17 protein-coding genes and 1 pseudogene (1 of these 18 running past the window's edge) are annotated in these 57,671 nt (G+C 37.9%); 6 read left to right on the forward strand and 12 right to left on the reverse strand.

Annotated features, from left to right (window positions below; genetic code table 11):
- Positions 1 to 54: 54 nt before the first annotated feature.
- Positions 55 to 411, reverse strand: a complete 357-nt coding sequence (locus UABHE_RS23630; RefSeq protein ID WP_372365758.1) for a hypothetical protein — start codon at positions 409 to 411, stop codon at positions 55 to 57.
- A gap of 576 nt (positions 412 to 987) precedes the next feature.
- Here UABHE_RS23630 and UABHE_RS23635 point away from each other — a divergent pair.
- The 4 genes and pseudogenes from UABHE_RS23635 (at position 988) to UABHE_RS23650 (ending at position 5,283) form a co-directional block, all read left to right on the forward strand.
- Positions 988 to 2,241, forward strand: a complete 1,254-nt coding sequence (locus UABHE_RS23635) for a hypothetical protein (protein WP_372365759.1) — start codon at positions 988 to 990, stop codon at positions 2,239 to 2,241.
- Between the two features lie 269 nt (positions 2,242 to 2,510).
- Positions 2,511 to 2,726: pseudogene (locus tag UABHE_RS23640) on the forward strand (helix-turn-helix domain-containing protein); the annotation flags it as partial.
- A gap of 2 nt (positions 2,727 to 2,728) precedes the next feature.
- On the forward strand, positions 2,729 to 2,929 hold the full coding sequence (locus tag UABHE_RS23645; protein ID WP_372365760.1) for a hypothetical protein: 201 nt from the start codon (positions 2,729 to 2,731) through the stop codon (positions 2,927 to 2,929).
- A gap of 272 nt (positions 2,930 to 3,201) precedes the next feature.
- Positions 3,202 to 5,283 (forward strand): leucine-rich repeat-containing protein kinase family protein, encoded by a 2,082-nt coding sequence (locus UABHE_RS23650; RefSeq protein ID WP_372365761.1) that lies wholly within the window; start codon positions 3,202 to 3,204, stop codon positions 5,281 to 5,283.
- Between the two features lie 610 nt (positions 5,284 to 5,893).
- Here the strand turns inward: UABHE_RS23650 and UABHE_RS23655 are convergent.
- Both UABHE_RS23655 and dacB read right to left on the reverse strand, forming a co-directional pair.
- Positions 5,894 to 6,541: a leucine-rich repeat domain-containing protein gene (locus UABHE_RS23655; protein ID WP_372365762.1), complete on the reverse strand. Its 648-nt coding sequence runs from the start codon at positions 6,539 to 6,541 to the stop codon at positions 5,894 to 5,896.
- Between the two features lie 515 nt (positions 6,542 to 7,056).
- A complete protein-coding gene (gene dacB / locus UABHE_RS23660) occupies positions 7,057 to 8,493 on the reverse strand; it encodes a D-alanyl-D-alanine carboxypeptidase/D-alanyl-D-alanine-endopeptidase (RefSeq protein WP_372365763.1) in 1,437 nt (478 codons plus the stop codon).
- A gap of 134 nt (positions 8,494 to 8,627) precedes the next feature.
- Here dacB and UABHE_RS23665 point away from each other — a divergent pair, with 134 nt between their 5' ends.
- Complete coding sequence (locus UABHE_RS23665; protein WP_372365764.1) at positions 8,628 to 9,011, forward strand: hypothetical protein; 384 nt, start codon at positions 8,628 to 8,630, stop codon at positions 9,009 to 9,011.
- Between the two features lie 29 nt (positions 9,012 to 9,040).
- Here the strand turns inward: UABHE_RS23665 and UABHE_RS23670 are convergent, their stop codons facing one another.
- Positions 9,041 to 10,045: an LLM class flavin-dependent oxidoreductase gene (locus tag UABHE_RS23670; RefSeq protein WP_372365766.1), complete on the reverse strand. Its 1,005-nt coding sequence runs from the start codon at positions 10,043 to 10,045 to the stop codon at positions 9,041 to 9,043.
- A 143-nt stretch (positions 10,046 to 10,188) separates the two neighbouring features.
- Between UABHE_RS23670 and UABHE_RS23675 the strand changes: the two genes are divergently transcribed.
- Positions 10,189 to 10,647, forward strand: a complete 459-nt coding sequence (locus UABHE_RS23675) for a hypothetical protein (RefSeq protein WP_372365767.1) — start codon at positions 10,189 to 10,191, stop codon at positions 10,645 to 10,647.
- 44 nt (positions 10,648 to 10,691) lie between these two features.
- Here UABHE_RS23675 and UABHE_RS23680 read toward each other — a convergent pair whose 3' ends face one another.
- The 8 genes from UABHE_RS23680 to UABHE_RS23715 form a co-directional block, all read right to left on the reverse strand.
- Positions 10,692 to 10,865, reverse strand: a complete 174-nt coding sequence (locus tag UABHE_RS23680) for a hypothetical protein (protein WP_372365768.1) — start codon at positions 10,863 to 10,865, stop codon at positions 10,692 to 10,694.
- Between the two features lie 448 nt (positions 10,866 to 11,313).
- Positions 11,314 to 13,479, reverse strand: a complete 2,166-nt coding sequence (locus UABHE_RS23685) for a molybdopterin cofactor-binding domain-containing protein (protein WP_372365769.1) — start codon at positions 13,477 to 13,479, stop codon at positions 11,314 to 11,316.
- Positions 13,480 to 14,591: 1,112 nt separating this feature from the next.
- A complete protein-coding gene (locus UABHE_RS23690; RefSeq protein ID WP_372365771.1) occupies positions 14,592 to 21,455 on the reverse strand; it encodes an aminotransferase class III-fold pyridoxal phosphate-dependent enzyme in 6,864 nt (2,287 codons plus the stop codon).
- On the reverse strand, positions 21,439 to 40,128 hold the full coding sequence (locus UABHE_RS23695) for an SDR family NAD(P)-dependent oxidoreductase (RefSeq protein ID WP_372365772.1): 18,690 nt from the start codon (positions 40,126 to 40,128) through the stop codon (positions 21,439 to 21,441). The genes UABHE_RS23690 and UABHE_RS23695 overlap by 17 nt, the downstream gene beginning before the upstream one ends.
- The gene (locus tag UABHE_RS23700) at positions 40,118 to 46,528 is read right to left on the reverse strand and encodes an SDR family NAD(P)-dependent oxidoreductase (RefSeq protein ID WP_372365774.1); all 6,411 of its coding nucleotides are present in this window, start codon (positions 46,526 to 46,528) and stop codon (positions 40,118 to 40,120) included. The genes UABHE_RS23695 and UABHE_RS23700 overlap by 11 nt, the downstream gene beginning before the upstream one ends.
- Positions 46,518 to 57,287: an SDR family NAD(P)-dependent oxidoreductase gene (locus tag UABHE_RS23705; RefSeq protein ID WP_372365775.1), complete on the reverse strand. Its 10,770-nt coding sequence runs from the start codon at positions 57,285 to 57,287 to the stop codon at positions 46,518 to 46,520. The genes UABHE_RS23700 and UABHE_RS23705 overlap by 11 nt, the downstream gene beginning before the upstream one ends.
- Positions 57,284 to 57,538 carry an acyl carrier protein gene (locus UABHE_RS23710; RefSeq protein ID WP_372365776.1) on the reverse strand — a complete coding sequence of 85 codons (255 nt, stop codon included), beginning with the start codon at positions 57,536 to 57,538 and terminating at the stop codon, positions 57,284 to 57,286. Before UABHE_RS23710 ends, UABHE_RS23705 begins: the two co-directional genes overlap by 4 nt.
- A 45-nt stretch (positions 57,539 to 57,583) precedes the next feature.
- Positions 57,584 to 57,671, reverse strand: partial view of a fatty acyl-AMP ligase gene (locus tag UABHE_RS23715; protein WP_372365777.1) — the end only. Its footprint extends 1,745 nt past the window's final position; the window shows 88 of its 1,833 coding nt (coding positions 1,746-1,833); its start codon lies off the right edge, out of view; its stop codon occupies positions 57,584 to 57,586.

Here is a 57,671-nt window from a genome sequence, read left to right on the forward strand (position 1 = left end):
TGGGGATAGCAGATATAAGCGTTATTAACTTTTTTGTATGAGTTAATTAATGAGTCAAACAATTTTCGGAAAAGGATCTTTGTGTTTAATATCATCAATAGAATATTGATAACGATGTACTAAAAAATGTTCTATTGCCTTAAAGTCAGGTATCTTTTGTCTTATTTCTAAATTCCAAGACTGAAGAGTTGTAATCAGATTTTGCGCTTTTTGTATATCAACTCTTTCTTTACTAAATAAAGACAGAGGGGGGAAAAGAGATTCTGCTGTTTCACCCTGGGTAAATTCGTTCATTTTTTCAAATACAAAACAATCAGGTGTACCTGGATATTTTTGTTCCAAGCGCCAATAAAGAATAATGCTACCTAAACAATTTTGAATTTGCCAATCCAGCATCCCTTCTTGTCTCATTTCTTTTACCAATTCAAGAATTTTTTGTTGTTCATTTAACCATTTCAAGCTGTAAGGAAAAATAGACCTGACCCCATCATATCTTGTTTGTTTCCTTTTAGGACGTCATCATTTAATGCGTGAGATAACAGACGTCTCGAAAATATCATTGTCTTACGTTTAATACTACGAACAGTATCGCGTGCAAAAGAAAAGTTATACTAGACGAGAACTTGTGGACGAAATTGAAAAACAGTTAGAACTTAAAATGAGTTAATGGCATTCGGGTCAGACTCGTGCCAGGCTGTGGCTAGCACTACAGCCACCATCTTCAGGCTGTGGCTAGCACTACAGCCACCATCTTTATTTGCAGTAAGTCGCTAATAAAAATCGACTTACTGCTTTTTTTCTCTTTATTTGTTGAGTCTGACACCGATATTTACACTTCGTATTTATCTACTTAAATTGCAATTTTTTTCGCGCTAGTAATTTTTAGTTTCGCATAATCTTATATTATCGTTACAACATTTGTCTTATCTTGGAAGATCATTACGCTTTAAGCTATTATGAGTCTGGCATGAATGTCATGAGGTTTCTATGAATTCCCAAAAGTATTTTATACTTATTATATATTATTTATTTGTTTTTATTCGATCAGAAAACTGTAGAGATTATATTATTAAAAATTTAAAAAAAGACTATCAATCAAGAAATAAAGTTTTGGAAAAGATTCGTTGCAATGAAATCGTTTGCAAAGACGATAATTTTCTTATTTTTCATTTAATTAAAATCTTACAACTTGATGAGCCTCTTAATCACCAAAAAATATATTCTATTTTACAGAAAAAGAAATATCATCGATTGTCTTGGTTTCAAAGTATAATAAAAGTAATTAAAAACTCATCAACCACTTTTGATGTAAAAAAAAATTTAATGACATGTCTTTATACAAGTATTACAAATTTTGAATTTATTTGTTCTAGTTTTTTAGAGTTTCTTGATCATGTGGAATATGAATTGAAACTGCATACATTAGAAATTCTAAGATATATTTTACTAAAGAATAAAGATGTAAATTTAAACCTTTCAAAAAAAATATGTCAACGGATGTATTCCGTTATTGTTAGTAATGTTGCAAAAGAGTTAAAGTACTACTCGCTATCATGCTTAGTTGCAACATCACAATGGGAGAATATATATATCTCTAAGTTAATCAGCATGTCACAACAAGACAAAGACTTTTTACATTACATCCTTATTATAGTTTGTGAAGCTAAAACAGAGATACAAGATAGTCTAATCTATTTTGATAAAGCTTGTTTTGATAGCAATTCAGATTTTGTATTAGAAAGCTTAGATGTTATTTTTTATTTGAAATTAAAAAATAAAAATATTGATTTATTCCCGATCTTGGAAAAACTTCTTCGACATAAAAATAAAAATATCCAAACAAAAGCTCTACAAAACTTAGTAAAACACTATATACACAGTGAAAAGATACTAAAAATTCTTAATAGAACGCAAAATATCAAAACTTTGAGAGAAGAAACAATAAAAATTACCGCTGCATCGCATTTTCCCCTTGATTACAAACAACTTTTTATCGATTTGTTTATTGATGCTTTAGAATCGAGCGAAACAGATGTTCAAAGTTACGGGTTATATGGCCTTGGAAATATTAGATATCCAATAAGAAAAATGGTAACAAAAATTCTTATGTTTACGCATCGTAACCCTGATAAAAAAAGTCTCAAATTAGCGTTAATAGCTCTTTATGGAATTGAAAGAAACGCCAATGACTTAGATATACAAATATATGTAAATCAAGTAATACAAAAAATTGAAGAATAATTGAATATTGGTGATAGATTCAATAGAAGGTATTTAACTATATTACTCTATAAGTTCGTTTGACAAAACGCACTACATCTACCATCTTTATTTGCAGTAAGTCACTAATTAAAATCGACTTACTACTTTTTCTTCTCTTTATTTGTTGAGTCTGACACCGATATTTACACCGATATTTAACAGTAAGTCACTAATGAAAATCGACTTACTGCTTTTTCTTCTCTTTATTTGTTGAGTCTGACACCGATATTTAGAACACCGATATTTAGAGAGGTAGAAAAGGAGGAAGGCCACGTAAAATGACCTCTACAACTTTGCAAATGGCAATGGTGGCAATGTCTGATCCAAAATCTAATGCTTCCGAAGTTGCTAAGCGTTTAGGAATTACAACTACAACTCTTTATGCATATGTGAATGGAGATGGTACATTAAAAGCTCCTGGTGAAAAAATTTTGAAAAAAAATGAAATTGAGGTTACAAAATAAGCATGAATGTTATTGTTCAAATTCAGTTAGACAAAAAGCCTAACAAAAAAGTTTATGAAGATATGTTACGAGCTACAAAGAATTTGACGAATGTGAAAAATAGTGCAAAAGCATATAACAATCCCGATAATTCAAAAATTGTTTTAGTTGAATTTACAATGAAAAAATCTGCTCAGTACAAAGTGGTAGATCAAATTGCCTAAGAATTTGAATTTTGCCTTTGTAATCAACTTTACGATGATCTTACGATCTCATTTCCTCAAGAGGAAAAAAAACATCCATTTCCAAAAGTATGAAAGAAGAAATTACAAAAATTTATAGATAAATTCAATAAAGAGCAGATTCAAAAACAAATCTCTTTTATACCTTACAGTCATAAATACAAAGGAAAATATTTGTTTTTTCTTTTTATCGCTCTAATTTTACCACTTCTGTATCACTTGCAAAATTTCAGCTAATATTTAAAGGAGAAGAAATGTTAAGCGAAGAGAAACTAATAAATTTAATCAAAAAAACTAAGGAAGAAAATAAAACAGAGCTTTTTTTTATGATTAAAGAACTTTACAAGATTCCTCCTGAGCTAGGTATCTTAACCAACTTGTCTCGTTTACTCCTCAGAAGCAACCAAATCATTTCTAAGGGTATTCCTCAGGAAATAGGTAATCTAATTAAATTACAAGAGTTAGATCTATCATTTAATCGGTTGTCTTATATCCCCAAAGAAATATTTAAATTACGTAATCTTTCTTCCCTTAGTCTCGGCAATAATAGTATTGAAAAAGCTTCCAAGGGTATAGGAGAATTACATAAACTCCAAAAATTAGAATTGGGATCTAATAGAATAACAAGCCTTCCAGAGGAAATTGGTCAATTGCGAAATCTTTCTCTGTTAAAAATTGGTGGTAATCAACTCACTTGTTTGCCCAAAGGAATAGGGAATATGGCAATGCTACGGGAGCTATATCTAGCAGAAAACAGGATAACCAAATTACCAGAGGAAATAGGAAACCTAAAAAATTTAGAAAAAATCAGTGCTTTTAAAAATAAAATCAATTTTTTACCTCGCGAAATAGGTTGCTTAAGCAAACTTTCTGAATTGTCTATTGGTGAAAATAATATTTTATCTTTGCCTACGGAAATTGGCAATTTACAGCAACTTGTTGAATTACATTTGTATAGTAACTTTATAGAATTTTTTCCTTTTCAAATAGGAAATTTAAGAAAGCTCCGTAGGCTAAATGCATGGGGTAATAAAATTCAGTTTCTTCCCAAAGAAATAGGCAATCTCGTCAGCTTAAAAGAAATGTATCTAAATAAAAATAAAATAACTTCTATCCCGCCTGAAATAGGAAATCTAAACAATTTACGGGAATTATACCTTCCTGAAAATGAGCTGACTTCTATTCCCCCTGAAATAGGAAACTTAAAAAGCCTACAAACACTATCTTTTACCGACAATAAGTTGACTTCTGTGCCTCTTGAAATAGGAAAATTAAGCAATTTGCAAGGATTATATCTTGTTAATAATAATTTGACTTACTTGCCTTTAGAGATAAAGAATTTACAAAATCTTAGTGTTTTATCGTTACATCAAAATTCTCTTCAAACTCTTCCCAAATTTTTAACATCATTAAAAAATTTAAGAGAGTTGAATATAGATTTTTGTCTTTTGCGTGAGTTTTTAGAAGACTACTTGGATGCTATGCCACAACTAGAGAAAGTGGGAATTTACAAAGGAGATATCCGTTTTGATATTTCCGAAAATCTTAAAGAAGATAAAGAAAGTATAATCGCCATGTTTGATTCTATAAAAGATTTTATGTTTGTGAAATCCCAAAGAAATAAAGATGATAAGAATGTTTATACTGTCCAAAGACAGGACAAAATTTTTACTATAGAAATTTTTCATAGAAACTCAAAAAATGAGAAATTGTGCGACACTTACACACAAATACGTCATCCTAGTGTAGTTCAATGTTTTACGCAATGTAAACTCAATAATTCACTGTATGTTGTTTTCGAACCTCAGAAAATGAGTTTACAAGAGGTAGTAGATAAATCTTCTTTCAGTAAAAAAATGGCTTTGCGAATAATTAAAAATCTCGCATCCGTCTCAGAATATCTCTACACAAAATACAACATCTTACATAGTTTAAATCTGAAAGAAATATTTATCTGCTCAAAAAGAATAAAGTTGAAACTTCTCAATAAGACTTCTCAGACTCAATTAGTTGATATGCTATATTATGTTCCAAATCACTTAGAAAAAGATAATCCCGATCAATATAAAAATAATATATATCTTTTAGGCGTTTTTTTGTATTACTTCTTATGTGGCTCTAAACCTTACTCTGAACACAATATAATCGAAATTTTAGATAAAATCGAAAATTCAACTATACAACCTAGGCCCATACCTGGAATTTCAAAACAAACTCAGTATGTTCTAAATCGTGCAATGGCAAACAACCCCACCGATAGATTTCATTCTTTCGTAGAGATGAAGAAAGCTATAAAATTAGCTTTAGACAAGGAGTTTAGTAATAAGCCAGTATGAGTGTTGAAGACATAAGAACCAAAGATTTTCCGATGTGTATGCTGGAATTGGCACAGTCCCGAAAGGTTCACAGGGAACGAACAGAATATGAATTTAAAACTACATGTACTTGAAAAGAATTATGTAAAACCCATCACAAAATCACAGAAAATTATTATACAGCACTTCCCAGTTCGATAATGAATATTTTTAATGAAAGTGTTGAATGCATAGCAAATCGGCCTATAACACATACATCATAATTCCTATAGAGCAGACGTCGTCACTTACGAGGGGTTGGGCCAACAACCCGAAATAGGTAACTTGTCTGCCGCATCTAAAAAGCTGTGTATGCCTGGCACCGAAAATAATCTAGTTTTTACTATGGAAGGACTTTCACCTTCTAGGTAATTACAGCTTGCTGGACGCTCTCTGTCACCATTTTGAACCGTTTTCTTTTGGATACTGATGCATACTTTTGTATTGTAAGCATTTGGCATAACAGTTAATTATCTATTTTATTCATGAACCGTTTCATCACCGTTTTTGAGTCTGTTACCGTTTTTATTTCGAATACATTCTAAGATGTAGTATTGTTTAATTTCAAAACTCAGAATACGAAAATCATCTATTAAAAACTTATATCGCAATCCGGTAGCCATGATTTTATTAGTATCTTCTCTTCTTTATCTATTCTATTTGTGCGTAGATTTAAATAAGATAAACTTTTTAATTTTCCAATTTCACAGGGTAGAGTTCTTAGTTGATTATAAGACAAGTTTAACCGAAAAAGATTCTTTAATTCGCAAATTTCATAGGGTATTTCAAATATGCGATTTAGTTTTAAATCCAAATTTTGTAAATTTTCAAGTTGAGTAATTTCCAAAGGTAAATATCCCATGCTACAGTTAGATAAGTCTAAATATTCAAGATTCTCTAAATTTTTAATATTCCGTAACTCTTGCACACTGCTGTTAATTCCATCACTACAACAAAGTTTTAATTTTAATGATGTCATTCCGACAATAGAAAATAAACTATCAGGTATTTTCCACAAACTATTGTGAGAAAGATCTACAAAACACTCCTTAGAAAATGTGCAATTAGAAAAGCTGCAGTTTGTAATTCTTTCAAATTGTATATCAGATCGAAAACTACAATTAAAAAACCGTGAGTTTTCTATATCATACCACTTATCTTCTTCTAAATAAAAAGCACAACATTTATATGTGGTATTACTTTCTATCTCTATCAAGGATAGTTGTTCTACGATTTTCATTACTGTAAAATTACTCCTTAAAATTGAGAGAGACCAAAAAATTATACCAGACCAAAAATCGTGTCAGGGTCTGGCGTTTATTTAAATTTATTTCTTTTAAACCATCTGAAACTGATTTTGTAAAATGTACCTGTCTTATCGTTATACCTTCTTTCGTTAGAGTAAAAAATTACGTTATCTAATAACTAGAATGTATATCTTCTTTTCGTTTAATCGAGGTGGGAAAGGTGGCAAGAAAAGTATACCATGATGGCAAAAGATGTACTATAATGATTACTCATTTCACAAGGAAGAATAGTTCGGAGATACTTTCAAAACGGTGTAATCCGAGCATTTATCTAAACTTCAGCAAATCATGCCCGAATACATTCAGGACCTAGTGGAAGTTAACTACCACAGAGATAAAACCTCCCTGTATAAAACTTGTGTCACTCTCGAAAAAAGCAAAAAGCAACACAAGCGTTTACCTCAACGAATATCTTCTTCTATCCAGCTACGCCTCAAACTAGTTTTTTTCAATCTATGTCATAAACAACCGTTGTCATTTGGTCTTGGAGGTTGCGAATAGCGGTGCTTTTTCCTTTGTAGTTATTTATCATAATCGAAAAGGCATACTTGTCGCCGGTTTTGCTATGAATATATCCTGAAAGGGCATTGACTCGGGTTAGAGAACCGCTTTTGGCGAAAATGGAGCCTGCGGCGTTATTTTTTTGCCATCTATTTTTGAGAGTTCCGTCTTTGCCGCTAATGGCTAATGAGTCTAGGAATACTTTTGCATGAGGGCTACTGTGCATGTATTTGAGTACTTGGATGATTTGATGCGGTGCGATCATATTGTGACGTGACAGACCAGATCCGTCGGCGATAAAAATATCTCCGGCAGGTATTCCTCGTTTTTCTAAAAACTCTTTCTCTACCTCAACTACCTTGCTACTTGTACCTGCGATTTCTAAACCTATTGTTTTCCATATGGTTTCAGCATATAAATTACTGCTTTGTTTGTTAATGACTTTAATTATATCACTTAGTGGTGGAGATTTGTGGGTGAGGAGGTGATTTTTATTTGTGTAGTCGATCGATTGCGATATTTTATAACTATCACACCCAATACCATGTTGTTGGAAAACTTGTACGATGTTGGCTAGAAAAAAATCGGCAGGGTTGGATACAGGCGTCGAGGAAAGTCTAGGGACTGTTTGTAGAGGCATTTGTCCGCTAATCTTTAGTCCATTGAAGGTGTAATCTCTTGTGTATTTCAAGGAACGAGAAGAGTTTTTGGCGGTTGTGATTACGTGATTATTAATTTTTAAGTAACCTGGTATAGGTTTTTGGGTAATAATCGCGGGTTGTGCTAATTTTAGTGCGGGAGAGATCGTTAAATCAACGCAATTGTCATTAAACGATAAAGCGCTTGTTCTTGCGCCGTAATAGTAAGTAAGATCATCTTTTTCCCAGCCGTGGCCTATTTCTGCATTGCCTAGAGCTGTTATATCTCCAATAACTTGGCCTTCAATTTTTCGAATTCCCATTTTGGTAAGTTTATTTGCCCACGAATCAAAAACTTGCGTGGTACTATCGTAGTGACGTTCGTTTATTGTCGGGTCACCACAACCAAGAATGAACAGATTTCCTTGTAAAATTCCGTTGTCAATTTTTCCATCAGTGTATAACTTTGTTTTGTATTGGTAATTAGCTCCCAATAATGATAATGCACATGCTGTCGTCACTATTTTTAAATTGCTGGCAGGGAGAAATAGTTTATGTGAATTTTGACTGTAAACAACTTCTCCTGTTTTTATATTTTCGATGTGTACTCCAACGTGCGCGGAAGCAATTTCTGGATCACTTAACAATGTTTGGATTTCATTTTGAGCTGACTTAGAAATTTGGCAATATATAGAAGAAGCGCAAAGAGTTGCGAATAAAGCAGCAACAAACAAGTGATTTCGCATTTTTTTTTATCCTATCAACAAGATTTAAAATTTAATTCAAGATTTACCTGTATTGTAAACAGATTATACATTAAGCATTGTAAAAATTTACAGTCTGGGGATGGAATATAGTATTATTTCACAGGAGAATATCAATGGCCAAAAAAAAATGCACCTTTGAGAATAAGTCCGAAGTAATGACAACTTTACAGAGAACTAAAAAAAAAGAAACGCGCTTGGAATTATTGCGAAAAAAGAGTCTATTTAAAAGAGATTTTACATCTTTGGCTATAATACTGGTTATTATTGTACTATCCTTAACTTTTTATGTTAACAAAGGGAAAGGTGGTGATGGAAAACTCAATTTTTTCTTCGTTTCTATCATGGTTTCTGTGTTTTTATTAATAATTTTTTCTTTGAAAGGAAAAAGTGAACAAAAACGCGAAGCTGTACTTCGAAAATTGTCTAATGGATTAGGTTGCTTTGCCGCTTTAGGCAGTCTAATTATATTGTTCACATGGAGTATATTGTTACATTGATTTTTGCCCTGTTCGTGTCAGTTCTGTCGCTATTTTATACCAGATTGTAAATCATAGATTTGAGAAAGTAAGCGATAAGATTCCAAACGATCTTTAAATTCAGGGGTAATAGTTATAATGGTCAGTTCATTTAGACATAACTTTTTAGTCAGTTCTTCTAACTTAGTTTTTACTTGTTGTGGTGAACCAACACATATAGAAGCTCGTCTATGTTGAAGAAACATTAATTCCTGCGGTTGGAAAACAGCATTTTGCGCTTCTTGGTTTTTGGGAAAAGGGCCACGTTTACCGCGTAAAAATGTTCGAACGCCCCATAATTCAGCACTTTTTGCTAAATCTTTTGCTTTTTCTTCGCTATCAGCGCATAACGCAAAGACAGCAAGATTAACATATGGTGCATCAAGATAACGCGAAGGCGTAAAGTGCTGATGATATATTTGCAATGCTTCCATACAATGGGTATCATTGATAAATGCTGCAAAGGAGTAAGAAAGCCCATGTTTTGCTGCAAACCTAGCACTATCAGGGCTAGTTCCTAGAATCCAAAATTCAGGTTTGGATTCTATAGAGGGCATAGCTTTCACATTATTTTGGCGAGATGATATCATCGATTTTTCTATTAGGGAAATAAGCTCTAGCATTTTGTCAAAAGGATCTCTACGGAATATTCCTGATTCCAGTGCCTCAATAGTAGCTTGATCTGCACCACTTGCTCTTCCTAGTCCTAAATCAATACGCTGTGGAAATAAGTTTTCCAACATATTAAACTGCTCAGCAATTTTAAAAGGACTGTAATGACCGATCATTACTCCACCAGAACCAACTCGTATACGAGATGTTACTGAGGCTAAGGAGGGAATCATAATTTCGGGAACTGGCGAAGCAAAAGAAGAAGTATTATGATGCTCAGATACCCAAAAACGATAGTAGCCTAGCTTGTCAGCTTGCTTTGCGAGTTCTAAGGTGTTGTCTATTGCTTGTTTGCAACTTTCTCCTTCTGTGATAGGAGTCTGATCTAATATGCTTATTTTCAACTTTTTTCCTTTCAAAAAAGAAATTTAAACTAAGGTGTGTTACCGCATTGTGGACTTGGTCGTGTTCTTTTTTCGAAAAGAAGATGCCATAAATCTATAGGTTAAAGTATCATTTCAATTGAAAAGTGTAATATGGAGAAATAATGAGATATCTTTTTTTATTTACATCAGTTATGGTTGTTTTTTTTAACATAAATAAAAAATATACTTGCGATGAATGTGTGCTTTGTCTTTCAACAAAAAGCACAGAACAGTGGTCTATCGACACACTTACAGGTTATGTTGCTATTTCGCCTCTTGTAACTCATTCTTTTTTTTTGCGCGCTTTTAATGACTATTTAAAAGAGAAACATACTCACCAATGGTTTCCCAAAAGCCGTTCGAGCCACTATCTTTTAGGAGCTAGTGGATGCAGTAATTTTCCGATAAAGGCAAACGATGTACTTCGAATGTATGAAAGAACAACAGAATTTCGCGACTTTGTAAAAAAACAATTACAGCAGAAAAAACTGACAAAAACGCAGATATGTAGTGTTTTGGTTATGCGAAATTCTCTTTGTCAACAACAGTTAATTACTGACTTTTGGAATTCCATAGAATAAAGAAACAAGTATGGTAAAGGTCTACTCCTCTTTTTTAAAATTCTTTAACAAAGAAGTAAATACTTCACTGGTAAACTGAGGCCTTGGTAAGTACTAGAAACAAAAGATTTAGAGTTTGCTAAAGCAGCTTCAAATGTTCGAGGACACAAATGAACATCTTGGCAAACAGAGATATCATAAGAAATAATATAGCGACTATGGCAATCGATAATTACCATAAGATAAATCCACCCAGCCTTTGTTTTTGATTTTTGCGTGAGTCAAGTTGACGCACCAAGCCTTGTCAGGAAAATCAATATAATATCATAATATCAGTACCAAGCCAATAGTAGAAAACCGTACTTTTTCTTTTCTAAGAAAAGATGAAGAGTAAATTTTTTAAAAAAAAGGCATATCTTTATGAAAAAGCCATAACTTCAAGGCAAAACAAAAATTTGGGCTTGGAACGCTTTTCGTCATAATTCCAATTTTGACATTAACCGTTTCAATCCCCAAGGAATCTGATCTTTATATTTCAATGCTTTGACCTTGTTCTTTAACAATTTAATATTTGCTGAGTTTTGACTTACTACCATGAGAGAAATATATATAAATTTATAAAAGAAAATTTTTTTTGATAGCTGAACAAGCCGAAAATATTTTGAGCGTTTGTTCTTTCTTCTTATTTTATTCGCGTAATTCTTCTTTGTTAATAGGTAGCTGACGAATACGTTTTCCTGTTGCCGCAAAGATAGCGTTTACAACTGCAGGTGCAAGAGGTGGAACCGAAACTTCGCCAACGCCTCCCATTTTTTCGACACTAGGAACAATATGAGTTGCAATTTTTGGCATTTCATCTATGCGCAATACTTGATAGTCATAAAAATTACTTTGTTTAACCTTCCCATTTTTCAGAGTAATTTTGCCATATAGAACGGCAGTTAAAGCGTATGCAATACCACTTTCCATTTGCGCTTCTACAGTATTAGGATTAATAACAGGACCGCAATCAACAGCACAAACTACATTGTGAACTTTTACATGACCATCTTTAGAAACAGATACTTCGGCTACTTGAGCGACAACACTTCCAAAACTGAAGTGTATGGCTAAACCACGTCCGTATCTTTCTGGTAGTGGTTTATTCCAGTGGGATTTGCTAACAGCTAATTCAAGTACCCTTTTGTATCGCGGGTGACTTGCAAGAAGTTCACGTCTAAATTCATATGGATCTTTTTCTGCTACTTCGGCTAATTCATCGAGGAAACATTCGACTACAAATGCGTTGTGAGATCCACCAACAGAACGCCACCACAACACAGGAACACTATTTTTCGGACTATGTAAATCAACGTAAATATTAGGTATTGCATAAGGGATATTTTCTGCTCCTTCTACAGAGGTGACATCAACACCGTTATGAACCATAAACGGCTCAAGACTAGTTCCTGCTGCAATAGATTGTCCGACAATTGTGTGTTTCCAAGTAATTGGATTTTTCTTTTTATCTAATCCGCCTGCAATTTTATGATAGTACATTGGACGATACCATCCGCCTTTGATATCGTCTTCTCGTGTCCAAACTAACTTGACAGGTGCTTTTATCGCTTTTGATACTTGTATAGTTTCACTTACAAAATGGCTATCAATAGTCGCACGACGGCCGAATCCACCTCCTAATAGAGTTGTATGAATACGAACTTTTTCTGCAGGCAATCCTGTAATTGCGACAGCTGTTGCGTGCTCCGCCGTTTGTTTTTGAGTTCCTGTCCAAATATCACAGCCATCTTTGCGAACATCTGCTACACAATTAAGAGGTTCCATTGGAGCATGGGCAAGGTAAGGTACTTCGTATACCGATTCTAATTTTATAGCAGCTTTATCCATTGCACCAGCAGCATTCCCTTTGTTTTTAGCAATAAATCCTGGAATATCGGCTAAAGCAGCATACTTTTCACGTTGTTTTTGTGTATCTAAATCAGCTCCAACTCCGTCATCCCATGTAACTTCAAGAACTTTTACTCCGCGTTTCGCTGTCCAGAAATTATCTGCAACAACTGCAACACCAGAGGAAACTTGCACGACAAACTTCACTCCTGATATAGCTTTTACTTTATCGGAGAAAAAACTTTTCACCTTGCCTCCGAATACAGGAGAACGCTTTATTACGGCTGTCAGCATTCCAGGAACTTGTACATCAATACCGAAAATAGCTTTTCCATTTGTTTTGTCTGGGGTATCAAGCCGAGGAATAGGTTTACCTATAATTTTGAAATCTTTCGGATTTTTTAGTGTGACTTTTCCTGGGTTTGATATTTTAGACGCTTCTACTGCTAGTTCACCATAAGTTAATTGGCGTTTTGTAGCATCGTGAAATACAACACTCTTTTGTGCACGGCAACTTTCTACAGACACTTTCCAAGTTTTAGCTGCCGCAATAATTAACATTGTTCGTGCTGTAGCTCCAACAAGGCGCAATCTTTCCCATTCCGAACAAACACTAGTGCTACCACCAGTCATTTGTGCACCAAATGATGTATGAGCATACACAAGATCTGCTGGTGCTGATTCAACTTTTACTTTATTCCAATCGCACTCTAGTTCTTCAGCAACCATCATCGGTAGTGAAGTGTAAACGCCTTGTCCCATTTCTGAATGATTGGCAACAATAGTAATTGATTCATCTTCACCTATTTGTAAAAAAGCATTAGTTGTGCGAGTGTTGCTCGACTTGTCGGCTGCTTCAACTTGCTTTCCCCCCTGCAAGTGAAATCCGATAACCAAACCACCTAAAGCTGTAGCGCTAGCTTTGAGAAAAGAACGCCGAGTTAATCCACGTTTTATATATCTCACTAATTTCTCTCCTTTTGATTTTTCACAATTATTGTAGCTTGTATATTGCCCGACAAATGCAATTATAAGTTCTGCATTGGTAAATATTGTTAGCCATTACATTGTTAATATTTTATTGGCTTATTGTTATGCGTCAGTAAAGAGCAGCACTCATAATTTGTCCTGATTGCAGTGACCGCATTGTGAGACATTCTCAGTAATCCAAATCTGTTGTAACGGATAATTAAGATTAGAAGATAATTCTTCAATAGTTTGGATTAATTTATTTTCTTCAACAGAGATTCGTATAGCGTAAGAATGAACAGCTTCACTATCAATATAGACAGTGTACTTTATTTTTTATACTACTCATTATAAGCCCTTTATTACTATGCAGAAATAATCTTGGATTTTCCCTATTTCCTATCGGAAATTTATAATTATTTAAAAAATACAAACTAGTCTGTATTTTTTAAATAATTATAAATGATTTTTCATGATGTCAATATTTCAAATAGGTTTTAATTTATAACTATAATTTATTATACCAACCGGTCTGTTTTTTTCAAGCGGGTAATAAATAAAATAGAGCGATACGCCTTATTATATTTTGAAAGGTAGGTTTTACAGGTATCGAGAATACTATAAATATAAATAATGTAGTATTGTAAGGATGATATAAGTTATCGTAAATTGGTATGGATGCTTGAAAAAAAAATTAATACGATTACTGATGAGCCAATATTACTTTCTTGAAATCCATAAATACGATTACAAGAAAATAAGGATTGATTCGAAAGCAGAAAAACAGGATATTTTTGAACAGTAAGGTTGCGACAAGTTATCTTTTAAAGAATTCGTTGTTAATGTCATCGGAAGCGTAGATTGCCCACAGCTAAATTTCTTTACTGTAGTTTTGACTTGTAACAAACTACTCTTCAATATTAATTGAAGACTTTGTAAAAAGACAATTACAGCAGAAAAAATTGACAAAAACGCAGATACGCAGTGTTTTGGTTATGCGTAATTCTCTTCGTCAACAACAGTTAATGACTGATTTTTGGGATTTTATAGGAACAAAAAAATAAAGTCATCTCCTATATAGAAATGACTTTATCTAAGATCGTAAAGTACTACAGCCACTTGCTCACAGCATTTATAATTTCTTTCTCTAAGGCTTTATTTTCATCGTGGAAGAAAAAGTGGGTACCGTCTATCATTTTATGGCTAAAATCGTTAGAGGCTTGTTTTTGCCATGCACGAATTTGTTCTTCGCTTACATGGTCATCTTTTGTTCCACCGTAAGCAATGATTTCGCAAGGTAAGGATTTTTCTTCACGATAGTGGTATGTTTCACTTACGGTGACATCTGCGCGAATCATCGGTAAAAATACTTTGAGCATTTCTGCGTTGTCCCATAATTTATCGGGAACATCAGTGATTGTTTTGCGCAGTACCGCGATCATTTGTTCGTCTGGCAATCGGTGTATTTGTACAGTATCATCAGGAAGATGTGGTGACTGGTGTGCTGCGACGAGGAGTTGCTTTGGTAGCGTTTGATTTTCGCGACGTAATTTACGTACCATTTCAAAAGCCACTAGTGCTCCAAGACTATATCCAAAAAATACCGCTGGTATGTCTAATAGATTTTTCACGTCGGGATAAATTGCCTCTACCAGCTTATCTATGCTATTTAACAGTGGCTCTTTGATCAAATTTTCTCGTCCAGGATATTGGATAGGAACAACCTCGACACCTTCTGGCATCGCATCCTGGAAAGTACGAAATAGCGATGCTCCTCCTCCAGCGTACGGAAAACAAAATACGCGTAATCTAGGTTTTGTCAATGGTACATGATAGTGAATTTTTTTTGTGACTGGCATTTGTAAAAATCCACCGCTGCGTAAATCTTCTACGCATTTTTTTACTGTTGTTACGATTTGCTTAATGTCTTTCTTGGTATGAGCTGTAGAGAGAAAACATACACGTCCTTCCCATATATAAACACCGTGGTAGTTCATATGATGGAAGAACAAGTCGACATCAAATGGAATAAAAAAGCCTTTGGCTTCGCGCGGCACAAAGCGAAATATAGATGCGCAGCTCACTACTTTAATCGGAACATTGTTCTCTTCTAAATAAGTATTTAGCTCCGACACTAACTCAGCGGTAAGTTGGTTTAAATTATCGTATAATGTTGGTCCTTGTTCTTTCAGGTGATTTACCACTGCGTTTGCTGCAGCCATGGTGAGAGGATTTTTACTAAAAGTTCCGCCAAATACTGTGCTTGGTTTTCCTGGAAAAGAATCATCACCAAATTGCCAATAACCGCCGTCGACGGCATCGAGATATTCCGCCTTACCTGCAACAACTCCAATTGGAATTCCACCACCAATGATTTTACCATAAGTGACAATATCAGCGCGCACATCGAACCATTCTTGTGCTCCACCGCGCTTTAAACGAAAACCAACTAAAACTTCGTCGAAAATTAGCGGTACTTTGTTGTCTTGCGTTATTTTGCGTAATTGTTGAATAAATTCGCGTGGCTCAATATGTGGACTTCTACTACGCACGGGCTCAATCATTACTCCTGCAATGTCTTGGGCATTCGCTTCTATAAAATCTAGAGAAGCTGGATCATTGTAATCTAGAACGACAATATCTTGCACTAAACTACGTGGTATTCCCGTAGTAAATTTGGCAGGGTAAGTTTTTCCCGATGGTGTGCGATATGCCCATAAGCTGTCGTGCATACCGTGGTAGGAATTATTGAAAATAACAATCGCTTTACGATTAGTTACCGACCTAGCTAGGCGCATCGCGTACATTACTGCTTCTGTACCGGTATTACAGAAAGCCACACGCTCATTGCCTGTTAACTCGGCAATTCCTCTTGCAACATCGTTGGCTAGCATCGCTTGCGGTCCAACTTGAATACCTAATTCTAATTGCTTTTGGATTGCTTCTACAAGAAAGCCAGCACCATGCCCGAATAAATGCACACCAAATCCCATACTTACATCAAGGTATTCATTGTCATCTACATCCCAAATTTTTACTTTGTTTGATTTCGCACCAATGATAGGGTAAATAATTTCTTTCGTTTCCATACGAAAAATAAAATAAGTACGACGGTCTGCTAAATGACGACGATTGTCGCCAGTGATTTGTTTTGAGGTTTTTGTTTTTGCTGTAAAGCGCTGTAAAAAATCTTCAAGATATTGCTGTTGTTGTACTGTTAAATCGGCTGCCGTTGGTGTTCCTGAAGATTGCGCAGCAAGCGTAGTTTTTGGACCAACAAGTTCTTTTTCATCACTAGCTGCTAACCCTTGGAGTTGCCTTTTTTGTAAATCAAGAACTTGATCTGCTCCCTCACTACGCAACATATCCAAATGCTGCGCCATCAACTTCATTTGGTTCGCGAGTATTTGTTCCATGTCATTTCCTGCTACAGCAGAAAAGTCATCACTTTTAACAGCAGTAGTTTGTTGTTCTTCTGGCAATTTACTGTTAATTAAATTGGCAAGATCACGAAGATTAGTAACATCTTCAACTAATTCTTGAAAAGAGATAACTACCGCAAATTCTTCGCCTATGAGTTGCGCTATTTGAATCAGTAAAAATGAATCACCACCCATTTCAATAAAAGAAACGTCTTCTTCCATTTCATTTACTTCTATGCCGAATAGATCAGAGGCCATTACTTTTAAGCGCGACATGATTCGATTTAAACGCGTACTTGAAGTCTTAGCAGTATATTGTTGAGTGGCTTTTTGCTTTACATTGTCGCGCGTTTTTGCGATGACGTCTGCAAAAATCTCAGGAGTTGCGTCTTCGCGAAATTGCAGCATAAATTTTTTCCAGGTGATGTCTATGGCAACTACTTGCGAATATTCGCGTTGTGCGACAACATTCTCTAGTACAGAAAAACCCTGTGCGACAGAAAAATCATTTGAACCAAGTGCCTTAAGAACTTGCTGTTGATTGCTCTCTACCGCCATGCCTTGTTTTGCCCATGCGCCCCAGTTGATTGTTATGTGATGATCGAAATGATGCGCTAAAGCATCCTGGAAAGAATTGGCAGCACTATAGCTTGATTGCCCCATAACTCCGTATAAAGAGAGTATCGAAGAAAAATGTAAACAAAAATCGATGTCGGGAAAGCATTGTTGTAAGTTCCAACTTCCGATTGTTTTTGGTGAAAGTACTTTGTTAAATGATTGCCAAGTGGTATTTGCCATCGATAAGCCATCGCCCAAAATGCCGGCAGCGTGAAAAATCCCACTTACTTTTGGCGAATCGACAACTAACTGTTGCACTTGTTTCACTTCACTAATATCGCATACTACGCTTTTATAATTGATTTTCCAAGAATCTATTTGCTGTTGTTGTTCAATAGAAGGCTGTTTACAATCTACTAGTATTAAATTTTTTACACCGCGCTCCACCAATTGTTGTGCAATCGCAAAACCAATTGCTCCCAAAGCTCCAGTGATCATATATGCAGTATCTGATTTCCAAGATATTGTTTTGTTTGCCACTTTAGGATACGGTTGTAAACTAGGCTGATAGCGTTTTTCACCGCGCAGTGCCGTTCGCGAACTGTAGGAATTGTTCTCCATTTCTTGGTACAATAGTGAAATATCGGTGTCACCATCAATATCAATAATTCCTGCACACCACTGTGGATATTCAATGGCAATTGCACGCGCCATCCCCCACAACAGAGATTGTGAAACAGAAACTTCATTGCCAAGCGCACAAACATTTTTTGTTATAAGCCAAATATGTTTGGTGAATTCGATTTGTTCTGTTAAAGCGCGAACAAGCCCAAATACTTGTTTGCTGTTTTCTATTCCTGCATCTAATTCTTGAGCATTATTCTCTATTCCCCAAAAATAAACAATATGATCAACATTTTGCTCTTTGCTAATACTTGTAAATAGTTTGGTGAAATCTTGCTGATTTGCTTCAACAGTGAAGTGTTGGTCAGAAGTTTGTTGAAAGTTTTTTCCTCTTTCGACAACAATCACTTGTTGGTCTCTTTCGCGAAGATATTTACAGAAATTTTGCGCGCTTTGTCCTTCATTAAATATCAGCCAACGTTTTTTAGTGGTTACCTCTGTGGTAAGCGCGGCAACATTTTGCCATTCTATATGATAACAATGTTCACCAAATTCAGTTGTTGTTGGAATTTTTACTTCTGGCGATTTTTTTGGTAATGTCGTAGCAATTTTATGAGGTTGTGGTGACACACTTGTCTCAGATGCTCCTTCATTATCAAGCCAAAAAGACTTACGTTGGAAAGCATATGTCGGTAATGAAACGCGTTTAACATCTTGACCGAGAGTTACCGTAGGCCACTCTACTTTATAGCCTATAGAATAAAGTTTCCCTAAATTTCCAAGTATTTGTTTTACATTACCATTACTACTACGGATACTGAACAACCAACGCACATCTTTATCTTTAATAAATCTACGTGCCATGGCAATCAAAACTGGTGAAGGGCCTATTTCAATAAAATCGCGATAGCCCGCATCATAAACATGCTGGGTGGCACTTTGAAAGCGTACTGTCGCCATAATATGTTGTTGCCAATATTTTGCAGTTGCAATGCTACTATCTGCTTCTTTACCACTTACATTAGAAATCAACTTTATCTTCGGTAAATGATATTGTATTTGCTCTGCAACGGCCATAAAATCATCGAGAATAGGGGTCATCAAAGGCGAATGGAAAGCATGAGAGACAACCAGCTCTTTGCTGTCAATCCCTTCTTTATCAAAAGCTTCACAAATTTTGCTTACTGCTTCACTTTGGCCAGAAATAACATTGTTTTTTGGGCCATTTGCAGTAGCAAGTGATACAACGTCTTTATATTCACTTATTGCAGCCGCTACTTGCTCTTCGCTAGCAAAAATAGCTGCCATACTTCCACTACGTGGTAAACTTTGCATCAAGCGTCCGCGTTCACTGATCAATTTAAGTCCATCTTCAACAGAGAAAACACCAGCAATACACGCAGCGGCAAATTCTCCGACACTATGTCCCATAACCACGGTTGGCTGAATTCCCCAGCTCATCCATAGTTGAGCTAAGGCATATTCAATGCAAAATAACAGTGGTTGGGTAATAGCAGTATCATTAATGTCTATATCACAAGAATCATCGTAGAGAATTTCGGTAAGAGGATGTGGTAAATAAGCTGCGCTGCACTTCGAACACTCATCTATTGCTTTGCGAAAAACACTTTGCGTTTCGTATAGTTGTTTTGCCATTTTAGGATATTGCGAACCTTGTCCTGTAAATAAAAAAACAACACCTTTATTACGCTGTTCTTTACCAATAGCTACAGTTCGTACTTGTTCTCCGTCAGCTATTTTTTGTAAAGAAGTTGCTATCTTATTTACATCACTGTCAGCAATCGCCATGCGATGTTTAAAATGGTTGCGTCCGCTTTGTAAACTGTAGCATACATCAGCGAGTTGATGATTGCTATTTGGAAGATACGCAGCATACTTTGCGGCAAGAGCGCGCAATCCACTCTCAGTCTTTGCTGATAGTATGAATAAATTTTCAGCACAAGAAATTCCACTGCGTTTTGCAACAGGCGCTTGTGATAAAACAACATGTGAATTTGTGCCGCTAAAACCAAAAGAGCTCACACCAACAATTTTTTGTTGTTCCTCCCACGACTCACCTTCTTTTGTTACTTTAATTGCGAATTTATCCCAGCCAATGTGAGGAGTAGGTGTTTCAAAATGCAAATGTGCGGGTAAATATTGGTGTTTCAAACAAAGAATAGATTTAATGAGGCCAGCAATCCCTGCAGCAGCTTCAAGGTGCCCAATATTGGTTTTAATAGAGCCCACCTTTAGAACAGGGCTTTGTGGTTTATCGCGCTCAAGTACTTTGGCTAAAGATTGAATTTCAATAGGGTCACCAAGTGATGTTCCGGTTCCGTGGCACTCAATATAACTAACCTCTTGTGGTGAAATACCGCCGCTGCGTAGTGCATTGCGAATCACTAATTGTTGAGAAACACCATTCGGGACCGTGAGACCACTGCTTTTTCCATCGTGGTTGACAGCTGAACCGCGAATCACCGCTAAAATATTATCGCGGTTTTTCACAGCATCATCTAAACGTTTTAACACAATAAAACCGCAACCTTCACCGCGCACGTAACCATTAGCCTTAGCGTCAAAAGTTTTACAACGTCCATCAGCAGACATCATCCGCGCTTTTGAAAAATAAATAGTTGCCTCTGGGCTGAGAATTAGACTGACCCCACCAGCAAGAGCCATATTGCATTCTTTATTACGTAAACTTTGGCATGCCATATGAACAGTCACTAGAGAAGAAGAGCAAGCGGTATCAATCGCAACATTAGGTCCTTGGAACCCAAGCAAGAACGAAAGACGACCAGAAGCAACGCTAAAGGTATTTCCCGTTCCAGAATAAACATCGACGTCGCGTTTTGCTGCGCGATTGTAAATACGTTCGTAGTCATTATTACTGATACCTAGGAATACACCAACAAGTTCATCTTTCCATAGTTCAGGAGCCTGTGCACCATCTTCAAGAGCTTCCCACGCTGTTTCTAGAATAAGACGTTGTTGCGGGTCCATCATCCGCGCCTCGTTGGGAATAATTCCAAAAAAACTAGCATCAAATTTATCGGCATTATCAACAAAACTTCCCCAACGCGTATAGGTTTTACCAGGAGCGCTTGGGTCAGGATCATAATAGTCATCTATATTCCAGCGCTCTTTAGGAACCTCAGTCACCGCATCCTTTTTATCAAGAAGCATTTGCCATAATTTTTCTGGAGTATCTGCGCCACCAGCAAAACGACAACTCATCCCAACTACAGCAATGGGCGTACTCGGAGCATCTTCCCATTCGCGTACTTTCTGTCGCATTCTTCTTACTTCAATAAGCGCTTCTTTGAGTAATTCCCTTGAGCTTTTTTTAGGCCCTTCCATCATTGTTCCCTTCTCTGATTTCTCTTAGCTCGTTTTCTAACAGATCCATAAGTTCCTCTTCGGAAAGATCATCGAAATTTTGTTGTTCTTCCACAGTTGTCTGTGTTATTTGCGGTGTTTTTTCCTCTACAATTTCTGGTGTTTCTTGTGGCGACGTATCTCCAAAAATATCATCAATAAGATAATTAGTTAAAGATTCAATCGTTGGGTAATCAAAGACTAAAGAGGTCGCAAGAGTGTAACCAAGATTTATCTCAAGTGTATTTTTAAACTCCATCGCGGTAAGCGAATCCATTCCTAAGTCAAAAAATCCCATATCTGGGGCAACGTCTTCACCTGATTCTAACTGTAAAACTTTAGCAATTTCATCGCGAATATGATGAATCAATATTTCTTGACGTTGTTTATTTGAATCCGTGTCACGCAATTTTTCTAAAATCTCTGCCTTAGGAGTTTCGCTTTTCACTGTAAACTGTTTTTTGGCCTCAGTAACAAGTGTATCCATCCATCTTGCCTGTTGATTAATAGCGAGCTGCTCCATAAATTTTTGCTTGTTATTGGCAATCACTCCTACTTGCGGATGTCCTTTGGCAATAAGTAGTTCTAAAATCTTAAGACCTTGTTGCGATTTCAAACTTTCAATACCACGTCTCTCCCAAATAGCTTTACCACTTTTTTGCGCAGCGGCGGCCATGCCTGTTTCTCCCCAAGGCCCCCAATTAATTGATGTTGCGCACAAACCTCGTGAATGACGGTAATGAGCTAAACCGTCAAGAAAAGCATTTCCAGCAGCATAATTCGCTTGTCCAGGAGACCCCATAAAAGACGCAACAGACGAAAATAATACGAAAAAATCTAAATCACAATTTAAGGTTAACTCGTGAAGATACCAAGCACCGCGCATTTTTGGTCGTAAAACTTTGTAAAAACGTTCTTCATCTTGTTGAGCAATAAAACCATCGTCGACAACACCAGCAGCGTGGATAACTCCTTTGATTTCTGACATGGTATTTTTGATTTCATTCATCACTTTGCGTAAACTATCTTGGTCACATACATCAGCAGCAAAACACTTAATCGTTGCAGGAGCACAATTAGCGATGTTTTGTTGCTGCTCAAGTTGCGGTTGGCGACGACTAATAAGAGCAATATTTTGCGCACCATTTTCAACTAACCACTTCATGATAAGTTGTCCAAGACCACCAAGTCCACCAGTAACAACATAAGTTCCTTCGCGATTCAAAGCAAACTCGCGCTGCATTCGTCCACAAACCACAACTTTACCAATGTGCTTTGCGCGCGCCATGTACCTAAAAGCGTGAATTGTTTTTTCTTGTCTAAAAACTTTATGCGGCAAACCGCGAAAGTAACCTTTAGCAAAATCATCTTGTAACCTGTTGTACATTTCGCTCATAATTGCAGAATCATTCTCCGCCATTTCTGCCAAATCAAAATTATGGTATTCGATATCATTATATATTTTGCTTACTTGTTCTTCGTTTAAAATTTCCATCTTGCCAATTTCAATGAATCGTCCTTGCGGTGCGAGCAGTTTTATACTTTCACTAATATAATCTCCTGCAAGAGAGTTGAGAACGACATCTATACCGCGTTCTCCAACATTATCTTGTATTTGCTGTGCAAAATCTAAGGACCGCGAATCCATTACGTGTTTTATACCCAAATCACGTAAAAATTTTCTTTTGCGCTCACTACCAGCTGTCGCAAAAATTTCTGCCCCAACATGTTTAGCAAACTGGATAGCTGCTTGACCAACACCTCCTGCGGCCGAGTGGATTAAAATGCGTTCTCCGCTTTGTAAGTTTGCTAACTTCCATAAACCATAGTATACAGTTAAAAAAGTAATTGGAATTGTTGCGCCTGCAGCAAATGATACGTTTGCTGGCTTTTTCACTGCTAAGTACGCAGCAGTCGTGACATATTTTCCAAAACTAGCTGGTGCAATTGCCATCACTTCATCACCAACCTTATGCTCAGAAACACCTTCTCCAATAGCCACAACTTTACCACTACATTCGCCACCCAAATGCCCCGCATCACCAGGATACAGATCTAGGGCGTTCATCACATCGCGAAAATTAAGTCCGGTGGCCGCCACTTCAATTTCTACTTGGCCTTTTTGAGGAACATGACGATCTGTCGCGACGTAATGTAAATTTTTTATCAAGCCTTTTTTAGTCATATCTAAACGATATGGGCCATCTGGTACATGTAAAAAGTTTTGCTGTTTTAAATATGTTTCGTAAGGAACAACGCGCAACGCAAATCTTTCTTCAAAACGATATGCTACCTGTTCTTCTTGTTGTGCACAACATTCGGCAATGATATCCTTAACGCTACTTTGGTCCTGTGATTCAATATCTATAACCGTACATTTCCACTCGGGTCTTTCTAAAGTTATTACTTTTGCAAAACCATTTAATGCGGTTGAAAAAATAGTATTTGTCTCTTGTTCAACACATACACTATTCTGGGTGACAATGTTAAGTTGATATTTTCCTTTATCTATTGCCATCTTTTGAGTTAATTGTAGTAAAGTAATGCTTTGTGGTTCTGTTTGTTGTTTAGGAGCAATAAAAACAATTTTTTGCAATGTCGTCTCTGAGTTTTTCTTTTCTACAAATTCTTGAGGCAATAGTCTAGTGACCTTAGCTTCAGCATTTTCTAGGCGCGAAACAATTTCTTTGGCAAGTGTTTCTTCTTTTTCGGCTATCACAACCCATGATTGCGTATTTATTTGCTGCTGTTCATTGTCAAGTGGGCGTTTTTGCCAACTATGCATAAACCACCAATCGTAAAACTGTCTCTCCCAAACACCATGAACAACTGCACGACTTACACGACGAACACGAAAACCTTCGATCGTTAACACGCATGAACCGTCTCCGTTGTAAATATTTATATTTGCAGCAAACATCTCTGAAGAAGAGGATGGTTGTGGAACGACATGACTAACTACATTTTGTTGCGCTCGTTCATGAAAACAAATAGCGTCTATACTCAAAGGAATGTATACATTGCGTTCATCCTGTTGCGCAATACCAGCAGCAAAAACTTGAAAACAAGAGTCCAAAAGAGCTGGATGCACAAGATATTCATGGTCTTTCTCTTTAGGTAGTTTTACTTCACCTACAAAACCATCGTCGCACTTAGAAATTTTCTGAACACCGCGAAACATTTCTCCATAATCAAGGCCAAGTTGTGCAAGTTGCTCATAGCTTCCTTCGATATCAATTTCAGTACTATTGTTTATTTGTGGCATACCTTGTATAGCATTGTCGTTTATGCGCTCAACATTTGCGCGCAAGTGCTCTTTCCAATCGCCATCTAAACTGTAAATTTGTGCACTAAAACCTCTCTCATTTGTTTGCAGTACCGTTTGTAAGTTGTAACTTTTACCTTTTTCAAAAACTAGAGGCTCTTGTAAGGATATTCCCGATAAACGCCACGGTTCTCCAGTGAGTACTGTATTCGCTGCAGCCATAATTGTTTCTAAATAAGCACTCGCAGGTAAAATGACCATGTCGTAGACTTTATGATCACTAAAAAATTTATATTCTCCAGAGAGAGCTATTTTACTACTAAACACATGACCACTTAGCAGTGGAGACTCTAAACGCGCTCCAAGCAAAGGGTGCTCACTAGGATCTTGCGTTGTAACCGATCGCTTGCTAGAAATATCCCACCAATAGCGCTTTGGTTGAAATGCATAGCTCGGCGCGTCAACAATATTCCCACCTTGATAAATATTGCGCCACTGCGGATTGTAGTTATTTGTATAAAGTTGGGCAAAACTTATTAGCATTTGTTGCGGTTGATTTTTACGTAGAGATGGCAGCCACAAACCTTTACTGCTTTTTACAGAGCGTCGTCCCATACCTAAAAGCACTGGTGCCGGACCAATTTCTATAAAATTCTGGTACTTTTGTTTTTCTAAAAATAACATACTGTCATAAAAACGTACGGCAGACATAACATGTTCACACCAATAATCAGCTGTAAACTCGCGAATAAATTTGCCACTCGAAACGAAAGCTATTTGCGGTGACTGATAATCTATCTCTGACGCGATTTTGCGAAAGTCTTCAATCATCGGTTGCATTAATGGCGAGTGGAAAGCATGTGAAACGGTCAACATTTCAACGCGTATATCCTGCTCTTTATAATTTTTTGCCATTGAAATAATGGTGCTTTCATCTCCAGAGATCACAGTGAGTTGTGGTCCATTTACTGCAGCAATCGCTACTTTTTCATTAGGTAAATCACTTTCTACCTTTTCACAGTTTGTAAATATTACCGCCATTTTGCCGTCTTTAGGTAATTCGGACATTAATCTTCCACGTGCAGCGACTAATTTAACTGCATCGCTAACGGAAAATACTCCCGCAATGCACGCTGCGGCAAACTCGCCAATACTGTGTCCCATCACTACTTGTGGTGCAATACCACGCGATAACCACAATTTCGCCAATGCATATTCGATTGCAAATAGTGCTGGCTGAGTGTAACGTGTATCGTTTATCAACTGTTCTTTGTTTTTACCGAAGAATACTTCGTGTAGTGGTACAGGGAGTTCTTTGTCAAGAAATGTTGCGCACTCATCAAAACTAGCGGCAAACACGCGTTCATTTTGATATAGTTCATGGCCCATCATATGGTATTGTGATCCTTGGCCAGTAAACAACCATGCGAGTTTATCAATCGTTTTGTTATTATGTCCCGTCCATATATTTTTCGACTTACCTGTAGTTAAGAACTCTTGCAAATTTTGTTTGAGTTGTTCTTTGTCTTGCGCGGCTGTACATAAACGATGGTTTAAATGTTGGCGTCCAACATTTGCCGTATAGCAACTATCAACTAGTTTTTCAGGTCCTTGTAGATAATCTAACCATTGCTGTGTATTTTCTCGTAAAGCATTGTCATTTTTTCCTGAGATTGTTAGAACATTGAAATCCGTTTTGGTTGGTCGTGGCGCAGATAGTGGTGCTTCTTCTAGAACAATATGAGCATTTGTGCCTGTAAAACCAAAAGAACTAAGCCCCGCTATTTTTTTGCGTTTTTGTGGCCAATCCCGTAACTCCGTCGCAATTTCGACGGGAATGTTTTTCCATGGTATGAATGAACTTGGTTTTTTAAAGTGCAAATGCGCTGGAATTTTTTGGTGATGCATCGACAAGGCAGTTTTGATGAGACCAGCAACACCAGCTGCAGCTTCGAGATGCCCAATATTGGTTTTTAGAGATCCAACCACAAATGGTTGCTCGCGATCTTGACTCAGTACTTTTCCCAAAGCTTGCAACTCGATAGGATCACCAAGTGAAGTTCCGGTTCCGTGGGCTTCGACATAACAAACATCTTTTGCCGCTACTTGCGCTTCATGTAGCGCTTCGCGTATTACTTTTTCTTGGGCAGGACCATTGGGAGCGGTAAGTCCTCCACTATGTCCATCTTGGTTTACAGCGCTACCTTTGATAACCGCATAAACCATATTGCCGTCCTCAATCGCTTGTGATAAACGCTTGAGAACAACTACCCCGCAACCTTCACCGCGAACATAACCATTTGCACTATCATCGAATGTTTTACAACGTCCATCAGAAGCCATCATCCGTGCTTTGGAAAAGTTAATCGTCGTTGCTGGTGACAACATAAGGTTCACTCCACCAACAAGCGCTAAATTAGATTCACCACTGCGCAAACTTTGGCACGCTAAATGAGTGGCAACTAATGACGAAGAACAAGCGGTGTCTACTGACATGCTTGGCCCTTGTAAGCCTAATATGTAAGATAAACGTCCCGAAGCAGCGCTAAAAGCATTTCCTGTTCCCAAGTAGGCGTGGATTTTTTCCGGGTCACTGTTTTGAGTAAATAGATCAGCATAATCGCGCGTCGAAATTCCCACATATACACCTGTGCGGCTATCCTGTAAGTCAGTTTCTCCGGCATTTTCCAAAGCTTTCCACGCTGTTTCTAATATTAAGCGCTGTTGTGGGTCCATGCTCATAGCTTCGCGTGGTGCAATCCCAAAAAAGTCTGCATCAAATTGCTCAACATCGCTAATAAATCCACCGTATTTGGTATACATTTTTCCAGGGACATTCGGATCAGGATCATAGTATTCATCCATGTCCCATCTTGTTTCGGGAACTTCAGAAATAGCGTCTTTGCCCTCAACGAGCAACTCCCAAAATTCTTCAATGTTACGCGCACCAGGAAAACGACATCCTAAACCAATAATAGCAATCGGTTCGTTGTCTACTTGTTCGCGCTTTGTGGTAATCTCTTGTTGCTCTTGCCATCCAAAAACATCTGTAATTAAGTAATCAGCCATTGCGTCGATATTCGGGTAATCAAAGAGTAGTGTTGCCGGAAGTTCACTGCCAATGGCTGTTTCTACTGCATTTTTAAGTTCTACAGCCATAAGCGAATCTAAACCCATTTCTTGTAAAGCCTGCTCACGATCTATATCATTCGCATCTTCCAAACCAAGAACTTTAGCGACTTCATTACTTAAGAAATCGATAAGCGCAGAACGTCTCTCACTAAAAGGAACATTCTCTAACGACTTGGCAAACTCCGAAGTTCCTTTATGCTCTTGGCGTTGTAAACCGCGTGTTACTTCTTCTAAGAATAGTGGAATCTGCTGTGGAAATTGCTTGATGTATTTGCGCCAATCGAGATCGACAACCACTGATTGTGTCGTATTTTGGGTCAAAAGAGAATGCATGATGTTCATTGCTGCTGTAGGTGCAACGTCTTTAATACCAAAAGCCTTCCGTTGTCTCGCGTCACTGCGCGTTGCCATTCCTACTTCACTCCATGGCCCCCAATTAATAGTTGTGGCCTTAAGACCCAAAGAAATTCGGTGGTGTGCTAGACTATCTAAAAATGCGTTAGCAGCAGTGTAGTTACTTTGTGCAGGCGAGCCTAGAACTGATGTTATTGACGAATACAACACAAAACACTCTAGATTACTTGTCAATGTAGCATTGTGGAGATTCCATGCGCCCAATACTTTCGGAGCAAAGACACTTTTAAAGCGCTTAGGAGTCAATTGCGTAAAAAGGCTATCATCCAAAACACCAGCTGCGTGAAAAACTCCGGCAATTCTAGTTTTTTGCGCAACATTATTACACACACTTGTCACTTGCTGTGCATCACTCAGATCACAACTTACATGAGTAATATCAATATGTTTCCATTTGTCTAATTGCTTCTGTTGGTTTGAATTTGGTGCACTACGACTTAGTAATACAATATGCTCTGCACCTTCTTCAATCAACCATTGTGCTGTTTTTAAACCTAAACCGCCTAAACCACCACTTATGATATAAGCTCCATCACTTGCAATTCGCCAAGTACTTTGCTGTTGAGTTATTACAATTTTACCGATATGTTTTGCTTGGGCCATATAACGAAAAGCATTTTTTGCGTTTTTCAAAGTAAACGTTTTATGTTGTAGTGGTTGCAATTTCTTAGCAGTGAAAAGTACCATAAGTTCTTGTAACATTTCTTGTACAAGTTGCGGAGTGTCGCTGCACATTTCTGCAAGATCGAAAGCTGTGTAACTAACATCGTCGCGTAAAGCGCGTACTTGATCATTATTCCAAATCTCTACTTTACCAATTTCAACAAAGCGTCCATTTTTACTCAAAAGCGCCATGCTTTTACCAATATAGTCACCAGCAAGCGAATTTAGCACAACATCTATTTTGTGATCTTGGGCTATTTGCTCTGCAAAATCCAAAGTGCGCGAGTTCATAATATGCGGAACATTCCAATTTTTTAGAACATTACGCTTTTCGTCATTTCCAGCTGTAGCAAAAATTTGTGCTCCAATATTTTGCGCTAACTGAATAGCTGCAAGTCCTACACCTCCTGCTGCTGCATGGATAAGAACTTTTTCACCTTTTCGTAATTTTGCTACGCGATCAAAGGCGTAGTGGGCAGTGAGAAAAGTAATAGGAATTGTTGCAGCCCCTGCGAAGTCAATGTGTTCTGGTATTTTGGCGGTCAAAAATTTATGAGCAACAACATATTTACTGAAGGAACTAGACGCGATTGCACATACGCGGTCACCCACTACAAATTCAGTTACCGATTCACCTATAGCAGTGACAATTCCAGAACATTCCCCGCCTAGTTTTCCCGCGTCACCAGGATATAGACCTAGTACATTCATAACATCGCGAAAGTTTAGACCAGCACCTTTAACCTCAATCTCTATATGGTTCTCTTCTACGGATGTTCGCGATTTCTCACGTATTTGTAAGTGGTCAATAACGCCCTTAGCGTCCATTGTTAAATGATAGTTTTCAGCAACAGGTAGAGATAATTCTTGTCCTTGATTACTATGGTACCTAGCTAAACGCGCAACATAAACTTCATTGTTGCGTATAGCCCACTGTACTTCACGTTCATTTTGCCCCAAAACGCTTGCGCAACTTTCCACCACTGTAGTACTATCATAATCAATACAGTAGTACTGACAATTTGGTTGTTCGACTGCAAGAGTCTTAACCATTCCCCACAATAGAGCATCTTGAAAGCCAGCCACTGAATCTTCTTCGGTAACTTTAACACTATTTTGGGTAAGCACACATACTTTTTGTAGTTTACGCTTTTTACTTTGCAGTAATGTTACAAGTGGATCGACAATTCCACTATTGTCTCCAGCATAAAGTATATTCGATATTTGCTCAGGAAGCTGTTGCCACAACCACTCCATGTCCTCCTCGCGTATTTCCCATATTGCATCACCTTGCTTGCGATTCTTTCCCAAATACACAACTTGGGTGCTTTCGATATAATTTGTTATTTCAGGTAATATAGGATTTTCTTTAGTAGAGAACAGTAACCAATGACCCGATACGGGAGTTTCTTCGATGCTCTTATTGCGCCATACTTCTTTGTAAAGCATATGCTGATAACTGTCTCGTTGTAAACTTTCGCGATTTACACGGCGAAATTCGCCGTCACCGATTTTGGCAATCACTCCATCATCATCAAAAAGCACAAATTCAGCCTTTATCATATCGCTAGATTGCGCATGTAAACGAGTGATTACTTTGCATTTTTGTACTTGTTCGCGGTAAAGAATAATATTTTTAAAGCGCACTGGTACATATACATTGTCCTTGTTTTCTCCACTGTATAAACTTGCAGCGATAGTTTGCAAACAACTGTCGAGTAAAGCTGGATGTAATTCGTAAGTATGTGATTTTTCGACATCAATATCGGCAATAACTTGTTGATCAGCGTTTACACGCAAATCCTTTATTCCTCGGAACATGCCACTGTATTGTAAACCTAATTTTTCAAGCCCCGCATAGTAATCATTGCAATTTATTTGGGTATGATCTTGTACCTGTACAATATCATCTGCACTATCTTTGCCAATTGCAATTTTTCCAAAAGCGTGTTGTTGCCAATCTTCTTCTACGCGACTAAAAATTTCAAAATCGTAGTCATTGGCTGTTGCACTTAAAGCAATTTGCACAATATGTTTATCCGCTAGTATCAGTGGTTCTCCAACAACAAGCTCATTTATGTGGTGTTGTTGTTCATTAAATACTATTTTTGCTGCTTTCATCACCAATTCAATAAAGCCTGCTGCTGGAAAAACTTCGCGATCAAAAACTTTGTGCCCGGCAAGATATTTTTGCTTATCTAAATGAATTTCACCTTCAATCAATTGTTGCCCTGATACACTGTAGAGTTGCTGCTGCCAAAACGGATGACCAATGCCAGCCACTCCACTACTAGAACTACTATTTGGTAGTTCTAACCAGTAGCGCTTTCTTTGAAAAGGATATGTAGGCAAAGAACAAATACGATGTTTGCTTTTATAGATTTTTTCCCATGGAAAGTCATAACCCTTGGTAAAAAGATCGCATATACTTTTATGTAGTTGTTGGCGTTCTGATTTACCTTTACGCAAAGAAGGTAATAAATGAACCTTGGCTTTACTTGGAAAACAGCGTCGTGCCATACCAAGAAGTACTGGTGCAGGCCCAATTTCAACAAAGGCATTATATCCTTGTTTGTAAAGCATTTGAATACTATCGTTAAAGCACACTGCATTTAAAATATGCTCACACCAATACGCAGCGCTATACGTATTTTCATCAGCAAAGCGTGCAGTAACATTAGCAACAACTGCTATTTGTGGAGAATGATAAGTCAATTGTTCGGCAATTTTTCGAAATTCAGTGATCATTGGTTGCATCAGTGGTGAATGAAATGCGTGGGAAACAGTAAGTGGCTCAACGCGTACATCTTGTTGTGTAAAATAACTACTGAGTTCGGCGACTTCTTGTTTATCGCCAGAAATTACCGTATTTTGCGGGCCATTTTTGGCGGCAATTGTAACATTGTTGTATTTTGCAAGTTGAATATTAACACTTTGCGCGTCGCTAAAAATAACCACCATTGAGCCATTTTGAGGTAGAGCACTCATTAATTTACCACGAGCAATAACCAGTTTCAGGGTATCTTCTAGAGACATAACTCCAGCGATGCAAATGGCAGCAAATTCTCCAATACTATGTCCCATAACCGCTTGTGGTTGTATTCCTCGCGAAATCCAAACTTTGGCAAGCGCATATTCAATAGTAAAAAGCGCTGGTTGGGTATATTTGGTTTCGTGGATAGCCTCGTTATCCGCAAATATAATTTCGCGCAATGATTCAGAAGTTTGTTCGCGAAAAATTTCATCACAATAGTTTAATACTTCCCGGAAAATAGGCTCTGTATCATATAGCTCTTTTCCCATACCAGAGTACTGTGATCCTTGGCCTGTAAACAACCATGCGGTTTTATCAATATTCTTAGGTGCCTTGTCATAACTAATATTGAGATTTCTTTTTCCCAATACATAGTCATTTAAATATTGTTGAAGCTCAGCTTTGCTTTCTACCCAACAAGCTAAACGATGTATAAAAGGCATACGTCGAGTGTTCGCCGTATAACAAATTTCACTCAAACTACCTTCCGGCAGTTGTGTACTCCATTTTTTAGCGAGCGCTTTTAAACCTAGTTCACTATGAGCTGACATCGTGAAAAGCTCTAGAGATTGTGGTGAATCTACTTGCTGCACATTTGTATCCGCATGTCCGACAATTACATGGGAATTGGTTCCAGTAAATCCAAAAGAACTGATACCAGCGATACGTTTTTGCGGTTGTGGCCATTCACGTAACTCGCGAACAATTTCCGCTGGAATGTCTTTCCACGGAATATATGGACTTGGTTCCTTAAAATGCAAATGCGCTGGAATTTTTTGATGGTGTATAGCTAAAACCGTTTTTATCAACCCAGCAATACCTGCAGCAGCTTCTAAATGTCCAATATTAGTTTTTAATGAACCAACACAAAAAGGTTCTTCGCGTTCAGTAGAAAGTACTTTGCCCAAAGCTTGCATTTCAATAGGATCACCTAAAGATGTTCCGGTACCATGCGCTTCTATATATTGAATATCTTTTGCACGAAGATTTGCCATATGTAAAGCTTCACGTATTACTTTTTCTTGTGCTGGACCGTTTGGAGCTGTTAAGCCACCGCTTGGACCATCTTGATTTACAGCGCTACCATGAATTACAGCTAGAATATTATTTTTGTCTTCAATAGCATCACTAAGGCGTTTTAAGATAACAACTCCGCAACCTTCTCCGCGAACATAACCATTGGCTTTAGCATCAAAAGTTTTGCAGCGTCCATCTGCTGCCATCATTCGCGCTTTACAAAAATTGATTGTTGTGCTTGGTGATAAAATTAAATTTACTCCACCAACTACGGTGAGGTTTGATTCACCGCTGCGCAAGCTCTGACAAGCTAAATGTGTTGCCACAAGAGAAGAAGAGCATGCTGTATCTATCGACATGCTCGGACCTTGTAAACCAAGTAAATAAGATAGGCGGCCTGATATAGCGCTAAATGCGTTTCCTGTTCCTAGATAAGCGTGTATTTTACTTGGATCATTTGAACGCGTGAAAAGATCAGCATAGTCACGTGTAGAAACCCCAACAAATACACCAGTACGACTGTTGCGCAGCTGTGGTTTCATTTCTCCTGCTTTTTCAAGAGCTTCCCAACTCACTTCTAGAAATAAACGTTGCTGGGGGTCCATACTCGCAGCTTCTCGCGGGGCAATACCAAAAAATCCTGCATCAAACAAATCTACATTATCGACGAATCCGCCGTGTTTGGTGTACATTTTTCCTGGTGCATCAGGGTCAGGATCATAGTATTCATCTAAATCCCACCGGCTTTGTGGAACTTCACTTACGGCATCAACACCTTCAACCAGCATATTCCAGAAACTTTCGCTGTCACCTGCTCCTGGAAAACGGCAACTCAAACCGATAACAGCAATTTTTTCGTCATTTGCTGAAATTTTTGTGGTCGAGATTTCTTTAATTACTTGTTCTTCCCAAGCAAAAACATCATTGATTAAATAATCGACAATTGCTTCGACATTTGGATAGTCAAAAAGTAGTGTTGTTGGTAAGTCTTGTTGTAATTCCTGTTCTACAGCATTTTTTAACTCCACCGCCATCAATGAATCTAAACCCAGTTCCTGTAGAGGTTGTTGTAATTGAATTGATTCAGAATCAACTCCCATAATATTACTTACTTGGCTACTCACAAATTGCAATAAGTAATTGCGTCTTTCGGTAAGCGGTATTTTTTCTAAATCGCTAGTTAACTGCGAAGAGCTTGATTTCTTTTTGTGACCAAGACCACGCGTTACGTTTTGCAAGAAAGGAGATATTCGTCCCTGAGATTTGACAATTTGTTGCCAAGATACATTCATTGCTGCTACTTGCGGATGTGGTTGAGAAATGAGATTCTCAAAAATAGCGATTGCTGTGTCAGGCTTTAAATCTTTGATGCCAAACGAACCTTTGCGTTTATCAGCGGTACGCGCCGCCATTCCTATTTCTGCCCACGGCCCCCAATTAATACTCGTCGCTGGTAATCCCAAAGTATAGCGTTTATAAGCTAACGCATCGAGAAAAGCATTGGCGGCGGCATAGTTTGTTTGCCCAGGTGACCCAATCAATGAAGCCACAGAAGAGTACATTGCAAAAAAGTCAATAGGTTCTTTTAATGTTGCTTGGTGTAGATTCCACGCACCTTTTATTTTGACGTCCATTACCTCACGAAAATTCTGTGAAGTTTGCTGTAAAAATAGCGCATCTTTTAGAACGCCGGCAGCATGAATAACTCCTTTGATAGGAAGAGGTAATGTCTTGAGTGCTGCAGACAAATTTTCATAGTGAGTTACATCGACTTGATGTAGTGTAATGTTTGCTTGTGAAGTGAGGTGAGCTACTTTTTTACGCCGTGCATTATCAATTGCACTTGTTCCAAGTAACGCGATATTGGTCGCTCCCTTAGAAATTAACCACTCCGCAGCTTTAATTCCTAGTCCCCCAAAACCTCCACTAATGACATAACTGCCTTCACTGCTTATGTTCCACGTTGGTTTTTGGGTAAGCACTACTTTGCCAATATGCTGCGCTTGCGCCATATAACGAAAAGCAGTTTTTGCTTCGCGTAGATCAAAAGATTTGTGCGGTAAAGTTTTGATATTTTTCTCTACAAATAGTTGTAGAATATCGCGAAACATTTGTTGTACGGTTTGGGGTTGTGCGCTACAAATTTCGGCAAGATCAAAAGCATTATAGATCACATCATCGCGATAAATTTTTACTTGTTCTTCACTCCATACTTCTACTTTACCTATCTCTACAAAATGCCCATCTTTACGCAACAAATTCATGCTTTTTGGAATATATTCACCAGCAAGCGAATTGAGAACAATGTCAATTCCATCTGTTTTTACTATATCGCGAATTTGCGATGCAAACTCTAAAGAGCGCGAATTAAAAACATAGTCAACTCCTTGCGACAATAACAAATTGCGTTTTTTCTCACTTCCTGCGGTGGCAAAGATTTGCAAACCAAAACTTTTTGCGAGTTGCACTGCAGCTTGTCCAACTCCTCCTGCAGCTGAATGAATAAGTATCTTTTGTTTTGTTTTTGCGTTAGCTAAATTTTTTAGACCATAGTAAGCCGTTAGAAAAGTCACAGGAACAGTTGCTGCTTGTGTAAAACTTAGATCTTCCGGTTTACAAGCGATCAACGACCTATTGGCGATTACATAGCGATTAAAGCTACCTGCGGCAATCCCAAAAACGTGGTCACCAATTTTTATGTCTTTTATATTCTCGTGCACACTCACAATTGTTCCTGCAAACTCAGACCCCATTGCTCCAGCATCACCAGGATATAAGCCTAAGGCATTCATGACATCGCGAAAATTGAGCCCAGAAGCAAACACTTCTACTTCGACTTCTCCTTCTTGTACAACTTTTCGTTGTTGTGGCACAAGTTCTAGATTTTCGATAACCCCTTTATTGAGAATATCAAGTTGGTATGCTTCACTTTGTGGAATAGTTAGGTAGTCGCGGTATGTTTTTTCGTATTTATTTAGCCGTGCGACATAGAATTTGTCACCGCGGATAGCAAATTGCCGTTCTTCGCTATTGTCTTGCAGTATAGGAATAATATTTTGTTGCTCATTTGCGATATCAATACAACTCGTACCAAGTTCTGGCAATTCAACAGACAGCGTTTTCATCATTCCCCACAAAGGAGCACCCACAAGATTTAATTGGTCGTTGATTTCTACTTGTTGTGCGTTTGCTGTTATTATTGATAATTTTGCAATCGCTTTGTGTTCTTTAGCTGTTTGTATGATACTTAATATACTAAGAGTTTGGTTTTGTAAATCGTCCATATTTGTGGATGTGGCATCATAAACAATATGGAATGACTTACCATCTTGAACAATTTGTTTCCACAACCATTCGAGATCTTCATTGTTGTTTTCTCGTATATAATATTTTCCGTTTTTACAACAACAATTTTCGCCAAAAATAACGATATCTTTTTGCGCTACTCCTAGGTCAATTTCGCCAAAAACTAGCCAATTGTGATCAACTTGCGATGAAGTGCTTGGTGAATAAACGGCCCAATCACTTGTATAAAGAGAATCAAGTACTTGTAAATCACTACCACGCAGTGCTCCACGTTTACTGCGTTTAAATTGTACTTTTTGTAAAACAGCAATAAGATTATCATTTGTATCCCACAAAGTTACATCGGCACTTACCACTTCGCGTTGCTCTGTTTTATGTAAAAATAAATCGCAGTGAATTTCTTCGCTGATTTTTCCTAATAATGTTAGTTTTTGTACAGCAATAGGAATATAAACATCTTGCCCTTCTTGGAGCAAAGCTGCTAAAGTTTGTAAACAGCCGTCTAGCGCTGCAGGATGCAAATAGTAGTCATCACTTTCACTAACAGCTATTTTAGAGAAAACATGATCGAGACTTGTTTGAATATGGCGAATTGTTTGGAAATTTTTGCCATAACTTAAGCCTATTTTTTTTAACTCTGTGTAATACTGATTACTATCGACAAGAGGGCCTTCTACATCTGTTTTTTCTACCTCTATTGCCGTATCTTCGCTACTGATTTTTCCAGTAGCATGTGTTTTCCAAGCTTTATATATGAACTCATCCGCGGTGGAACTCACAATTTCAAAAGTAGCGTTTTCCTCGTTTTGAGGGGTAACCACTACCTGCAATGTGATTCCATCATTGCCAAGAATAAGTGGTTCGTATATTGAAAAATCGCTAATGCCGATAATAGCATCACCAAAAAGCTGTTTTGCAGCGGCACAGGCAATTTCTAAATAGCCTGTTGCGGGGAAAACGATCATATCAAAAACTTTGTGATCTTTAAGGTACGGAAACTCTTTACTACTAATAAATGATTCAAAAATGATCTGGCCACTTGCTGTATAAATTTGTTGTTGTAGAAATGGATGCCCACCGCTTCGATAATGAATGTGTTTTTTTTGGTATACTGGATTATCTACCCAGTATTTTTGAAGGTGAAAAGGATACGTTGGTAAATCCACTTTAGGATAATTGTCATGCGGATACAAAGTATTCCATTTAAAATCAATACCTAAAGTATATAGTTTCCCAAGAGCCCCTAACCACTCACCAATATCTTCGCGACCTTTGCGCAGAGTTGGTATAAACTCAATATCGCGCTGGCTTATACAACGACGTGCCATCCCACACAACACAGGTGCTGGACCTAGTTCTACGAATAATTTGTGCTTGTTTTCAACAAGATAAGCAATAGACTCCGAAAAACAAACTGCGTTACGAATATGCTGACACCAGTAATCTGCTGATAGTATCTCTTTACCTGCTGGTTTTGCCGTCAAATTGGAAATTAAATTAATATTAGGTAGTTTGAGTTCTATATCTTTAAATGCTGTTGCAAAATCTTCTAGCATCGGTTCCATAAGTGGCGAGTGAAATGCATGCGAGACAGTTAAAGGCTCAACGCGAATATCCTGTAGTGCGAATTGTTTTTTTATTTGTGCAATACTATTCTTTTCACCAGAGATCACTATATTTTTTGGGCCATTGTACGCAGCAATGGCAACGCTATCCTGGTGATGTTTAATAATATCTTCAACGATTCCTTTATCGGTAAAAGCAACGAACATCGCGCCATTTTGTGGTAGGCTGTGCATAAGTTGTGCACGCTTAACTATAAGCTTTAGACCATCTTCAACAGAAAAAACGCCAGCAATACATGCGGCAACATATTCACCAACACTGTGCCCAAGTAGCGCTTTAGGTCTTATTCCTTCTTCAAGTAACGTTTTCGCAAGAGAATACTCTATAGCAAAAAGCGCTGGTTGAGTGTACTTGGTTTCATGAATATCATTGTCATCACTTTCCCACAAAATTTCTTTAAGGGACTTATCAAGAAGACCTTCTAAAATTTGCAGACAAGTATCAAAGTGTTTGCGAAATACATGATTGTTTTCGTAAAGATCTTTTCCCATCGAAAAATATTGTGAACCTTGGCCTGTAAACAACCAAACACTATCTTTGTGCTTCGCTGGTGCTTTGGGTAGTTTTTGTAATGATTTATCTAAGCTATTACATAACTCTTCATTAGTTGTTCCAGTAGCAAAAATGCGATAACCAAGTTGCACACGGCGCGTATTGTTATAGTAACACAAACTTGCGAGATCCGTTTGTTGTGCGCAAACTTCTCGAAATTGTCGGATATTACTTTCTAGAGAGTGTACATTTTTTGCTGAAACACTCAATAATTGTGTACCCTGAGTTTGTTGTTGAAAAGAGGGCTTTTGTCGTGGCGCTTCGCCAATGACAATGTGAGCATTGGTTCCAGTAAAACCAAAAGAGCTCACTCCAGCAATGCGCTCTTGTTCTCCATATTTCCACGGAGTATTTTTTGTGATGACTTTTCCTGGAACTGCGTCCCAAGTGATGTAAGGATTTGGTTCTTTAAAATGTAAACTGGCAGGCAATGTTTCATTGTGCAAAGCCAAAATCACTTTAATAACGCCAGCGATACCCGCTGCAGCCTCTAGGTGACCAATATTTGTCTTTATAGAACCCATTAGAAATGGATTATCTACTTTCCGTCCCTTTTGTAGTACATTTGCCAGTGCGTGTACTTCTATAGGATCTCCCAATGATGTTCCTGTACCATGTGCTTCAACATATTGAACCATATGTGGCTTTACTTTTGCTGTACGTAAAGCTTTTTTGATTACCTGTTCTTGAGAGAGACCATTAGGAGCGGTAAAACCTCCACTACGCCCATCTTGGTTAATAGCAGAACCTTTGATTACCGCCAAAATTTTATCACCGTCATTTACGGCCTGCGAATATTTCTTTAGTATAATAGCCCCACAACCTTCACCACGCACATAACCATTTGCTTTAGCGTCAAAAGTCTTGCATCGACCATCAGCGGCCATCATTCGTGCTTTAGAAAACGTGATTGTTGTAAGCGGAGAAAGCATAACATTCACACCACCAGCAACAGCCATACTACATTCATTATTACGCAAACTTTGGCACGCGAGGTGTAAGGATACTAAAGAGGAGGAGCATGCTGTATCAACAGAGATACTCGGTCCTTGTAAGCCTAATGTATACGAGAGTCTTCCAGCAGCCGCGCTAAGGGCATTTCCTGTACCAAGGTAAGCATTTACTCGCTGTGGTTGTTCTGGATGTAAACATGATTGCGCATATTCATTGCTTGAAATCCCAATAAAGACGCCTGTGTTACTCCCAGAGAGAGTATTCATATCGCAATAAGCTGACTCTAAGGCTTCCCAAGTGACTTGCAACAGTAGGCGTTGTTGCGGGTCCATATGCATTGCTTCTCGTGGAGCAATGCCAAAAAATTCAGCATCAAAACTAGAAATATCTGACATAAAACCACCAAAACGCGTGTACATCTTACCTGGCGCATCGGGATCTTCGTCAAAGTACTCATCGATATCCCATCTGCTTTTAGGAACTTCACTAATAGCATCTTGTTCACTAATAAGCGAATTCCATAATTGTTGTGGAGAGTTATTTCCTCCAGGTAATCGACAGCTAAGCCCAATTACGGCAATAGGTTCGCGCTGTGCATTTTTAACGCGTTTTAATTCTCCCTGCATTTCTTCTAAAGCGATCAACGCTTTTTTGATAGGAGATAGCGGTGCTTCAGCTTTCTTTTCACTCGTCATCGTCATCTTCCTCGTTGTTGAACTCACTGAGTTTTTGAGTTAGTAAATCCATCGCTTCGTCTTCAGACATCTGTTCCACTTGTTCCACATGTTCCGGTTTTTGCGACACTTGTTCAACTTGCTGTCGTTCCTCTGCGAATTCGATATCTAAAATATCATGTGCAATGTACGAAACAATAGCATCAATTGTTGGATAATTAAATAACATAGTAGCCGGAAGAGTTTTTCCAACGCTCATTTCTAAAGTATTTTTGAGCTCTATTGCCATTAGCGAATCTAGACCCATTTCCTGTAGTGGTTGCGTTGTATCCAGAGAACTAAGACCTAAGATGCTCTCAGCTTTATTTATAATGTAGTTACTTAAAATATCATAACGTTGTCCTATTGCTGTTTGTTCGAGTTCCTTTAGTAATTTACTTTCTTGCTTTTCGCGATGTCCAATTTTGGCTTTTGCTAACGAAATAACATTTTCGAAAAAAGGTTCCTCACTAAATGTTTTTGCAAATTTCTGCCAATCAACAGGCATAGCAATTACTTGCGTTTGTTTTAAATGTTGAATTGTTTTGTACATTTGTCGACCTTGTTGTGGAGAAATCGCGTTTATGCCCATTGTCGACCACGCATCTTGCCCTCGTTTACTGAGATCAGCCGCCATACCAATTTCTGACCATGGTCCCCAATTGATAGTCGTTGCCGCTAATCCTTGCTGTTTGCGAAAAAAAGCCAGGCTGTCTAAAAAAGCATTTGCGACAGCGTAATTCCCTTGTCCTACAGAACCCATTGCCGATGCTAAAGATGAGAAGTTAACAAAAAAATCAAGAGGTGTATCTTTGCTAAGTAAGTGTAAATTCCATGCGCCATCAACTTTAGGTTGTAAAACTTTTGCAAAGGTTTCGCTATTTTGCTGAACGAGTAAATTATCGTCGAGAATACCAGCTGCGTGTATAATACCTCGTAGAGGTGGAATTTTTTGTGCTATTTTTTCCCAAGCACTAAAGAGCATTTCTTTGTCAGCAACATCAGCGCGTATCACAGTAACTTCAACACCACTTTGCTCTATTTTATCTAAGTGTACAAGGACATTTGAAATATCTTCGCGTCGCGAAATAAGAACAAGATGTTTGGCCCCGCTTACTGCGAGAAGATTAGCGAACTCAAGCCCTAAAGCTCCAAGCCCCCCACTGATCATATAAGAAGCGTCACTTACCACGTTTTTCTGTGATTTATTACTAACAACAACTTTACCTATATGTTTTGCTTGGGCCATATAACGAAACGCACCAACAACGTGCTCTCGTGCAAACAATTTTAATGGTAGTGGACGTAATTTTTCTTCGCTAAACATCACCATAATTTCTTGTAACATTTGTTGTATTAATTGCGGTTTTTTCTCACAAATTTCTGCAAGGTCAAAAGCGTAGTAATTCAACTCTGGTGACACAGACGTCACTTGTTCGTTATTCCAAATGTCTGTTTTTCCTATTTCTAAGAAATAACCATCCTTTTTTAATAGCCGCATACTTTTTTCTACATATTCTCCTGCAAGAGCGTTTAGTACAATATCCATACTTTGTCCATGCATTTGCTCTGCGAATTTCAAAGAGCGAGAATCCATGACATGTTCAACACCCAGAGACTTTAGAAAAGAGCGCTTTTCTTCATTTCCTGCTGTCGCAAAAATTTCGGCTTTGTAAAGCTGTGCGATTTGTACTGCTGCTAAACCAACACCGCCGGCTGCAGAATGGATCAAGACTTTTTGCCCTTCGCGCAGAGAAGCAAGTTTACATAAGCCGTAGTACGCTGTGAGAAAAGTAATTGGTATAGTTGCGGCTTCGTTGTATGTCATGTTAGTTGGTTTTTTAGCAACAAGATGACGGTAAGTGTAAGTGCGATTAGCAAAACTACCAGCCGCGATTCCAAGTACCTCGTCTCCTACTTCTAGGCCTTCGACTTTGCTACCAACATTTACAACACGTCCACAACATTCGCCCCCTAACTCTCCCGCATCCCCAGGATATAGACCCAAAACATTCATAATATCTCGAAAGTTAAGCCCGGTTGCGCATACCTCAATTTCTATTTCTTGTTCTTCTAAAACTTTATTATTTATAGTCTTATAACTTAAATTATCAATACTTCCTTTTTGCTCAATAGTTAAACGGTAAGATTGACTTTGAGGTATTGCTAACGCCTCCTGTTCACCATCGATAGTTGCAAGACGAGCAACATAAGGAACACCATCTCTTATCGCTACTTGTTTTTCATTTTTCAATGAACTACATGCTATGATTTGCGAAAGGATAATTCGATCAACATCCAACATCTGGCAATTAAAATGTGGATATTCTTGGCTAATAACTTTACCAAGTCCCCAAATGTAAGAAGAGTGTAAACATATATCTTCATTGTCCACTACTTGTTGGCTTTTTTCTGTTATTAAAGTTAACGAGTATTTCTGAGAGGTTTCTTGTCGCGCAAGACTTTGTATTAACTTGAGTAACATTGTACTATTTTCATAAACGTTTTTTTGTTCGTCATGCCACATGTAAATTAAATGTAGTGGTTTTTGTTCCTTGTTTAGATGTGGCCATATCGTATCTATATCTTCTTGCGAACGGCAAGAAATTCGATTACCAACACAAGTGTTTTCTTCTTTGAGAAGCACACTGTAGCAATCATCGGTGGCAAAATTTTCTAATTGTTTTTCATTGTGGGCAAAAATAACGAGCTGCGCCTCATTATTTTTCGTAAGTGTAGCTAAATCACGTTTATGCCACTCAATTCGAAATAAACTTTCAGCAGTGTTCTGATCAAGATGCTTCTCTAACATCTGTTGTGAAACAGCTTTTATGGTAAATCCTTCAATCACGGCAACTAGCGCGCCATTTGTAGCAATCAACTCAATATCGCCAGTGTATGTATCACCGCCAGAACCATCGCGAAGTTTTATATGCGCCCAAAAATCCTTGATATCATCACTAAAAATTCGATAGTTTTCTACTGCTACAGGAATATAAACATTTGTTGGCGACTGATCTTCTGCGAGCAGCGCTAAAGAAAATGCTTGAAAACAAGCATCTAAAGCACAAGGGTTCAAGCAAAATTTCTTATTTATACTTTCGTCAACAACAACATAAGCAATCGCTTCACCTGCGCCATTGTGTGCCAAATTTTTTAAAAGTCGAAAAGATGGCCCGTAATCAAAACCAAGTTTTTCTAAATAAGAATAAAATTCTTCTTCAGATACAGGCTCATGACATCTATCGCGTAGTGTTTGTAGATCGGCTTTAGCAATTTCCTTAGTATCTTCTCCGCATTTTGCTACGGCATGAAGTTGCCACTGTTTTTCATTATCACTACTGTAAATTTCAAACGATTCGTTTTGTAATGATACTACTATTTGTAATAAACGCTCTTCTTCAAGAATAAGAGGCTCTAAAATTTGTAAATCTTTTACAGCTACAACCATCCCTATATTTTTTTGTGCAGCGCAAATCATTTCAATATAAGCCGCACCTGGTAAAACTTTCCAACCGTAAACTTTGTGATCTTCGACTTCTGGCCACAAAGAAGTTCCCATAAATGATTGAAAAATTGTATCTGGTGTTGCAGGAGAAGTAAATTTACTTTGTAGTAGTGGATGAATTGCTCCTTGTAATTGCGTTATTCGTTGCGGTTGTTGTACCCAATATTTTTTATAGCTAAATGGATATGTTGGTAAATTTGTGGTGTAGCGAACATAGTCTTTGTCAAACCCAAACCAATCAATTTCAACTCCGCGAACATATATCTGAGAGACACTATCAGCAATTTGTTGCCAGTCATTTTTATTACGGCGTAGAGAAGGAAGCCATAAATTATTTTTACTACTAACACACGCTCTTCCCATACTCATTAAAATAGGGTTTGGTCCTATTTCAACAAAAACATTGCAGCGCTGTTCCTCTAATGTCTTCATTCCCTCGGCAAAACGTACAGCTTCGCGAATGTGTTTCGTCCAGTAACCAGCATTCGAAATTGTTTCTTCCTCTGCAATTTCTCCTGTTAAATTACAAACAATTGCAATTTCAGGAAGAGAGTAACTAATGTTTGCGGCGATAGTTGCAAATTCATCAAGAATAGGTTCCATAAGACGCGAATGAAAAGCATGAGAAACTTGCAAAACTTGATAACGAATATTATCTTTATCAAGAGCGGCTTGTACAAGCTCTAGCTCTTGTTTATCACCTGAAATGACCGTACTTTTAGGACCATTAATCGTAGCAATATCTACAGCAAACGGTTCGATAAAATTTTTAACCGATTCTTCATTGGCAAAAATAGAAATCATACCACCATTATCTGGTAGAGAGCCCATCAATTTAGCGCGTTTAGCGATAAGCTTTAAACCGCTCTGTAAATCAAAAACATTAGCAATACAAGCGGCTGTGTATTCTCCTACACTATGTCCTAGTACAATTTGCGGTTCGACACCCCAAGAAATCCACATTTGTGCCAGAGAATATTCAACGCAAAATAAACCTGGTTGAGTATACTGGGTTTGATGGATGAGTTTTTGTTTTTCTGGATCCTTAGAGTAAAGAATTTCAATAATCGATTCACCAATTTCTTGCTGTAGAATAGAATCACATTTTTTCATACTATCGCGAAAACTAGGAGATGTTTCGTACAATTCTTTACCCATATCTGGGTACTGTGACCCTTGTCCCGTAAACAAGAAGGCTACTTTGTTTTCCTGAAGAGAAACTTTTCCTGATACCTGTACTGGCTCCTTGTTGATGAACTTTGTCAATTTAGAACAAAGCTCTTCACGTGTATTTCCAGTAACGGCCAAGCGATGAGCAAAATGCCCTTTGCCAGTATTTGCGCTATAACAATAGTCACTTATAGTTGCTGAAGAGTGCTGTAAATCTTCGCATATCTTAGTAACAAAAGTATTGAGATTTTCTTCTGCTTTTGCAGATAAACTAAGTACATGCATACTGCGATCGATATCGTTGTTTTTTGTTTCTATTTGTGGAGCTTCGCCAATAATTATGTGCGCATTTGTTCCAATAAAAGCAAAGGAACTTACACCAGCAAAACGCGGTTTTTCCTGTCTTTTCCATTCTGTAGCTTCTTTGGCCACTTCAACAGAAATATCATTCCACGAAATATACGGAGATGGATTTTTAAAATGCAAATGTTGGGGGATTTTTTCATTCTGCAAACTAAGAACAACCTTGATAACCCCTGCAATTCCTGCGGCAGCTTCTAAATGGCCAATATTCGTTTTTGCCGAACCAATAATCAGTGGCTCACCACCTTGGCTACGTAAGGCATTTGACAATGCTTGCACTTCTATAGGGTCACCTAACGAAGTCCCTGTTCCATGAGCTTCGACATAATCAATATCTTGCGGTTGTAATCCAGCATTGTTTAAAGCCTCAACAATAACTGATTCTTGGGATGGACCGTTTGGAGCAGTAAGACCTCCGCTAGCTCCATCTTGGTTTACAGCTGAGCCTTGAATAACTGCCAAAACACGATCGCGATCTTTGATTGCAGAAGACAAACGCTTAAGCACAATTGCTCCGCAACCTTCACCGCGTACGTAACCATCGGCACTAGCGTCAAATGTCTTACAACGTCCATCAGGAGCCATCATACGCGCTTTGCAAAAATTAATTGTGGTAAAGGGAACCAACGTTAGATTTACTCCACCAACTAGCGCTAACTCACACTCTTTGTTACGTAAACTTTGGCAAGCTAAATGCAGTGCTACTAACGAAGATGAACAAGCGGTGTCAACAGCAAAGCTAGGTCCTTGAAGACCAAGTAGATAAGAAAGTCTTCCGGGAATAGCGCTATGCGAATTTCCTGTACCAAAATAAGCATCTATAGTATCGGAATCATGGCCTCCGAAAAAATAATGAGAATAATCATTGGTACTTGCACCGACAAATACTCCTGTACGACTTTTACGCAATTGCGGAGAGATTTGCCGCGCATCTTCTAAAGCTTCCCAACTTACTTGTAAGAATAAACGGTGTTGTGGATCCATACTCACAGCTTCGCGTGGAGAAATACCAAAAAATTGTGCATCAAAACTGTCTACATTTTCAACAAATCCACCGTATTTTGTATACATTTTCCCCGGAACATCTGGGTCAGAGTCATAATAACTATCAATATCCCAACGCTCTTTCGGAACAACACTAATTGCGTCAACTCCATGTTGTAAGACATCCCAATATTCTTGGCAATTATTACTACCCGGGAAACGACAACTCATACCAATAATGGCAATTGGTTCGTTTTTTTCACCTTCTAATTCTTTTACGCGCTCCTTGAGTTTTTTTAAAGCGAGTAACATTTTTTTCGAAGCGACTAATTGTTGATCTTTGCCATTACTCATCATCTTCATCCTCGATTAAATTATTTATTTCACTCAGTTCTTGCTCAATGAGTTTGTCAAGTTCGTCTTGAGTTATATCTCCTAAATCTTCTTGCTGTTCTTGCTGCTGCTCTTTCTCTGAAGGTTTTTCTTCTTTGATTTGTTGTTTTTCATCCCAAAGAAGAACTTCTTTACCAAGGTAATCCACTATAGCTGATATTGTTGGATAATCAAACAACAGTGTCACAGGCAAATCCTTTCCAATACTTGTAGATAGTGTATTTTTTAATTCAAGTGCCATTAGAGAATCTAAACCAAGTTCTTGTATTGGTTGGTGTATATTTAAAGAAAAAGAGGCATCTAAACCGAGTATTTGAACTGCCTCTTCTTTTATATAAGTGATTAGAACTTCGCGCGCACGTTTTTTAGGCAAACCTTGCAATTGTTGTACAATAGACGACGTTTGTTTTTTCGATGCTTTTTGTTCGGAAGACTTCTTGTTTAATTTCTCTTCGACAGAATGTAGCAAAGACGGTGTCTTGGCAAATAAAGGTAAAAATTTCGACCAATTTACAGGTAAAACCGCAACTTGCGACTCGATAGAACGTAGTAACTCAAGGAAAATTTTGCTACCATGTTCTGGTTTCAACGCCTCAAGTCCCCATAATTCACTATTTTGTTTACTGCTTGCTGCCATACCAATTTCAGCCCACGGGCCCCAGTTAATACTTAAACTCGGTTGATTACGCTGCGAACGATAATAAGCTAAATGATCGAGAAAAGCATTTGCTGCCGCATAACTTACTTGCCCAGGAGAACCAACAAGTGAAGCCAAAGATGAAAACATCACAAAAAAGTCAAGTGGTATATGTTGTGTTGCGTTATGCAAATTCCACGCACCTAGTACTTTTGGAGCCATAACTTTGCTAAATCTTTCGGCTGTTTGTTGACCAATAACACCGTCATCAAGAACACCTGCAGCATGTACTATTCCACAGAGTGGTGGTAACTGTGGTGTTGTTTCTTCAATAGCTTTATTGAGTAAAACTTCATTAGAAACATCGACCTCAACTATAGTAAAACAAACTCCTTGTTCTTCTAGTATTTGTATTTCTTGTGAAATTTCAGGGCGTGGCGCTGATCGTCCTAATAAAATGAAATTTCGCGCGCCTTCATAAACCATTGTTTTAACAATTTCAAATCCTAAAGCACCAAGACCACCAGTCACCAAATAAGTACCATCATGACGAATAGGATTGTAATCTTGCGATAGAACAATTTTACCCATATGTTTAGCTTGTGCCATATAGCGAAAAGCAAGTACAGCTTCTTGGTACGCAAAAATTTTATGATGTAGAGGGCGCAATTCTTCTTTTTCAAAAAGCTCCATCACTTCGTCGAACATATTTTGCAAGAAAAGAGGTTCGTCGCGACAAACATCTCCCAAATCAAAAGCAATATAGTTAATATCAGATCGAAAGTCGGTTACTTGTTGTTGCGACCAAATTTCAACTTTGCCTATTTCAAGAAACGTCGCATCTTTGGCCATCAATTCCATACTACGAGGTATATACTCTCCAGCAAGGGAGTTGAGAACAATGTTAATGCCCTTACCATCTTCATCTATAATTTTGCGTATTTGTTGTGCAAAATCCATAGAGCGCGAATTCATAATGTGGTGAACACCTAAAGAACGTAAATGTTCCCTTTTTTGATCGCTTCCCGCGGTCGCAAAAATTTCAGCTCCTGCACGAAGTGCAATCTGAACGGCAGCTAAACCAACACCCCCTGCAGCAGAGTGAATAAGAACGCGATCTCCCTTTTGAATTTTCGTTAAATGATAAAAACCGTAGTATACCGTCAGAAAAGTAATTGGAATTGTCGCTGCTCCTGCAAAAGTAATATGCTTTGGTTTTTTAGCTATTAACGATTGATGTGCATTGACAAATTTACTAAAACTGCCTGCTGCTATGGCTAAGACCTCATCGCCCTCAACAAAACGCGTTACATTCCTTCCAACGCGAACAACAGTTCCTGAACACTCAGCTCCTAAAAGACCAGGATCGCCAGGATACATACCTAAAACATTCATCACATCTCGAAAATTAAGACCTGTAGAAGACACTTCAATTTCAACAAACTCCTCTTCTGGCTCTATGCGATTAGCTTCAATGAATTCGAGATTTTGTAAAACACCACGTTCTTCAATATTTAATTTGTATGACTCTGAAGGAGGCAATGCTAAACGTTGTTTCTTCACTGTTAGCTTACTATACGGCTGCAAACGCGGAGAGTACACAACTCCATTTCGCAAAGCTACACTACTTTCATCGCGACCACCGCTAATTTCTTTTGCAACGAAGTTTGCTTGCACCGAAATTTGTTCATGGTCCATGTCAATACAGCGGCACCTGAGTTTTGGATATTCTAATGAAATTACTTTAGCCATTCCAATAACAGAAGAATGCGCCAGCGACTCTACATAAGCGTCTTCCATATTGACATTATGCGCTCCTTTGCTTACCAAAGTAAGCTCACAACTATTAATAACCTCTTTACTCTCTAGTAACTGTAGTAATGATAGTAAATTGTTGTAGTTTTTTTCTTCGAGAGCATTTTGTGTATCATAAAAATAAACAAAAGAACGATAACTACTGACAACGTCCCATAATAACTCGTCACTAATACAAATAGAGTTCGTATAGTAACTATCCTCTAGATCTCCTTCGCCTAGAACAATTAACTTATTATTTTGTCCTTCATTAATAAGGTTTTGTCCCCATAAAGCGTTGTTTGTAATGACTAAATTATTTTGAAAAACCTCTTCACTTGGAGATTCACTAACTTTTTGCCAATTCAGTCCATACAAATATTGTTGTATCTTCGCGCGACTTTTTTGTAATATTTCGCGATTGGTACGACGAAATTGAAAATTGATAATCTCACCTACACATTGCCCTTCTTCGTTATAAAACTTAATATCCCCAGAAAATGTATCGGCATTTTCTGTAAAGTTTTTAGGCAAAGCGTGGCACCATAAACTACTCACTCCATATGAATACATAATGAAACGTTCAAGACCAAGAGGCACATAAATATCATTTTCATTGATCTCTTTCCCAATGAGACAAGCAGAAAAACTTTGGAATCCACCATCTAGTAAGGAAGGGTGTATACAGTAGTTTTGCGTTTGCGATAATAAATTATCAGGTAAACTCAATTGTGCAAAAACTTCTTTTTCATTGTAGAATAATTCTTTAATACTTTGAAAGTTAGGTCCATATTGTAGACCTTGCTGGTGCAACTGATCGTAACATTTTTCTCCTGAAATTGAATCTAGGCAGCGCGCTTGTATAGTTGCAATATCAGTAGTATCTACTCTTTGGCTAACCTCAGAAACAATTTTGATTTTTCCTGAAACATGTTGGCGAACAGAGTCTATATCACGACGATCTTCAACACTGCAAAATACAAAGCTCGCTTCTTGGGAACTAAGTTTTGAAATAATAATTTGGGTATAATAAACCTTATCGCTTTCCATAATAAGAGGTTCGTAAATCGCAACATCGTAAAGTTCATGAAGACCATGGCCAAAGACTTTTATTGCCGCCGCCATAACATCTTCTAAATAAGCAGCACCGGGATAAACAATCAATCCATACAGTTGATGATCCTTGATCATTGGTTGCGTGTTCAAGTTAAGCGTTGCTTCAAAAACTACATTTTGCATAACGTGAGAGCTATTTTTTTGATCAATCCAATAACGCTTGCGATCAAAAGAATATGTAGGAAGGGCTAACCTTCGACGACCATAACCACTATCGAAACCTTTCCAGTCAATGTCTACACCGTTTACATACAAATCTTTTATACTAGAAAGAACTTGATGCCAGTCATTTTTTCCCTTGCGAAGTGATGGCAACCACAGACCTTTGTGATTAGGTATACACCCACGTCCCATCGCCAGTAAGGTTGCTGAAGGCCCGACTTCAAGAAAAACTTCTAATCCCAAAGAATCTAACGTTTGTATAGAGTCAAGAAATTGTACAGCACTGCGAATGTGATCACACCAATAATCAGCACTTGTCATCTCGTCAATTTTAGCTTCTTTTCCTGTTAGATTAGAAACAATAGTGATTTCTGGGGATCGGTATTCTATAGCATTTGCGTATTCTCGAAATGCATCTAGCATTGGTTCCATAAGTGGTGAATGAAAAGCATGAGAAACGACGAGATATTGCGACTTAATTTCTTTGGTGTCGAGAACAGCAACAATTTCATTTAAGACTTTTTTATCACCAGATAAAACTAAGTTTTTCGGACCATTGATCGCAGCAATATCAATATAATCTAGTTTTTCTTTCAACTCATCCCAAATCTCATCGCGATCAGCTCGAACAACAACCATTGCTCCAGTTTGAGGTAAATTTTGCATAAGTCGTGCACGATGAACAACTAGATTCAAACCATCCTCCAAAGAAAATACTCCGGCAATACAAGCCGCAACATATTCTCCTATACTATGCCCCATAACCGCATCTGGACGAATTCCCCAAGACTCCCATAGTTTTGCAAGAGAATACTCAATACTAAACAAGGCTGGCTGGGTATATAATGTCTGATCAAGAAGAGTTTGAAAATCTTCTTCAAATAACACGTCGAGAAGATTTTCAGGAAGCAAATCTTTCAGTATATTGCTACAAGTATCTAAAACTTCTCTAAATTTAGGACAAGTCTCATATAACGTTTTAGCCATACTACTGTACTGAGAACCTTGTCCAGTGAAAAGAAAAGCTATTTTCTTTTTTTGTGCGTAAGAATTATCTTCGGATATTTTTTGTGCTTCTATTTCTAGCTTTTGCAAAATTTGCTGCGTAGTATCTCCAACCACAGCAATACGTTTCTCGAAGTGAGAACGACCAGCGTTTGTTGTAAAACATAAATCTTCTATTTTGGCATCGTTATTCTGTAGATAATCGATATATTTTTCTATTAAACTTTGCAGGCTATATGCAGTTTTGCCAGAAACACAAAAAATATGTAAGGGGCGTTCAAAATTATTTATTACTTCTTCTGTTTTTTCAGGATTAGAAAGAATGACATGGGCATTAGTACCACTTAAACCAAAAGAACTTATTGCCGCCACCATATTCTTCTTTGGCCATGGGCTAAGTTGCGTTGGAATATGAATGGGAATTGATTCCCACGGAATGCGCTTGTTCGGTTCAGAAAAATGTAAATGTGCTGGAATCTTTTTGTGCTGCAAAGACAAAACAACTTTAATAAAGCCCGCTATACCAGCAGCGTTTTCCAAATGACCAATATTAGTTTTTACAGAGCCAACAGCAATAAGGTCTTCAGGAGAACGATCTTTACCTAAAACATTTGCCAAAGCCTTGATTTCGATAGGATCTCCTAGAGGAGTTCCCGTTCCATGTGCTTCAACATAGCTAATCTCATTGGCATTGATTTTTCCACTTTCAAGAGCTTGCTTAATTAAATTCTGTTGCGCGATACCATTAGGTACAGTTAAACCGCTACTTGGTCCATCGTGATTCACTGCTGATCCACGTATTACCGCCATAATATTATCTTTATCGCGTTCAGCATCAGAAAGTCTTTTTAAAACGACCATTCCGCAACCTTCACCGCGCATATAACCATTCGCGGCATCATCAAAAGTTTTACAACGTCCATCAGGAGAAAGAGCTTTTACTTTGGATAAATATATACTAGTATACGGAGCAATCATAAGATTAACTCCACCTGCGACCGCCATGTCACTTTCACGTAAACGCAAACTTTGGCAGGCAAGATGTAGTGTTACCAATGAAGACGAGCAAGCAGTATCGATTGCAATACTAGGCCCCTGTAGACCCAAAACATAAGAAATACGGCCTGCTGCAACACAAAATGCCAATCCTGTTCCTACATAAGGATCTATTTCCACAATATTCATAATTTGTTGAAAGTAATCACTATTACCAATTCCGACATAAATTCCCGTAGTTGTATTTGCTAAATCTTTCGGCGAATACCCCGCTTTCTCCAAAGCTTCCCAGGTTACTTCTAACAGTAAACGCTGTTGGGGATCCATAGTAATTGCTTCACGAGGAGCTATTCCAAAAAACTCAGGATCAAACATATCTATTTTGTTTAGGAAACCTCCATGACGCGTATACATTTTATCAGAAGCTTGCGGTGATTCATCATAGTAATCATTTACATTCCAACGATCAGTAGGAACTTCGCGACGCACTTCCTGAGAGCTAGAAAGAATATCCCAAAACTTTTCAGGAGTATCGCTACCAGGAAAACGGCACCCTAATCCAATAACAGCTATAGGTTCATTACTACTGTCATTTTTATGGACCTCTATGACGTTTATTTCTTCTTTAATATCCTCAGTAAAGCATTCGCCAATAATATACCCTGCGATATCCACCACCGTTGAGTAATCAAATGCAAGAGTTGACGAAAAAGATTGTCCAAAAGTAGTTTCTAACTTGTTTTGGAGTTCTACAGCCATTAAGGAATCCATGCCCATCTCGAAAAGGCCCTGGTCTGCGGTAATACTTTCTTTGCTTTTTAGCCCCATTATTTTCGCTATTTCTACACGCATATACTCAACAAGCACATTTTCTCTTTGTTTTCGCGGAGTTTCGCGTATAGTCTTAATTAAATCATTTTCTTTAGCGTGTGACTCAGTAAGATCAAAATCGGGAAGTAGTTTAGCTAAGAAGCGTCCATTTACTTCTCGAAAACGATTACTCAGGTTTTCCCACTCAATTTCAAATGCACTAATACTCCCGCAGACCGATTTTACTGTATCTAAAATTTGAATTCCTGCTTCAGGCAATAAATACTTCAGCTCTGGAGCTGTTTGAGAGTGTTGCTTTTCTAAATCAGCTGCCATACCAATCTCTGACCATGGTCCCCAATGAATACTGAGGGCCGGCAAGGATCTTGCTGTACGATAATCTGCTACCGCATCCAGAAAAGAATTTGCAGCAGCATAGTTTAACTGCCCAAGTGAACCCATAAGAGAAGAAATAGAAGAGAACAAAACAAAAAACTCCATATCTGCATCTTTTGTTTGTTCGTGCAGATTCCAAGTTCCTTCAACTTTTGCTTTAGATACGCGTTCAAAACTTTCCCAAGTTTGATTCGCAATGAAATTATCCTCTAAAACCCCAGCAGCGTGGAAAATGCCTTTTAACGGTAAGTTATTTTTACGTATAATTTCAAAAATTCTGGCACAATCTTCTGTATTTGCTATATCACCTCTGATGTATGAAACACAAGTACTTTCACTTTGTAGTTCTTGTAATGCTTCATCATTGGCAACACTGCGACCTGCTAGAAAAATATGCCCTGCTCCTTTTTTGACCATCCACTTGGCAATTTTCAAGCCCAACCCACCAAGACCACCACTAATTAAATAACTTGCAGATGATTGAATTGTTGTATCATTTTGCTTATCGTTATTAAATTTTGTGAGTCTAGCCACGTAGCGTTCATCATTGCGAATGGCAATATGTTTTTCACCATCACTATTTAAAATTTCTGCACTAAGCAGTTGTGTTTCCTTTTGATCTACGGCTGTGTCCATATCCATCATCGAAATTTGCAATTTGGGGTTTTCTAACGAGGCAACTTGTGCCATCGCCCAAATCGCCGTTTGCCCAGGAAAAACCTCGACATTTTCTTCGACAAACTTTGCTCCTCGCGTTACTAACCAAAGTTTTTGTGGCAAATTTCTAAATTTTTGTAATGCTTGTAACAAACTCAAAAAACTACGGCTATGTTTATAATAAGATGTAGCAGGGTGGTCTTCGCGCAGAAAATCTAGAGGCCAGAGATAAACAACTGTATATTGTCTTTGATGAGCCACATCACGTAATAATAGCTCAATATCCTCTACTGAATTTTCTTGTACACTGTAGACATTGTCTTCTATCTTTTTATAGGATTTACCTTTTACTACGATAGTAATTTCATTTCTCATAGCCTGCGCTACGGCTTTTGCATATTCGATGTCGTGAGCAAATATAACTATATTAGAATCTGTTATTTTTGCATCACTGCGACTATAACTATTTTCGTAATGTTCCCACTGCGTTTCGTATAAAAGCTGAGATAAGTTTACACTGCTGTAGCTAGTGTTTTTTTCGCGTATTTTTTCTTCATCTACCCAAAAGCGCTCGCGCTGAAAAGGATAGAGTGGTAAATCCACCCAACTATATTGTTCTGCTCGATATAGTTTATTCCAGTGAATATCAAAGCCATTGACATAAAGATGAGCAGTAGTAGTAAGAATTTCATGTTCATTTTCTTTACGTAAAGAGCCAAAGAAATATGTATTTGAAGAACTTACGCAACGCTTTGCAAGACTTATCAAAGAAGGCTGCGGTCCTATCTCCATGAAGATTTTATTTTTTTCACCTTCTAACACCTTTATCCCATCAAAAAATCTCACAGGCTCACGTAAGTGTCTCACCCAGTAATCTGATGATGTGACAAGATGCTTTTCTACTTTCCCTGTTAAGTTAGAGATAAAACTTATTTTGGGATTTTCTAAAGTAATATGAGCAAAAAGTTTTTGAAATTCTTCAGCAATTGGCTCCATCAAATAAGAATGAAAAGCATGCGAAACGTTTAGTTTCTTGCAATGTATATTGTTTTGTTCAAATACAGTCATGCATTCATCGATATCAGAAAGTAAGCCCGCCATTACTACTTGTTGTTCTGCATTTATCGCTGCCACATCTAATTTGTAATCTTTTGCTAAATCGACAACCGTTTTTTCGTCGGAAAAAACCGCAAGCATTCCACCTCCCGATGGTAGTGATTGCATTAATCGTCCACGAGCTTCTATCAAACGCAAGGCATCATCGATTTGTAAAACGCCGGCAATACAAGCAGCAACATACTCACCAACGCTATGTCCCATTACATAGTCTGGTTTTATTCCCCAAGATAACCATAATTGAGCAAGAGCATATTCGATGGCAAAAATGGCTGGCTGTGTATATTGTGTTTGGTTGAGTAACTCACTGTCAGCTTCCGAGTAGAGAACATCAAGAAGATTTATTTCCGTTTGTAATTTCTCCGCGCAATATTCAAGATCTTTTTTAAAAGAAGGCTCTGTTTCGTATAAGTGGCGCGCCATATTTTTGTACTGCGAACCTTGTCCAGTAAATAACCACACAATTTTAGGTTTTTTGCGCTTACATTTTTTGGTGATTTGTTCTTCAATTCCCTCTGTCAACTGTTCGCAAATATCGACAAGCGTGTCGCCTACGACAACCAAACGATGTGGAAAATGTCCACGACCAACGTTTGCAGAAAAACATATATTTCCTAATGATTCGTTCGATTGCGAATACAAAGCAACGCAGTAATCTTCCATCATCTGTTCCAGCGCTTCTTGACTATGCGCAGCTAAACGCAGAATGTGATTTTTTCGAGGTGATTTTTCGTCAACGGATATCGGCCTATGATTTTGTAATACTGCGTGAACATTTGTTCCACCAAAAGAAAATGAGCTAATTCCTACAAATTTATCGTTATTTTTCCAAGGCTCTAACTCTGTCTGCACCTTCAAACATATTTTATCCCACTCAATATATTTATTTGGCTCATTGAAATGAAGATTGGGGGTCAATTCTTTGTGGTGTATAGTCAATGCTGTTTTAATAAGTCCTGCTACTCCAGCAGCTGACTCTAAATGTCCAATATTGCTTTTAACAGAACCAATACGACATTTGTCACTGCGCGATTTATTTAATACCTTATTTAAAGCTTGTATTTCTATTGGATCTCCGAGAAGTGTGCCTGTACCATGAGCTTCGATGTATTGAATATCTTGCGGAGAAACACCTGCATTTTTATGTGCAGCAACAATCACTTTCTCTTGTGACAAACCATTTGGAGCCATTATTCCATTGGTTAAGCCATCGTTGTTAATAGCACTTCCTCTAATAACAGCGTATATTTTGTCATTGTCAGCGACCGCTTGTGCTAATGGTTTTAAAATAACAATTCCTGCTCCCTCGGAACGAGTATAACCATCTGCTTTAGCATCAAAAGTTTTACAGCGGCCATCTCTTGCCAATGCTTTTGCTTGGCAAAAATTAATAGTTGGTTCCGGAGAAATAATAAGATTAACTCCGCCAGCTACCGCCATATCACAAGCTTTACTTCTTAAACTTTCACAAGCCATGTGCACAGATACAAGAGAAGAAGAACAAGCTGTATCAATAGCAATACTCGGCCCTTGTAAGTCAAAAGTATACGAAATGCGATTTGCCGCTATACAAAGAGCACTTCCTACTCCCATATAATGGTTAATGTAGTCAAGATTTTGTATTTGTAAACGTCCATAGTCCCAACCTGAAATCCCTACGAATACTCCCGTGTTGCGATATTGCCTACTATGAGCAGCAATACCCGCATCTTCAAAAGCATTCCATGTCACCTCTAACAGTAGCCGCTGTTGTGGATCAATATGAATTGCTTCTCGCGGAGCTATTTTGAAAAATTTAGCATCAAATAAATCTATATCATCAACAAATCCTCCCCAACGCGTATACATTTTACCACTCTTACCTGGTGTAGAATCGTATAGTGCATCAACATCCCAACGCTCCTTGGGAATTTCAGAAATAGCATCTTTTTTATTTTTCAAAAGATGCCAAAACTCTCTTATATTATTTGATTTAGGAAAACGGCAAGCCATCCCAATGATGGCGACGTGGTTTTCTTCGTTATGTGTAGTCACTGCTTTTCCTCAGACAGATATTGCGCCATTTGGTCAATAGTGGGGTAATCAAAAACTAGCGTAGGAGAAAGCCTAATACCTAACCACTCTTCTAGTTCACCAGATAAGTTGACAGCATCCATCGAACTCATTCCATAATCAGCAAAAGGTTCTTCTGCATCTATTTCTTCTTCTGGTGTTTGCGTAAGCTCTGCCACTTTTTTTACCAACCACTCTTCAATGTCATCTCTACTGTATCTCTCTGTATCCATGAATAGTCCTTTTACACTTAAAATACTCTGAACTCCCTATATTTTTTATAGGCGAGGAAGTTTATTTTGTAAATAATTTTGTTTACATGCGTTGCGTTGTATTTTTCCACTGGAAGTTTTACTAATAGTTCTT

The sequence above is a fragment of the Candidatus Uabimicrobium helgolandensis genome (genome assembly GCF_041508025.1).
GTDB lineage: Bacteria > Planctomycetota > Uabimicrobiia > Uabimicrobiales > Uabimicrobiaceae > Uabimicrobium > Uabimicrobium helgolandensis.

Bases quoted from the DNA above. Each gene is read 5' to 3' on its own strand.
- dacB (WP_372365763.1), bottom strand. From the start codon at position 8,493: ATGCGAAATCACTTGTTTGTTGCTGCTTTATTCGCAACTCTTTGCGCT.
- UABHE_RS23690 (WP_372365771.1), bottom strand. From the start codon at position 21,455: ATGATGGAAGGGCCTAAAAAAAGCTCAAGGGAATTACTCAAAGAAGCG.
- UABHE_RS23650 (WP_372365761.1), top strand. From the start codon at position 3,202: ATGTTAAGCGAAGAGAAACTAATAAATTTAATCAAAAAAACTAAGGAA.
- UABHE_RS23635 (WP_372365759.1), top strand. From the start codon at position 988: ATGAATTCCCAAAAGTATTTTATACTTATTATATATTATTTATTTGTT.
- UABHE_RS23700 (WP_372365774.1), bottom strand. From the start codon at position 46,528: ATGATGAGTAATGGCAAAGATCAACAATTAGTCGCTTCGAAAAAAATG.
- UABHE_RS23665 (WP_372365764.1), top strand. From the start codon at position 8,628: ATGGCCAAAAAAAAATGCACCTTTGAGAATAAGTCCGAAGTAATGACA.
- UABHE_RS23695 (WP_372365772.1), bottom strand. From the start codon at position 40,128: ATGACGAGTGAAAAGAAAGCTGAAGCACCGCTATCTCCTATCAAAAAA.
- UABHE_RS23675 (WP_372365767.1), top strand. From the start codon at position 10,189: ATGAGATATCTTTTTTTATTTACATCAGTTATGGTTGTTTTTTTTAAC.
- UABHE_RS23710 (WP_372365776.1), bottom strand. From the start codon at position 57,538: ATGGATACAGAGAGATACAGTAGAGATGACATTGAAGAGTGGTTGGTA.
- UABHE_RS23630 (WP_372365758.1), bottom strand. From the start codon at position 411: ATGAGACAAGAAGGGATGCTGGATTGGCAAATTCAAAATTGTTTAGGT.
- UABHE_RS23655 (WP_372365762.1), bottom strand. From the start codon at position 6,541: ATGAAAATCGTAGAACAACTATCCTTGATAGAGATAGAAAGTAATACC.
- UABHE_RS23680 (WP_372365768.1), bottom strand. From the start codon at position 10,865: ATGGTAATTATCGATTGCCATAGTCGCTATATTATTTCTTATGATATC.
- UABHE_RS23645 (WP_372365760.1), top strand. From the start codon at position 2,729: ATGAATGTTATTGTTCAAATTCAGTTAGACAAAAAGCCTAACAAAAAA.